This window comes from Arthrobacter sp. SW1 (genome assembly GCF_001766675.1).
Lineage (GTDB): Bacteria > Actinomycetota > Actinomycetes > Actinomycetales > Micrococcaceae > Arthrobacter.
The window spans coordinates 456,750-512,802 of sequence record NZ_MJLT01000045.1; the positions used below are offsets into that span (position 1 = coordinate 456,750).

Consider the following 56,053-nt stretch of genomic DNA (forward strand, 5'->3'; position numbering starts at 1 on the left):
ACGGACAACCTGGCCCAGTCCGCCGTCACCGGTTCCTCCTCCACCTGGGTGCTCTCCAACCATGACGTCACCCGGCACGCCACCCGCTACGGCCTGCCGCCGCTGGACGGCCGGAAGGGCGTGAAGCAGGGCGTCGAGTGGATGCTCGCCGGTGCGCCCGCCGACGGCGTCGACCTCGCGCTCGGCCTGGCCCGGGCCCGTGCCGCGACGCTGTTCCTGCTGGCCTTGCCGGGCAGCACCTACCTGTACCAAGGTGAGGAGCTCGGACTGCACGAGGTGGGGGACATTCCCGCCGAAGAGCGGCAGGACCCGGCGTACCACCGCTCGGTGAACCAGCCGGACTGGACTTATGACGGCCTGGGTCGGGACGGCTGCCGCGTGCCCTTGCCATGGACCGCCACCGGACCGTCGTTCGGTTTCGGGCCCGACGGCGCCCACCTGCCGCAGCCCGAGTGGTTCGGCAAGGTTTCGGTGGAAGCCCAGGACGGTGATCCCGCGTCTACCCTCAACCTTTACCGCGGGGCCCTGCGCCTGCGCCGCGTCCTGCAGGGCGGTGAAACCCTTGAGTGGACGGAAGCCGCCGACGGCGAGGTGCTGGCCTTCCTCCGACCCGGCGGCTGGCTGAACATCACCAACTTCGGTGAGGCTCCCGTGGCATTGCCCGACGGCGAGCTCCTCCTTGCGAGCGCGCCCGTCGAGGACGGGCTCCTGCCGGGTCCGGCCACAGCGTGGCTCCGCGTCTGAGGCTCCGCGAGGGAACCGCCGTACCCCTGTTGACCTTCAGTGGCTGGAGTCACATACTGGTCGGGGAGATAATTTAGATCCAAAATAAAAGGAGTTCCGTGAGCACCACCGCCCCCGAGGCACACCGCAACGACGCAGACCGCATGACCGATCCCAACTGGTGGCGCCAGGCCGCGGTGTACCAGATCTACCCGCGCAGCTTCGCCGATTCCAACGGGGACGGCATCGGCAACCTCAAGGGCATCACCGCCAAGGTGCCGTACCTGAAGTCCCTCGGAGTCGATGCCGTGTGGCTGAGCCCGTTCTACCCCTCGGCGCTCGCCGACGGCGGCTACGACGTGGACGACTACCGCGACGTCGACCCGAAGATCGGCACCCTCGAAGACTTCGACGAGATGGCAGCAGCCCTCCACGAGGCCGGCATGAAGGTGATCGTGGACATCGTTCCGAACCACTCCTCGGACCGTCACGAATGGTTCAAGGAAGCCCTCGCATCGCCGAAGGGTTCCCCGGCCCGGGACCGCTACATCTTCCGCGACGGCCTGGGCGAGAACGGCGAGCTCCCGCCGTCGGACTGGGAATCCGTGTTCGGCGGCCCCACCTGGGAGCGCATCACCGAACCGGACGGAACGCCGGGACAGTGGTACTTCCACATCTTCGCCAAGGAACAGCCTGACTTTAACTGGGACAACCCGGAAGTCCGCGAAGACTTCCTGAAGACCCTGCGCTTCTGGTCCGACCGCGGCGTGGACGGCTTCCGCATCGACGTGGCGCACGGCATGACCAAGAACCTCGAGGGGACACTCCCCACCCGGGCCGACCTGGAAGCCCGTGCCAGCGAAGGCGACGGCTTCGTCGATGGTTCCCACCCGTACTGGGACCGTGACGAGGTCCACGCCATCTACGCCGAGTGGCGCAAGCTCTTCAACGAATACAACCCGCCGCGCACGGCCGTCGCCGAGGCCTGGGTGCACCAGACCCGCCGTGCCCGCTACGCCAGCCCGGAGGGCCTGGGCCAGGCGTTCAACTTCGACCTCCTGCAGGCCGACTTCGACGCCACCCAGTTCCACACGATCATCACGAAGAACCTCGCCGAGGCCGCCGCGTCCGGCGCCTCCTCCACGTGGGTGTTCTCCAACCACGACGTGGTCCGGCACGCCACCCGCTACGGGCTCCCGGTCGCCGAACCGTCCTCCGACGCCGAAATCATGGCCGGCCAGGCCGGCAAGAAGTGGCTGCTCGAGGGCGGCAAGCAGGAAGACGTGGACATCGAGCTCGGCCTGCGCCGCGCCCGTGCCGCCTCGCTCCTGATGTTCGCGCTGCCCGGCTCCGCCTACCTGTACCAGGGCGAAGAGCTCGGCCTCCAGGAAGTCGGCAATGAAATCACCGACGCCGAACGCCAGGACCCTTCGTTCTTCCGGAACAAGGGCAAGGAGATCGGCCGCGATGGCTGCCGTGTACCGCTGCCCTGGACCGCAGAAGGACCGTCCTTCGGCTTCGGCGACGGCCCTGCGCACCTGCCGCAGCCGGCCTGGTTCGCTGACTTCGCCGTGGACGTCCAGGACGGCGACGAGAGCTCCACCCTCGAGCTGTACCGCAAGGCCCTGAAGCTGCGCCGCGAGCTGCAGTCCGGCGAAGAACTCGAGTGGATCCCCAACGCCGACCCGCAGGTGCTGCACTTCCGGCGCCCGAACGGCTGGGAATCGGTGACCAACTTCGGAACGGACGCCGTGGAGCTCCCGGAAGGAACCGTCGTCGTCAGCAGCTCCGCGCTGGAAGACGGCAAGCTCCCCGGCGCCACCACTGCCTGGCTTTTCGGCTGAGCCTGAGATGACCACGAACACTGACGGCCCGCTCAACGGAGCAGGCCGCCTCATCTATGGCTGCATGGGCCTGGGCGGGGACTGGGACAGTCCTGACTACGGTTCCGCGGAGGTGGAGCAGGCGGCGGCTGCCATTGAGGCAGCCCGCGGCATCGGCATCACCCTGTTCGACCATGCGGACATCTACACCCGCGGCAAGGCCGAATCGGTCTTCGGCGAGGTCCTCGCCGGAACGCCGGGCTTGCGGGAACAGATCCAGCTGCAAAGCAAGTGCGGGATCAGCCTGGCCGAGGGCGGTGTCCCCGGGCACTACAACCTCAGCCGGGACGCCATCGTCGAACGCGTGGACGCCAGCCTGAAGAGGCTGCGCACCGACTACCTGGACATCCTCCTGCTGCACCGCCCGGATCCGCTGCTGGAACCGGCGGAGGTGGCGTCCGCCGTCGGGCAGCTGATGGCGGAAGGCAAGGTGCGCGCGCTCGGTGTGTCCAATATGTCCGCCGCGCAGATCGAGTACCTGCAGGACGCGCTGGAAACGCCGGTGGTGGCCAACCAACTGGAGATGAGCCTGCACAAGGCCGCGTGGGTGGAGAGCACCGTGCTGGTCAACCGGCAGGAAGGCTTCGACGCCGGATTCCCGCACGGAACTGTTGAGCACTGCATCCGCAACGGGATCGAGCTGCAGGCCTACGGTTCGCTCGCCCAAGGCCGTTATGCACAAGGCCGCTATACGGGATCGCCGGCCGCTTCCACGCCGGAGGAAACCGCGACGGCGGCGCTGCTCGCCACGCTCGCGGAGGAGAAGGGCACCACGCCCGAAGCCGTGCTCCTGGGCTGGCTCATGAAACACCCGGCGAAGATTTCGCCGGTGGTGGGCAGCTCCCGCCCGGAGCGGATCGCCGCCTGCGCGGATGCGGCCAAGGTGGCGGCGTCGATGAGCCGGATCGAGTGGTACACACTGTGGACCACCGCCCGCGGCGCGGCCATGCCGTAAAGCCGTAACAACAGAGATAACAACAGTCAGGCCCCGCAGTTTCGCTACTGCGGGGCCTGTCTGTTCGGGGGAGGGGTACAGCTACAACAACACATGCGTGCTACTTAGAGCGGAGCGACAACGGAATACGTCGAGGAGTCGCCCTCGATCGCCTGGCTCGCCTTGCCGTCAACGCCCACCGGGATCTCACCGGCGATCGTCACGCGGTTCAGCTTGCGCGGCTGGCCGTCGTAGTTGTCCGGTGCGTAGTGCTGGGTGATGCGGTTGTCGAAGAGCACCAGCTGGTTGGGTTCCCAGCTCACGCGGACCACGTTTTCCGGGCGGGTCACGTAGGCCTGCAGGAGGCGCAGGATGTCGCGGGATTCGGTGTTGGACAGGCCCACGATCCGCAGCCGCTGGGCGAAGCCGCCGATGAACAGCCCGCGCTCGCCGGTCAGCGGGTGGACGCGCACCACGGGGTGGGCGGTCTCGAACTTGATCCGGGTGAATTCCTTGCGGCGTTCCTCGGCGTTTTCGTGTTCCAGGTTCTTGGGCACGGAGTAGTCGTAGTCGTTGGTGTGGATGGCCCAGAGCGTGTCGGCGAAGTTCCGCAGCTCGTCCGGGAGGTCGGCGTAGGCGCCGGCCGAGGACGCGATCAGGGTTTCGCCACCGTAGGCAGGAAGGTCAATGCTGCGCAGGGTGGACGCCTGCGGCGGGTTGACCACGAACGTCACGTCCGTGTGCCAGGTGTTGGCCGAACCGTTCTCGCTGTCCACGGGCAGCACATTCGCCTCGCCCTCCACGGACGCCACGGTGGGATGCGCCGTGGTGAGTGGACCGAAGTGGCTGGCGAACTTCACCTGAGCTTCGTCCGTGAGGATATTGGCCTCGCGGAACACCAGCGCCTTGTGCTCGTTGAGGGCCGCCCGGATCTGCGCCACGGTGTCGTCGCTGAGGTCTCCGCTGAGGTCCAGGCCCCGGATTTCGGCGCCGATGCGGGCTCCGAGCTTGGCGAATTCGAGCTTGGTTTCGGTGATGACGGTCATGGTTCTTTCCTTTTCTGTAGTGCGGTTGTGGTGGAAATCAGGCCCCGACGGCGGTGCGCCAGCGGGAGAAATGCCGCTCCAGGGCGACGAGTAGGAAGTTCACGGCCAGGCCAAGCAGCGAGACGGTGAGGATGCCGGCGTACATATCCGGGATGAGGAAACTGCTTTGGGCGTTGACGATCAGGTATCCGAGGCCGGCCTTCGCGCCGACCATTTCCGCGGCGATCAGCACCAGGATCGATGCCGTGCCCGCCATCCGGATGCCGGTGAAGATGGTGGGAACTGCCGAGGGCAGGATCACCTTCTGGAAGAGCCGGAAGCTGTTCAGGCCCAGGGACTTCGCCGCCCGGATCAGCAGCGGGTCCACGGTCTTGACGCCAGCGATCGTGTTCAGCAGCACCGGGAAGAACGCCGCGTAGGCCACGATCGTCACCTTGGATTCCTCGCCGATGCCCAGCAGCAGCGTGAACACCGGAAGCAGCGCCAGGGCCGCAGTGTTGCGGAACAGCTCCAGCAGCGGGTTGAGCACCGAGTTGAGCCGGCCGTACCAAGCGATCAGCAAACCCAGGGAAACGCCTGCCACCAGTGCGATGCCGAATCCTGCCACCGAGCGGCCCAGGCTCGCGGCCAGATGCCCTTGGATGGAGCCGCTCTCGAAGAGCCTGCCCCAGGCCAGCAGCACCTCGTGCAGCGGCGGCAGGAACACCCGGGTGGACGGAGCCGCGAGGTACAGCGGCCCGAGTTCCCAGAGCGCCAGGAAGGCCAGGACGCCGGTGGCCTTCCACAGCCAGGAGCCGGCGCGGGACGCCGCTGCTGACAGGCCGGCCGGAGCGCACCCGACGGCGGAGCGTGAGTCGGCAGGACCGGTGGCCGTTGTGGTGGTGACCGCCGTGTCGGTGACTGCCGTGCGGACCGGCTTAGTGAGTGTTGCGCTCATCAGGCGGCGCTCCTTTCACGGGTTGTCGCGGCCGGCTCGCCCAACACCGGTTCATCCGGTGCTGTGCCGTCAGGGAGGATCTTGCGGTGTCCGGCGTCCTGCGCGAGCCGGACCTCGTCATGCAGCAGGGTCCACACCTTGTGTCGCTGCTCCACGAAGGCGGGCGTGGAGCGGATGTCCTCACCGCCGTCGCGGTCCGGAATGTCCACGTCCACGATCGCCTTCAGGCGTCCCGGCCGCGCGCTGAGCACGGCCACGCGCTGACCCAGGTATACGGCCTCGTCGATGCCGTGGGTGATGAACACGATTGTCTTGCCGGTGGTCCGCCAGATCCGCAGGAGTTCCTCCTGGAGCTGCTCGCGGGTCTGGGCGTCCAGGGCGGCAAAAGGTTCATCCATGAGGAGCACGTCCGGTTCGTAGGCCAGGCTCCGGGCGATGGCCACGCGCTGTTTCATGCCGCCGGAGAGTTCGTGCGGGAAGCGGTCCTCGAAACCGGCAAGGCCCACCAGCTTGAGGTACTCGCTGGCTTTGGCGGCGCGCTCGCGGCGGGAGAGCTTCCGGCCGTCCGGTCCCTTGCCCTCCAGCCCGATCGACACGTTGGCCGAGGCGGTACGCCAAGGGAAAAGCGCGTATTGCTGGAACACCACGGCCCGGTCCTTGCCGGGGCCCGTCACCGGCCGGCCGTCCACCAATACCTCGCCGGAGGTGGGCGTGGACAGGCCGGCCAGGAGGTCCAGCAAGGTGGTCTTGCCGGAGCCGCTGGGCCCCACCAAGGTGAGGAACTCGCCGTCGCGCACGTCCAGGCTGAGGGAGTCGATAGCGGTCAGGGTGGTGGTGCCCGCCGATCCGGCGGGACGTACCGTGAACTGCTTGCTGACGTTGCGCAGGCTGATCTTGGCGGTCATTTCTTTGCCTTTCCAGCGAGCTCGTTGAACTCATTGGTGTAGTAGTTGGCGGGCGTGAGCTCCTTGGTGACGATGCCCGAGCTCTTCAGCCACTCGCCCCAGCGGGTGAAGTCCTCGTCCTTGATGGCGCCTGCGTCCGGGACGCCCACGCTCTTCCAGTACTGCAGCGCCTCGGTGCTTTCGTTGCGGCCGCGTTCCTTGATGATCCTGGTGAAGCGGGCAATGACGTCCGGGCGGGGAGTGGTGCGCGCCCATTCGATGGCCTTGGCCACGCCCGTGGCGAAGGCCCTGGTGGTGCCCGGGTTCTTCTCGATGAAGTCCGTGCGCAGCACATAGGGGCCGCCGGCGAAGGGGCCGAAGAACTGCACATCGCTGAAGACGGAGCGGAGGCCGCCGGCGGCGATGGCCTTGTCCTGCAGCACCCCGCCGAGCGCACCGGCGTCCACCTGGCCGCGGCGGATGGCTTCTTCCGTGTCGTTGGGCGGCAGCGGGACCAGCTGGACCTGCTTTGCTTCCTCGGGGCTCAGGCCGCTTTTGCGCAGGTAGGTGTTGATGACGGCGTCGGCATGCGCGCCCAGGGTGTTCACGGCGATCTTCTTGCCGATGAAGTCCTTGGCCGTCCGGATGGGGCTGTCCTCCTTGACGTAGAAGCCGTTGAAGGTCTTCGCGTCTTCGCCGTAGTAGTTGACCACGGCCTTCACGGGGGCGCCCGCTTCGATGAGCTTCACCACGGCGCCGGCAAAGGCCCCACCGAAATCGGTCTGTCCGGTGGCGGCGGACTGGATGTCCTGCGGGCCGCTGGTGGTGTTGCCCACCCATTTGAGTTTGATGTCGCCGAGGTAGCCAAGGTCCTGCGCGAGTTCCGGCAGCGTGACCGAGTTGGCCCAGCCTTGGTAGCGCAGTTCCTTCACCTCCGTGCCATTGGGTGCGCTGCCGGGTCCTGCTTCCGCGCTGTCGCCGCAGCCGCTCACCGTCAGCGCAAGTACGACGGCGGCCGCGACGCTCAACAGGGGCTGGTGCAGTTTCATGGGAGCTACTTTCCGGGTAGGGATTTTGGGGAAACCGGTCCGGAGTGATGGACCGGTGGGAACGATGTAAACGCACCGGCCATGGCGCTGGAAAGCCCGCGGGTAACGCCCGGAAACCGCGGGAAATCCGGGGAAATTCAAGGAAACCCCACGCAACGCAGGGCAACACGGAGCCTTGCCCGGCAACACAAGGCGGCAACAAAAACCGCAACAAAAAACGGCGGTTCCCCACCTGCGAAAGGAGGGGAACCGCCGTCGTGATGTCCGCCGTTGGACGTGAAAAGCGTCAGCTGATGCGGATCATCTTCCGGTTGACGAACTCGCCGATGCCGTAGCGGCCCAGCTCGCGGCCGAAGCCGGAGCGCTTCACGCCGCCGAACGGCAGTTCGGCTCCTTCGGCGCCCACGGCGTTGATGAAGACCATGCCGGCTTCCAGCTTGTCGGCCACGCGAAGGGCCTGCTCCTGGTCAGTGGTGAATACGTAGGAACCCAGGCCGAAGGGGGTGTCGTTGGCCAGGGCAACCGCGGCGTCCTCGGACTCCACCCGGTACACCGCGGCCACCGGGCCGAAGAACTCCTCGTGGTAGGCGTCGTTGTCCGGGGTGATGTCCGCCAGCAGCGTGGGCGGGAAGAAGTTGCCCTTGCGCTCGCCGCCGAGCACCAGGCGGGCGCCCTGCTCCACGGCGCGGTCCACCTGTTCGCCCAGGCGTGCCGAGGCCGCATCCGAGGACAGCGGGCCCAGGACGGTGTCCGCCGAGGTGGGATCCGCCGGAACGACTTCCTTCAGGGCGGCAGTGAACTTCTCCACGAACGCGTCGTACAGCTCATCCACCACGATGAAGCGCTTGGCGGCGTTGCAGGCCTGGCCGCTGTTGTCGAGGCGGCCCGCCACCGCGGATTCGACGGCGGCGTCGAGGTTGTCCGTGGAGAGCAGGATAAACGGATCCGAACCGCCGAGCTCGAGCACCACCTTCTTGAGGTTGCGGCCCGCGATCTCGGCGACGGCGGCGCCCGCGCGTTCCGAGCCGGTCAGGGAGACGGCCTGGACCCGCGGATCCGCGATGAGGCCGGCGATCTGCTCGTTGGTGGCGTAGATGTTGACGTACGCGCCTTCCGGGAAACCGGCGTCGAGGAAGATCTGCTGCAGCGCCGCAGCGGATTCCGGGCACTGCGGGGCGTGCTTGAGCAGGATGGTGTTGCCCACCACCAGATTCGGGCCGGCGAAGCGTGCCACCTGGTAGTAGGGGAAGTTCCAGGGCATGATGCCCAGGATCACGCCGATGGACGAGCTGCGGACCAGCGCCGAACCTTCGCCGTCCAGCAGCGGGATCGGCTCATCCGCGAGCAGGGCCGGGCCGTTGTCCGCGTAGTAGTCGTAGATGGCCACGCAGAAATCCACTTCGCCCAGGGCCTGCTCCACCGGCTTGCCCATCTCGCGGACGATGATGTCCGCCAGTTCCTGCCGGCGCTCTTCGTGCAGCCGGGCCACCTTGCGGATCAGGGCGGAACGGTCCTCCACCGTGCTGCCCTTCGACCAGCCCTTGTGCGCTGCCGCGGCCGAATCAACCGCCGCGGCGAGCTCCGCGTCCGTGATGGTCGGGTATTCCTTGATGGTTGCACCGGTGGCCGGGTCGACTACCGCATACTCAGTCATTCAGATGCTCCTTGGATTCGGGATTGCTGATCGGGAACCCGATTCTATACCGCGCGGTGCAGTAACCTGCGACACGCCCGCTCCATGGTCACATTTGTTTTGTTCATAGTGAAGACCACATAGAAGGCTGTTTCTTGGCCATACTCACCGCGCGCCCGATACGGTAGATGCATGACGTCTAGCATTGCCGCCGAATCCGCGCGCTCCACCCGCAGCATCCCCGCCGACATCGCCCGCTCGTGGCTCCTCGTGAACGCCATGAAGACGGAGCTTTTCGACCAGTCGGCTTCCTCGCGCGCAGACGCCATCATCCTGGACATCGAAGACGCCGTGGACCCCTCGCAGAAGGACCATGCGCGCGAGAACGTGGTGAACTGGCTGGCTGCCGGCGGCCAGGCCTGGGTCCGCATCAACGACGCCACCAGCCCGTTCTGGGCGGACGACCTCGCCGGGCTCCGTGGTACCCCGGGCCTGCTGGGCGTCATGCTCGCGAAGACCGAATCCGCCGACCAGGTCACCGAGTCCTACCACCGCATGGACGGCAAGACCCCCGTCATCGCCCTGGTGGAATCCGCCGTCGGCATCGAGGAAGCCAACCACATCGCCAAGGGCCAGGGCTGCTTCCGCCTCGCCTTCGGCTCCGGTGACTTCCGTCGCGACACCGGCATGGCGGCCACCCCCGAGGCCATGGCGTACCCGCGTGCCAAGCTCGTGGTCGCCAGCCGCGTGGGCAACCTGCCGGGCCCCATCGACGGCCCCACGGTCGGCACCAACCACCCCATCCTGCGCGAGCAGACGGGCATCACCGTGACCATGGGCATGACCGGCAAGCTCTGCCTGGCCATCGACCAGACCACGGTCATCAACGAAGTCATCAGCCCCACGCCTTCGGACGTCGCCTGGGCCACCGACTTCATGAACGACTTCGAAGCCAACGGCCGCGTCATCCGCGACGGCTCCGACCTGCCGCGCCTGGGCCGTGCCGAGAAGATCATGAAGCTCGCCGTGGCGTTCGGGGTGCAGCCTTCCCTGTAGCCATGCTGGTGCACGGCGTCGCCTGGGATGCCTCTCCCGCGGGTGGATTGCCCGACGGCGGATCCCCGGCGCTGCGCCTGCAGTCGCCGTCGGGGGAGCGCAGCGCTGTTCCCCTGACGGCAGGCACCGGGCTCGGCTTCCGCGTGCTCGATGGCCTGTGGTGCCTGGGGCACAGCAAGGTCCACGGGCCAAGGGACCGCACCCACGTGCCGTGCCCCGAAGCGGCCCCGGCCGAACGCGGCAGGCAATGCGGGCAATGCTTTGCCCGCGATGATTCCCGGCTGATGCACGACTTCCACCGCGGCGGCTCCGTGCCGCCCGGGCTGCGGGCTTATCTCATGCAGCCGCACTGGCTCTACATCGCAAGTTTCGCGAACGGCGCCACCAAGGTTGGCACGGCCTCCGCCCCGCGGAAATGGCAGCGGCTCGCCGAACAAGGAGCCGTCCATGCGTCCTACGTGGCGCACGCCGAGGACGGCCGCGCGGTGCGGATCCTCGAGGATTTGGTGACCCGGGAACTCGGCACGCCCCAGCTGGTCCGCTCGTCCGCGAAGGCGGCGGGCCTGCTCGAGCCGCGTGCCGTCGTCGGGCTTTCCTGCGTCCACAAAGCGGCCGCTGTCCGCACCCGTGAGTTGCTGGACGGTCTGGCGATGGACGGCTTCTCCACCGTGGAGGAGGAGTGGCAGCGTCCCGGGTTCGCGGACGAAGCATGCGATAGCTACGGGCGCCGGCACCCGTATCCGCAGGCGTTCGACGGCGGCACACACGGCTTCACGGTGCGCTCCCTGTCCGGGGCGATCGCGCTGGCCGAACTGCCGGGTGAGGAATGCGGCTTCATCGCCGATCTCGGGGCGCTCAAGGGCCGCCGCATCGAATTCGGCGACTACCGCACCGACGTTCCGGCGCTCCAGGATTCGCTGTTCTGAGTGCCATGGCCCTGATCGCTAAACTGGCTGGGTGCTGAACGAATTCTGGGCCACCGCCTCAACCACCTACAAGACGCTGGTCTTCAGCGCCATGGGCCTGATCGCCGTCGGGATCATCCTGACGATCATCGGCAACTCCACCCAGAACAAGGGCCTGGCCATGGCATCCCTTGGCGTGATCGGACTCGGCCTGGTGCTGCACGTGGTGGGCCTGGTGGTGCGCGGCCAGCAGATCCGCCGGAAGCTCAGGAAGTAACGGTTAGCTTGCCCCCCAACCTCGCAAGCTCGGCCGGGGACCCCTGCAAGCTAACCTTAGGGTTATGACAATCAATCCCGACCTGCAGGGCCGCAGCTACCCTGCCGCAGAGGTGTACGACGTCGGCCGCGAGAAGATCCGGGAGTTCGCCCGGGCGGTCAAGGCCACCCACCCCGCCCACTTCGACGTCGAGGCCGCCAGGGCGCTCGGCCACAACGACCTCGTGGCCCCGCCCACCTTCGCCATCATCGTGGCCCAGCGTGCAGACGCCCAGCTGATCGAGGACCCGGAATCGGGCATCGACTTCAGCCGCGTGGTCCACGCCGACCAGCGCTTCACCCACCACCGTGCCATCGTGGCCGGTGACCAGCTGCGCGCCGAACTGCACGTCGACGGCGTCCGCGCCATGGGCGGCGGTGCCATGATCACCACGCGCGCGGAAATCTTCACCGTGCGCGATGACCTGCAGCGTGAACCCGTGGCCACCACCACCTCGTCCATCCTGGTCCGCGGAGAGGGACAGTAAGCATGAGCCTGAAACTTGAAGACCTCGCCGTCGGCCAGGAAATCGGCACCCGCAGCATCGAGGTCACGCGCCAGGACCTGGTGAAGTACGCCGGCGCATCCGGCGACTTCAACCCGATCCACTGGAACGAAGCGTTCGCCACCGGTGTTGACCTGCCCGGCGTCATCGCGCACGGCATGTTCACCATGGGCTCCGCCGTGCAGCTGGTGAGCGACTGGGCCGGCGACCCCGCCGCCGTCGTCGATTACCAGACCCGCTTCACCAAGCCCGTCCTGGTCAGCGACACCACCGGCACCGCTGAGCCCGGCGCCGTGATCGAGGTGGCCGGCGTGGTGGGAGCGCTCGACGCCGAGGCCGGCACCGCGCGCGTCGACCTCACCGTCACCTTCAATGGGCAGAAGGTCCTGATGAAGTCGCAGGCCGTCGTCAAGCTGACCAAACAGTCCACGCCGAGCGAACAGTAAAGCCGGTTTGGACACCACCCTTGGACACGGCGAAGGCGCCACCGCGGCAGACATTGCCCGGTGGCGCTTTGCTGTCATGGCTGCCTACGGGGCCAGCGGCATCGCCGCGGCGTCCTGGGTTTCCCGCTTGCCCGCCGTACGGAACGGCCTGGACCTCACACCGGCCGCGGTCGGGCTCATCCTGCTATGCCTGACGGCGGCTTCCTTCACAGCGGTGTCCGTCTCCGGCCTGGTGGTACTCCGGCTCGGCTCGGCACGCGCGGCGCGGATTGCCTGCGTGCTCAGCGGCAGCGGCCTGTTCCTCCTGGGCATCGGCACCTCGGTGCTGTCCAGCCTGGTGGTGGCCGCCTGCGGGTTGGCGCTGCTTGGCCTGGCCAACGGCTGCTACAACACCGCGCTGAACGTTGAGGGCGCCGCCGTCGAGCGCGCACTGGGCAAGCACGTCATGTCCTGGCTGCACGGCTCCTTCAGCCTTGGAACCGTGGCCGGTGCCGCCTTGGGAGCCTGGGCGGCCGCCGCGCAGCTGTCCGTCGCCTGGCACCTGGGCCTGGTGGGCGCCGTCGCGATCGCCACTGTGCTGACCGCCAGCAGCGCCTTCCGGGCGGACCTGGAACGCAGCGGTGGCCGGCCCCTGCAACGAAAGCCGCTGCGGCCGCGGAAAACGGACACCTTCGAAGACCCCACCACCGGTCCGCTGCCGGTCATCAACCCCGCACTGGCCTCAGAGGCCGCCTCCTTGCACGGCAAGAAGCTGGTCGCCATGGCCTGGCGCGAACCGCGGACCATCGTACTCGGCTTGCTTGTCCTCGGACTCGCCCTCTCCGAGGGGGCCGCGGGCGACTGGGCGGCCCTCGCACTGGCTGACGGCCATGGCCAGAACGAGGCTGCGGGAGCTGCGGGCTACGGGGTGTTCGTGACCTTCATGACCGTGGGGCGGTTCGCCGGCACCTTCATGCTGGACCGCTTCGGCCGGGTCGCGGTCATGCGGTGCTGCGCCGCCACGGCCTTCGCGGGGCTGGCACTCTTCGTCCTTGCCCCGGTCCCAGGGCTCGCCTTCGTGGGCCTCGGCTTGTGGGGCCTGGGCACCTCGCTCGGCTTCCCGGTGGGCATGTCCGCCGCCGCCGACGATCCCGTCCACGCCGCAGCCCGCGTTTCCGTGGCCTCGACCATCGCCTACGGCGCGTTCCTGTGCGGGCCGCCTGCCCTGGGCTTCCTCGCCGAGCATTTCGGCATCCTGCATTCCCTGCTGGCGGTGCTGTTGTTCCAGGCCTTGAGCTTCTTCCTGGCGCCTGTGCTGCGCCCGGCCACCGCGCCGCAGCAGGCACGCACCGCAGGCTAGACTCGATTGGTGACCCAGACGCTGCTTTCCGACCTGACCACTGCCGCCGTGGGCGGCCCTGCCGCCCGTTACCTCGAGGCCTGCAGCGAAGCGGAAATCATCGACGCCGTCCGCTCCACCGACGCCGCGGGGGAGAAGCTGTTGATCGTCGGCGGCGGCTCCAATCTCCTCGTCGCCGATTCCGGCTACCCCGGCACCGTGCTGAAAATCGCCTCCGAAGGCTTCACCGTGAACTCCGAAGACAGTTGCGGCGGCGTGTCCGTGGTGGTCCAGGCCGGGCACAACTGGGATGCCTTTGTTGAGCACGCGGTGCTGCACGCCTGGTCCGGCGTCGAGGCGTTGTCCGGGATTCCCGGGGCAACGGGGGCCACTCCGGTGCAGAACGTGGGTGCCTACGGTGCCGATGTTTCACAGACCATCGCCTCGGTACGCACCTGGGACCGCGAAAACAACGCGGTGAAGACGTTCAGCAACTCGGAACTGAAGTTCGGCTACCGGGATTCGATCCTGAAGCAGAGCACCACGGAGGGCTCGCCACGGTACGTCGTCCTCAGCGTCGAGTTTCAGCTGCCGCTTGGCAGGATGAGTGCTCCCATCCGCTACGCTGAGCTGGCCCGGGTCCTCGGCGTCGAACCCGGCAAGCGCGCCTACGCCAACGATGTCCGGCGCGAGGTGCTGCGCCTGCGCGCCTCCAAGGGCATGGTCCTGGATCCCGCTGACCGGGATACCTATTCCACCGGCTCCTTCTTCACCAACCCCGTGGTTCCGGTGACCGACGCCGGAGAGCTCCCGGAGAACGCTCCGCGCTACCCGGCCGGGACGGACGGGCTGGTGAAGCTGTCCGCGGCCTGGCTGATCGAACACGCAGGCTTCGCCAAGGGCTACGGACTGGACCCGGAAAGCGTATCCGGCGGACGTGCTTCCCTTTCCACCAAGCACACCCTCGCCATCACCAACCGCGGCAACGCCAGTGCCGAGGACATGGCGGCGGTCGCGCGCGAGGTGCGGCGCGGCGTCGTCGAACGCTTCGGTATTGAGCTGCACCCGGAACCGCTGCTGATCGGGCTGGAACTCTAGGACCCGGCGTTCCCGCTGCCCGGTTTGTTCAGCAGCAGGAACGTCAATCCGCAGTCCACGGCTCCGAGCAGGAACACCTGGCTGAACGCGCCGCTTTGCGGCGAGGGCCCCGTGGAGGATGTCCACCCTGCGGCGGCAAAGCCCGCCACCGCCACCAGCATCACGACGGCGGCGAGCAGGAAGCTGCGGGCCTGCTCTTTGCGTGCGCTCCCGTTGCTCGGGCGGAGCTTTTCGGCGCCTGTCCGGCGTGCGGACGGCTGGGTGAAGACCGCAAGGAGCAGGAGGAGGGCGGAGGCCACCGTGGCCGTGAGCCCGGCTGCCTGGATGGCATGCGTTTCCCGGCTGAGCCGTACTCCCGAACCGACCGCGACGGCCAGCCCGCAGGCGATCCCGACGGCGGCTAGCAGCCAGCCAGCCCCCGCCAGGCGCCTGCTCAGGGGCCGCAGCAGCGCGCCGCTTTCACCGAAAAGCATGCCCCCAGCCTAGGAACCGCGGCTGGGCGGAGGCTGGAAGCCCGGTGGGCGCCACCCCCTAGGATGAGGACATGGTTTCCGCCACGCCCCGCGTCACCGCCAAGACCATCGGCCGCCTGAGGCTCGCCAGCCAAGGGCTGCTGGGCGGGGTTCCGGGCCGGGACGCAGCATTCGCTTCCGTGGACGAATGCGTCAGCCACCTGACGGCCATGCAGGCCCAGGACCTGGCCTCCGCGTTGTGGGCTGTGGGGCAGCGGGTTCCGGGAAGTACTCTCAGCCAGGTGCGGGCGGCCTTGGACGCGGGAACGGTGGTTCGCTCCTGGCCGTTCCGCGGCACCCTGCACCTGGTTCCGGCGTGGGACCTTCGCTGGATGCTTGGCATCACGAGGGAACGGATGTTCAGGGGTGCGGCGGGCCGGCACCGTGAATTGGGCATCACGGCGGACGATATCGCCCACTGCCGGGACATCGCCGGCGGGCTGCTGGCAAGCGGGAGAGGCGCCACGCGGGAGCAGCTCTTCTCAGCATTCGAGGAACACGGCCAGATCACCAAGGCCCAGCGCGGCGTGCACCTGCTCTGGAGCCTGTGCCTGAATGCCTGGCTGGTGCAGGGACCCATGGCCGGCGCGGAAGGAAAAGCCGCAGGCCAGCAGCTCTTCATGCCGTTCGAGGAATGGATTCCGGCGTCCCGTGATCCGGGGCGCGAGGACGGTATATCGGAGCTCCTGCTGAGGTACTTCCGCGGGCATGGTCCGGCCACGCTGGACGACTTCTGCTGGTGGACGCAGATCCCCAAGACCGAGGCGAAAGCCGCACTGGGAAGGATCCGAGCGGACGTGGTGGAGCTGGAGTTCGGGGGAACCTCCTATTGGCTCTCGCCTGAGGCTGCCGCACTGCTCGACGACGGTGTTCCCGGCGCGCGTACCCTGCTCGCCTTGCCGGGGTTCGATGAATTCCTGCTCGGCTACAAGGACCGCAGCCTGGTGCTGGCGCCCGGGCATGCGCAGAAGGTGGTGCCGGGTGGCAACGGAGTCTTCAAACGGATGATCGTCTCCGGGGGCACAGTGATCGGCACCTGGGCGAAGAACGGCACCGGCCGGAATGCCGCCGTCATGCCCGAACCGTTCGGGACGGACGGCCTGGCGCCGGCCGCGGCACGGGCCTTCGAGGCACAGGCGGCGAAGTACCTGGCGTTCCAGGCGGGGTAAGGCAGAACGGCCCTAGTTGAGCTGGCGCGGGCTGGGCTCCGGGATTCCGCGTTCGCGGCGGATCCGCTTGGCCGCAAGCTCGCGCATGGCCAAACGGGCAGCGTAGGCCACACAGCCGAGGCTCAGTACGGTCAGGAACAGGGCACCCCACAGCGGGTCCTGGCCTGTTGGCGCGAAGACCAAGACCACCGAGAACACGGCGCGATGCCGGCGAACACCACGGCCAGGATCCACATGCCCCACCAGGACGTGACGGTCGGCCCGGAGCCGGTCCTGGCGATGCCAATCTCGTCCTCGGCATAGCTGTAGAGATCGCCGTTCATGGTCCGGTAGAGGCTGCGCCGTTCACCCCGAGACAGTGCGTCTTTGTGGAAGGCTTCCATTTTCCTGTCCCGCTGGTCCCGTTCGCGGTCAAAAACCATTGCAAATCCCCCTGATATCCCGGATCCGAAAAAGGCCGGGGCCCGGCGGAACGGATTCCGCCGGGCCCCGGCCCTGAAATTTCTAGAGGGTGCCGGTGGCGATCTTCAGCATGCGGCGCAGCGGCTCGGCCGCGCCCCAGAGGAGCTGGTCGCCCACGGTGAAGGCGCTGATGTATTCCGGGCCCATTTCGAGCTTGCGGATACGGCCTACCGGGATTTCCAGGGTGCCGGAGGCGGCCACGGGGGTGAGGTCCGCCATGGAGGCTTCCTTGGTGTTCGGAACCACCTTGGCCCACTCGTTGTCCTTGGCCAGGAGTTCTTCGATCTCGGTGACGGACAGGTCCTCACGCAGCTTGAGGGTCAGCGCCTGGGAGTGGGAGCGCATGGCGCCAATGCGCACGCACAGGCCGTCCATGGCGATGTGGTCCTTGCCCTCGGTGCCCTTGCCGGTGCCGAGGATCTTGTTGGTCTCCACGCCGGCCTTCCATTCTTCCTTGGACTGGCCGTTGCCGAGGTCGGCATCGATCCACGGAATCAGGGAACCGGCCAGCGGCACGCCGAACTGGGTGGCGTCCACGCCGGTGCGCTGGGTGGCGAGCACCTTGCGGTCGATTTCAAGGATGGCCGACGCCGGGTCCTCAAGTTCGCTGCTGACCTCGTTGTTGAGCGTACCGAACTGGTTGAGCAGCTCACGCATGTGGCGGGCGCCGCCGCCGGAGGCGGCCTGGTAGGTCATGGAGGTACCCCACTCCACCAGGTTGTTCTTGAACAGCCCGCCAAGGCCCATGAGCATGCAGGACACGGTGCAGTTGCCGCCGATGAAGTCCTTCACGCCACCGGAAAGGCCGGCGTCGATGACGTCGCGGTTGATGGGGTCCAGCACGATGATCGAGTCGTCGTTCATGCGCAGGGTGGAAGCGGCGTCGATCCAGAGGCCGTCCCAGCCACGGCTGCGGAGTTCGCCGTGGACCTGCTTGGTGTAGTCGCCGCCCTGGGCGGTGACAACAATGGGCAGCTTGGCCAGCGTCTCGATATCGAACGCGTCCTCGAGCTTGCCTGCGCCGTCAGCAAACGACGGCGCGGCACCTCCTGCGTTCGAGGTGGAGAAGAACACCGGGTTGATGTTGGCGAAGTCGTTCTCTTCCTGCATGCGGTGCATCAGGACCGAGCCGACCATGCCACGCCAACCGACCAGTCCAACGGACGGATTAGCTGCTGTAGTCATTTGACCAGTTTAGACTTTCGCGTCACCGAGACGCTGTCGGTTACGTCACGGGGACATACACGACGGCGGACACACACGACGGCGGCGCCGCCCGCCGGCGTTACTGCCCGCCGTCGTTCTGCTGCAGAAGGGCGGCCTCCTGCAACAGCGCAGCCTTGCGGGCACGCAAGGCGAAGAAAGCGCCGAAGGCGAAGACCTGGGTGACCACCACCAGCACGATGATGCCCACGATCTTGTTGCCGCCCAGGATCATGGTGAGTCCCATGATCGCGGAGACAAGGGCGAGCAACGGCAACAGCATGTAGCCGAGCACGAACAGGGTTTCAGGTTTCTTCAGCATTCCTCAGTCTTCCGTCCGGCGCCACGTGGCAATCCGGTATTTGGTGCCGTTCTTCGACTCCAGCCAGCCTTCCGCTGGATCCGTCGATTCGCGCCGCCAGTGCTCCCCGAGTTCGGGAGCGTAGGTGTCGCCTTCAACATCCGAGTCGATTTCCGTAACCACCGCAACGTCCGCCAAACCCATGGACTGGCGGTAGATCTCGCCGCCGCCCACGATCCAGACGTGGTCGTTGCCGGGCGCGAACTGCGATTCCAGCAGCGCCTCGTCCAGGGAGGAAACGACGACGGCGCCCTCCGCCTCGGGCGTGCCTGCCCAGCCTTCCTGCCTGGTCACCACAATGTTCGTGCGGCCGGGCAGGGGCCGGTACTTCGGCGGGAAGGACTCCCAGGTCTTGCGGCCCATGATGACCGGATGCCCGGTGGTCAGCGAACTGAAATGCTTCAGGTCCTCTGGCAGGTGCCACGGCATGGTGCCGCCCCGGCCGATGACGCCCTTGGTGGTCTGTGCCCAGACCATGCCGAGCTGCGATGCGGATTCGCGGCTGTCCGGCGACTCCGCCTTGTGCGAAGGATGCCCGCTCATACCGCCACCGGTGCCTTGATGGTGGGGTGGTGCCGGTAGCCGAGCACCTCGAAGTCCTCGAAGCGGTAGTCGAAAATCGAATCCGGCTTCCGGGTGAAGCGCAGCTGCGGGTATTCGTACGGCTCGCGGCGAAGCTGCTCGGTGACTTGTTCCAGGTGGTTGTCATAGATGTGCACATCGCCGCCGGTCCAGACGAACTCGCCCGGTTCCAGACCCAGCTGCTGGGCCACCATCATGGTCAGCAGCGCGTAGGAAGCGATGTTGAACGGCACGCCCAGGAACATGTCTGCCGAGCGCTGGTAGAGCTGGCAGGAGAGCTTTCCGTCCGCCACGTAGAACTGGAAGAACGCGTGGCAGGGCGGCAGTGCCATGTCCTTGATTTCGGCGACGTTCCAGGCCGAGACCAGGTGGCGGCGGGAATCGGGGTTCGCTGCCAGGCCCTTCATGAGCTCGGCGATCTGGTCCACGTGGCCGCCGTCGGGGGTGGGCCAGCTGCGCCACTGCACGCCGTACACGGGGCCGAGCTCGCCGTCCGCGTCAGCCCATTCGTCCCAGATGCTGACGCCTTGTTCCTGGAGCCATTTCACGTTCGATTCGCCGCGGAGGAACCACAGCAGTTCCAGCGCGAGCGACTTGAAGTGCACGCGCTTGGTGGTGATGAGGGGGAAACCCTCGCTGAGGTCGAAGCGCAGCTGGCGGCCGAAGACACTCCGGGTGCCGGTGCCCGTGCGGTCCGACTTGTGGGTTCCATTGGCCAGGACATCGCGAAGAAGGTCTTCGTACGGGGTGGGGATGCTCACGGGTCCAGCTTACTTGCTTACTGCAGCCGCCCCCTGAGAAGTTGGACGAGAGATTCGCCATCCAGCCCGGCCTTGCGGCCCGCGTCCACCAAGCGGTCGACGGCGGCCAGCACGTCCGCCGTCGGAGTGTCCGCCGGGGCGAGGACGACGGTGCCGTTCCGCCGGCGGGTCTCGATCAGGCTGGCGGCCTCGAGTTCCTTGTAGGCACGGGCCACGGTGCCGGCGGCAATGCCGAGGTCCGCGGCGAGGCTGCGGACGGTGGGCAGCCTGCTGCCCGGCGGCAGCGAGCCGACGGCGATCAGCGAGCTGAGCTGCGAACGGATCTGCTCATACGGAGGCACCGCTGAGCGCAGGTCGAGCGAGATTCCGGCCGTCAAGGCGCGGTGCTTTCGAGCCGGGGCCCGGCCGGCCGGGGGAGCGCGCGCAGCAGGGACCGGACCGGCGTCACGGCGATGGCGACGCCCAGGGTGGCGATGATGGCGCCGGCGGTCATGATGGCGGGTTGATCCTGCGGGACAAAGCTTGTGGGCTCCTCGAAAAGGGGTGTAAAGGCGTGGCTGAGCATCATCAGCAAAACGCCGGCCTGGACCACGAAGTAGGCGGCGAGGGTGCGGGCGGCGCGGTAGACCGCGATGGCGCGCAAGGCGCCGTCCAAGCCCGTGCCTTCCCCTGAGGCAGGGATGGCACGACGGCGCACCGTCCATAGCGCCGCAGCGCCCGCCAGCAGGACGACTGCCGTGAGCCCGGCGACGGCGGGCCAGGCCGGTGCCTCATACAGCCTGGCCTGGCCTATCGCTGTGAGGACCAACACCAGGAGAAGCAACGCTGCGCCGGTGATCGCGGTGCCCAGCAGCCCGCGCGAGACCGGCTGCCGTGGCCAGTCGACGGCGGCCTCCGCGCTCCCGTAGTTCGTACCGGTGAGCAGTTCCCCGGCGGCGATCGCCAGCAGGATGAGCGCGGCGATGACGGCTACCCATCCGGGCATGCCCCAGCTTCCGGCTTCGGACAGCGCCGGAATCAGGAACAAGCCCGCGAACAGGGGGAGCGCGGCGATCACGCCGAGCCACGCTCCGATCGATACCGAGAGCCGGGCCGCCGGATGGCCGATCCTGTGAGGCAGCGCCGCTTCACGCTGCTTGTCGATGGCCGCCAGAGATGGCAGCTCTCCGTGCCGCCACCGCCACATGACGAGCAGCACGATGATATTGGCCGCGGCCGCTGGGTTGAACATCGACGACGGAACGACGCCGGGCGGTGTCAGCATGGCAAAGTTTCCCGCCACCGCCGCCAGTCCGGAAGCAACAGTGGCCACCGTCCGCAGCAGCCGGTTCATGGCGAGCGTGCGCAGCGCGCGGTTGTCGTCGGCGTCGAGCGTTTCGAGCTGGCGGCGGTGGGCGATCAGCCAGAGGACCAGCAAGGTTCCGATCGCCAGGAAGAGCAGGGCGCCGCCGAGCCAAGCGGCCAGTTCGGCCCCGGGGATCCTGCCGGGTTGAGCTGGGCGGATGTAGCCGCCGTCGGGAGCGGTGGCCGCCTGAACCGCTTCGAATCCCGGCATGCCGGAGATCCACGCGAGCGTCGCGGTGGTGCCGGCGAAGATGACCGCAGTGGTCCACGCCAGGCCGCGCGGCAGGAAGTCGCGGATGCGCCGCACGGACAGTTCGGCGTGCCGCCGCGGTTGCCGGGGCGCGGGGTAACTCCACTGGCCGATTGCGTGCACCACCAGGGTAGCGGCGACGGGCCAGCCCAGCACCATCAGGAGCTGGTCCGGTGTGTTCGGGGCGGTGTCGGTGCCCGGCGGGATCTGGCCTGCGTGCATGGCGCCGTGCAGCGAGCTCGCCATCCAGCCGATGATCCCCACCCAGAAGGCGTGCTGCGAAACACTGCTCGCGGTGCTGCCCGTCCGCGGCGCCCACACCACGAAACGCAGGAACATGTACACGACAACCGCGCCCGCGGCCGGAAGCAGGAACGCCAGCCGCGGCAGAGTGAATTCCATGATGACAACCCCCAATTTTGTATCAATGTACTAAGTGTTTGATACAAAGCGGGGTTGCGTCAAGGTTCAGTCGTCAAACGGTTTGAACTGCTCGACGGCGACAATCCGGCCGCCGTTGCCGCGCGTCACCTGGCAGACAATCATCTCGCCCGGAGCCAGGTAAGGATCCTCTCCCGGCAACAGCGCGTTCAGTTCGGCGCCCATGTGACCGCCCAATGTCTTGAGGATGGTGGGCAGGGTGGGCCGGTGCGTGCAGACGATCACCGGCTGCTGCTTGTCGAACAGCCCGGAGATGATGTCCGCCGTCTTCTTCGGTTTGCGTTCGTGGGCGTGCTCGGTGAGGGACTCGGAAAGCTTGACCTTGGCTCCCACGGCTTTCGCATAAGGAGCGATGGTGGCGACGCAGCGGGTCCACGGGCTGCTGACCACCCGCATCGGCTTCCACGCCTGCAACAGCCGCTGCACCGCGAGGGCCTGCCGCTGCCCGGTGGCGGCCAGGGTGCGGGCGCCTTCGGCCTTGGTCCATGAGGAACGCGGCTTGGCCTTCGCGTGGCGGAGCAGGATGAGCGGCCAGGTGTCCAGCTCGCGGTTGGCGTGGGCCTTGGCGAGTTCCTTGAGGGGGACCACATCACCGGGGTTGCTGAGGAACTGGGCGGCCCGGTCCGGGCTCGCCCACATCACGGCGTCCACTTCCTTGCCGTCAGGCTTCACCCCGTTGCCGTTTCCGTTGCCGCCGTTGGGGTTCACCTGGACGGCCCAGTAGTGCACTTCCTTGAGCCCCGCAGATACTCGGTAGTGGATGGAAGGCAGCGGAATGCCGAGCGTGGCATTGAGGCCGATCTCTTCCCGGACTTCGCGCACGGCGCATTCGGGAATGGTTTCGCCGGCGTCGATCTTGCCCTTGGGCCAGGACCAATCGTCGTACTTGGGCCGGTGGATCAGCAGGACCTCCAGGGCGCCCTTGGTGATCCGCCACGGGATGGCTCCCGCCGCGGTGACGGCAACGGTCTCGCCGGGATGGTCGCTCTGGTCCGCGACCGGGGTATCGCTCTTCACTGCTGCAGCCTACCGCCGGGACGCTGCCCGCTGGCGCGACCGGGAGTCCAGGAGCCAGGACTGGATGTCCAACAGAGGTGAGCCGTCCTCGGCCAGGTGGTGCCGGGTCCACTCGCCGTGTTCGTCCAGGTGCCAGCTTGCGGTCCCGGGGTCGAGGTAGCGGCGAAGCAGGTCCAGGACCTGTGTGGTGTCCTCGCGGCTGGACAGCTGGACCAGGGCTTCCACCCGACGGTCCAGGTTGCGGTGCATCATGTCCGCCGAACCGATGTACACCACAGGGTCGTTGCCGTTGGCGAAGGCGAAAACGCGCGAGTGCTCCAGGAAGCGGCCAAGGACCGAGCGGACCGTGATGTTTTCGCTCAGGCCCGGAACGCCCGGGCGAAGCGAGCAGATGCCGCGCACCAGCACGTCCACTTTCACTCCGGCCTGTGAGGCGCGGTAGAGGGAGTCGATGATGGCCTCGTCCACCATGGAGTTCACCTTGATCTGGACCCGCGCGGGAATGCCGGCGCGGGCGTTGCTGATCTCGGTTTCGATGCGGTCGATCAGCCCGGAGCGCACGGATCGCGGCGCCACCAGCAGGCGCTTGAAGGTGGACTTGGGGGCATAGCCGGACAGCTGGTTGAACAGCTTGGACAGGTCTTCGCCCACCTGCTCATTGGCGGTGAGGAGGCCGAGGTCCTCGTAATACCGGGCCGTGCGCGGGTGGTAGTTGCCGGTGCCAATGTGGCAATAGCGGCGCAGCCCGTCCACTTCCTGGCGCACCACGAGCGAGAGCTTGCAGTGCGTCTTGAGGCCCACGATGCCGTACACCACGTGCACGCCCGCCTGCTCCAGCTTGCGGGCCCAGGAGATGTTGGCCTGCTCATCGAAACGGGCCTTGATTTCCACCAGGGCCAGGACCTGCTTGCCGGCTTCGGCGGCGTCGATCAGGGCGTCGACGATCGGCGAGTCGCCGGAGGTGCGGTAGAGGGTCTGCTTGATGGCCTGGACCTTGGGGTCCGCGGCGGCCTGCTCAAGGAAGGCCTGGACCGACGTCGAGAAGGAATCGTAGGGGTGGTGCAGCAGGATGTCCCGGCGGCGCATCGCGGCAAAGACGTTCGCGGCCTTGGAGGTTTCCGATTCGTTGAGGAAGCGCGAGGTGTGCGGAACATGCTTGGGGTAGTGCAGGTCGGCGCGGTCGATCCCGGCGATCACGGACAGTCCGCGCAGGTCCAAGGGGGCGGGGACCGAGTAGACCTCGGATTCCTCGATGCCGAGCTCGCGGATCAGGAGGGCCCGGATGTTCGGGTTGATGTCCGTGGTGACCTCAAGGCGGACGGGCGGACCGAAGCGGCGGCGCAGGAGTTCCTTTTCAAGGGCCTGCAGCAGGTTCTCGGCGTCGTCCTCTTCGACCTCGACGTCCTCGTTGCGGGTGACGCGGAAACTGTGGTGCTCCACCACCTCCATACCCGGGAAGAGCTTGTCCAGGTGGACGGCGATGACCTCTTCGAGCGCGATGAAGCGGGCCACGCGGCCCGGTACCGCGCCGGCGCGGGGGCCGTCGATGGAGATCAGGCGGGGAAGCTGGTCCGGCACCTTCACGCGGGCGAAGAGTTCCTTGTCGCTCACGGGGTTGCGGACGATCACCGCCAGGTTCAAGGACAGGCCCGAGATGTACGGGAAGGGGTGCGCCGGATCCACGGCCAGCGGGGTGAGGATGGGGAAGACCTTCTCGCTGAACATGGTGCTCAGGCGGTGGCGGGCGTCGTCGTCGAGCTCGTCCCAGTGCATGAGGTGGATGTGCTCGTAGGCCAGGGCGGGGCGGATCTGCTCGGCGAACACGCGGGCGTGGCGCTCCTGCAGCTTGTGCGCGGCGTCGCCGATCTGCTCCAGGACCTCGATGGGGCTCAGGCCCGCGGGGGAGGGCACGGCCAGGCCGGTGGCGATGCGCCGCTTGAGGCCGGCCACGCGGACCATGAAGAACTCGTCCAGGTTGGAGGCGAAGATGGAGAGGAAGTTGACGCGTTCCAGCAGGAACAGATCCGGGTCTTCGGCGAGCTCCAGGACACGGGCGTTGAAGGCCAGCCAGCTCAGTTCCCGGTCGAGGAAGCGGTCAGGCGAAATATCGCCCTCAGGTTCCAGGGACGGGGCGAATTCGGGAATGTCGATGCGGTCCTGCGTTGCCCGGGATGCGGGCACTTCGGAGGAGCCGAAGCGGGAAGGCAAAGTGGAGCCTTTGACCTCAGTCTTGGCCGTTCCTGCCGGTTCCGGATTCATCGGATTCTCCTTCATTCAGAGCGGGTGTCCTTCAACCCTACAAGTATCTCCGCCATGCGGAATTCCCCGTGACCGGTGCATGAAGCGCAGGGCCCGGGGTACGTTAAATGTTTGTTAACGGCCCGTACATCACGTCGGCATCCCAGCGGACGAAGCCCAGTTTCTGGTAAAGGGTGACGGCGGCCGTGTTGTCCGCGTCGACGTACAGCATCACCGCGTGCAGCTGCTGCTGTCCGAGGTGCCGGATGCCGGCAACAGTCAGGGCCTTGCCGAGGCCCAAGCCTTGCGCCGCCGGAGTCACTCCCACGACGTACACCTCGCCGATCGGCGGATGGCCGCCGTGGGCGGGATGCGCCTTGGTCCAGTGGAAGCCGAGCAGTTCGCCCGCGCTGTTTTCGGCCAGCAGGAAACCAGCCGGATCGAACCAGGCTTCGGCCATCCTGGCGTCGAGGTCTGCCCGCGTCATGGCGCCCTGCTCGGGGTGGTGTGCGAACGCCGCCTTGTTCGCCGCCAGCCAGGCGTCCTCATCCCGGCCCGGCTCAAAGGCGCGGAGCGTCACGCCGTCCGGAAGGCCGGCGTCGGGCAGGTCCGCAGCGGTGGCCATCAGGCGCATGCGGAGCAATTCGCGGACCGGGCCGTAATCGAAACGGGCGGCCAGCCGGGCGGCCGCAGCATGGTCCCCATGGGACCAGGCGTTCAACCCGGCCAGCCCGCGGGTTTCCAGCAGGCAGGAGATCAGGCGGCCGGCCACGCCCTGGCTGCGGTAGCTCGGGTGCACCACCATTTCCAGGACACCGGTGCCGTTGCGTTCTCCCACGACGACGGCGACGCCGGCCAGGTCCTCGCCCGTGGCGGGATCGCTGTCTTCATCCGGGGCGTAGAGCGCCAAGGTGCTCAGCTCGTGCTCGCTGGAGCCGGCACCGCGCAGCAGCACAAGCGTCTGTTCGGACAGCGGAGGGTTGCCGTCGGACTCTTCGGCGGCCGCGGCCAGGGTCCTGATGTCCCTGAGCAGCTCCGGCTCCGCGGCGCCGTCGACAGCGAGGACCGGCCAGTTTTCCGGATGCGCAAGACTCATACAGCAAGGCTATACGTCCTGCGGCGGAATGCACCCGCACCTTTCGTTTTGCCCTCACGGCAGCCACCCTGTAAGGTCTATGTTTCGTCCGGCTCTTCGGAGCGGGATGCGAGGGGGATCCGCCAGTGGGGCGGCCTCGATACGTTCGACCCGTATGTCCTCCACAAAACAGGGAAGGCCCGGACTCAGTCCGGGCCTTCCCTTTTGTTCGTACTGGATTTGTACTGGAGCCTCAGGCGTCCGACAGTTCGTCGTCGGGCAGCCGGACGAGGGTCAGTCGGTATCCGACGTTGCGGACCGTGCTGATGAGGTTCTCGTGGTCCGCGCCGAGCTTGGCGCGCAGGCGCCGGATGTGCACGTCCACCGTGCGGGTGCCGCCGTAATAGTCGTAGCCCCACACTTCGGTGAGCAGCTGCTGCCGTGTGAAGACACGGCCCGGGTGCTGGGCCAGATACTTGAGCAGCTCGAATTCCTTGAAGGTCAGGTTAAGCGGCTGTCCGCTGACCCGTGCGGTGTAGCTCGCTTCATCGATCACGACGCCGGCCGCGCGGATTTCGCTCTGGGTTTCCTCTTCTTCCGGCACGGCGCGCGCCATGGCGAGGCGGATCCGTGCCTCCACCTCGGCGGGGCCGGCGGAATCCAGGACGATGTCGTCCACGGACCAGGCCGAGGAGACGGCGGCCATGCCGCCTTCGGTGAGGATCAGCATGAGCGGAGCGCTGAGGCCCGTGGCCTTCAGGAGCTGCGTCAGGGAGCGGGCGCCCACCAGGTCCTTCCGGGCGTCCAGGAAGACGACGTCGGTGGGATCTGTATCCAGCAGGGCCGTGGGCTCCGCGGGCAGGATGTGCACGCGGTGGTTCAACAGTTCCAGGGCCGGCAGGATGTCCACGGACGAGCCGGGGCTGTTCGTCAGGAGCAGGATGTGCGACATAGTTCCTCCAATGGGCGGGCCGCGCATCATCGGGCGTCTGGACCGGGCTTCCACCGGCGTCTGACAGCGTCGCGGAATGCCGGAGATCCCCGTTGCGAGGGCCTTGAAGAAGCCCGGCACTACGATCGCTGTTGACATTTGAGTATACCTGCCGGGCGAATCCAAGGCATGGAATGGCGCCCTTCGCCGTGACTTCGACGACATATTTCTGCCGCATAGGGCAGGATGGGCGAAGGATGTTCAACGCCGGGTCCGCTGCAGAACGCAGGCCGCAATGAAGTCAGGAACGCAGTGAAGTCTTGGAGCATCGGGGTCGTCGGCCTCGTCACACTCGCGGTCATCGTCGCCGGATCGTACGCCCCGGCCGGGGTCATGACCGGCGTCGGGATCGTCGCCGCGGCCGTCATTGGAATCGGCTGGCCGCATTTCCTTGCTGTGCCTGCGAAGAAGACCCTGGCCACCGTCATTGCCCTGAGCGGCATGGGTTCGGCGGTGGCTGCTGCCTACGCCCCGGCGCCCGGGTTCCTCGACTACGTTCCGGCGTTCATCGCGGCCGGTGTCATTGCCGTCTTCGTCGTTCAGCTGGTCCGCGGCACCGGCCAGGCGCAGCGGCTGGAATCCACCCTCGGAAGCTGCGCGGGCGTCCTGCTCAGCTGCCTCGGCGCCGGCTGGATTGCCAGCGTGCGCTTCAACGGGGTGCAGGAAATGGTGTTGGTGGCAGGACTCAGCGCCGGGGTGGCGCTGCTGGCCGGGCTGCTCCGCTGGCCGGACCGGATCGTCGCGCCCTTGGGCATCGCCGCCGCCGGCCTGGTCGCGCCGCTCGCCGGCCTGGTTTTCTCGACCATTTCCGTTCCGGCTGCTGCCGTGGTGGGCGTGGTCATGGGATCGGTGCTGCTCAGTTTCCGGCGCATGGTCACCCTGCGCCCGGGGCGGCTGAACCTTCCGGCAGTGCTGGGCATGGGCGTTGCGCCGGTCTGGGCGGTGGGTTCGCTTTGCTACTTCATCGACAAACTACTCATCTACTAACCGTTAGGATGGCATCATGTCTGTTGTCGCATATGAAATCTTCTTCCTTGTCCTGCTCGGCCTCGCCAGCATCGCCATGGCATGGTTTGCCGGCTTCGTCGTCTACCGCCTTTTCAAGGGCCAGAAGTAAATAACCGCCTTCCGTCCTTGAGGTAGAACTGCTGTGCCCATCGAAATTCCCACGGATCTGACCCCCGAACTCGTTCCCCTGTCCTGGCTCATTGGTGAGTGGGAGGGCCGCGGACGGCTCGGCAGCGGCGAAGAGGACTCCGAGCACTTCATCCAGCACGTCTCCTTCACCCACAACGGACTCCCGTACCTGCAGTACCGAGCCGAAAGCTGGCTCAGCGACGAGCAAGGCAACAAGCTGCGTCCGCTCTCCGTGGAGACGGGGTTCTGGGCGCTGGAACGTGAACTGGTGGAGGCCGACGGCGGCCCTGGCCTGATTCCCGCGGAAATCGTTCCGGCGCTGAAGACCGCTGACGACGTCGAGGCCCGCCGCAACGCCGACGGCGGCTTCGACCTTTCGGTCACCATCTCCCACCCCGGCGGAATCACCGAACTGTACTACGGCCAGATCAAGGGCCCGCAGATCCAGCTCAGCACGGACATGGTGATGCGCGGCAGCCATTCAAAGGAATACACCGCGGCTACCCGGATCTTCGGCCTGGTGGACGGCAACCTGCTCTGGCGCTGGGATGTCTCCACCCCGGGCAAGTCCCTCGAAGCGCACGCCTCGGCCTTCCTGAACAAGGTCTCCTAAGGCAAAGGTTTCCTAAAGGGTTCCCCGGCGAACGGGTTTCCCCGGCGGCCGCCCCGGAGCACCATGGTTCCTATGAACCAGCCGAAGGAGTGGTCCGATGCCTGAAACGAAACCCGGCGGCTACGCGGGGCTCAAGGCGCTGTTCTTCAACGGCACCCTGAAGCCATCGCCGCAGCTCAGCAACACCGACGGCCTGATCGACCTCAGCCGCCGCATCATGGAAAAGCAGGGCGTCAGCACCCGGCTGATCCGCACGGTGGACCATGACATCGCCCCGGGCGTCTACCCGGACATGCGCGAACATGGCTGGGCCAGCGATGAGTGGCCGGACATCTATCCCGCTGTCCAGGAAGCGGACATCGTGGTTCTGGCCGGCCCCATCTGGCTTGGCGACAACTCGTCCCAGACCAAGAAGTTGATCGAACGCCTCTACGCCCATTCCGGCGAGCTCAACAGCAAGGGCCAATGGGCGTACTACCCGAAGGTCGGCGGCTGCCTGATCACGGGCAACGAGGACGGCATCAAGCACTGCGCCATGAATGTCCTGTACAGCCTCCAGCACATCGGCTTCACCATTCCTCCGCAGGCTGACGCCGGCTGGATCGGAGCCGTGGGGCCCGGGCCCAGCTACCTGGATGAAGGCTCCGGAGGTCCGGAGAGCGACTTCACCAACCGGAACACCACCTTCATGACCTGGAACCTCCTGCATATGGCACGCCTGCTCAAGGATGCCGGCGGCATTCCCGCCTATGGCAACCTGCCGGCCGAATGGAAGGCCGGCACCCGTTTCGACTTCGAAAATCCGGAATACCGCTAAGCCCAAAGGACTTCTACTGGATATGACTTACAAGAGCCCTCTGTTGTCGCGCCCGGGCGCGGTCGAAGGTGGAGGCGCCGACGCCGGCGTCGCTGCCCACTACGGTGAGCCGCTGCGTGAGCAGCGCGCCCTCGCCGCCGGGACCGCCGTCGTCGACCTTTCGCACCGCGGAGTGGTCACCGTGACCGGACCGGACCGCCTCAGCTGGCTCAACACTCTCTCCTCCCAGCAGCTAAGCAACCTGCGACCGCATGTTTCGAGCGAACTGCTGCTGCTGACCGTGCAGGGCCGGATCGAATTCGACGCGCGGATCGTGGACGACGGCGAAACCGCCTGGCTGCTGGTCGAAGCCGCGGAGGCGGCCCCGCTGGCGGAGTGGCTGACGAAAATGAAGTTCATGCTGCGCGTGGAGGTCGCCGACGTCTCGGACGACTGGGCCACCGTCGCTTCCACCCGCCCTGTGGAGGAGTGGTCCGGCCGGATTGTGTGGGAGGACCCCTGGCCCCATGTGGGCGCTGGCGGGTACTCCTACAGCGTGGCCGCGGAAGAGGAGCACCCGGGCCTGGAACGGCCCTGGTTCGAGTACCTCATCCCGGCGGCTGAGCTTGAGGGCGCGGTGGAGGGCAAGGCTTTGGCGGGAACCATGGCCTCGGAGGCGCTCCGCGTTGCGGCCTGGCGCCCGCGGCTCGGAGCGGAGACCGATGACCGTGTCATCCCGCACGAACTCGATCTGCTGCGCACCTCGGTCCACCTGGCGAAGGGTTGCTACAAGGGGCAGGAAACCATTGCCCGTGTCCATAACCTGGGGCACCCGCCGCGCCGGCTCGTGTTCATGCAGCTCGACGGCTCGCTGCACACCCTGCCCGTGGCCGGCAGCGACGTCCTGGCCGGTGAACGCAAGGTGGGAACCCTGACGTCGGTGGCCCAGCACTACGAAATGGGCGCCATCGGACTGGCCCTGGTCAAGCGCTCCGTGGACCCGGCCGAGGTGCTCTCCGTGCAGGACGGCGAGGAACGCTATGCGGCGGCCCAGGAAGTGATCGTCGCTCCCGACGCCGGGCAGGTGGTGGGGCGCCAAAGCGGATTCCTGAAGGGTCCGCACCGCTAGCAGGCCACGCAGGGTGTCCAAAGTTACACGGTGATGCCTTGCGGCCATATATTCCACGTGGAATAGTCGTGTTGGAATAAGTACCACGACGAGCGGACGGGAACAGGAATGGCGCGTTCACCCTTGTCTCCCTTGGGAGTGGCCGTCCTGGCACTCCTGATGGAAGCGCCCATGCATCCCTACGAGATGTACCAGCTGCTGATCGCGCGCCATGAAGACAGGTTGGTGAAGGTCCGGCCGGGAACCCTGTACCACGCCGTGGGACGCCTGGAAACGGACGGGCTGCTTGAGGCCACGGGAACCGGCCGGGACGGACGCCGCCCGGAGCGCACCACCTACAAGATCACCGACGCCGGCCGGGCCGCCCTGTCCGAACGCCTGGCGGGGATGCTCTCCGACGCCGTCAACGAGTACCCGGTCTTCCCGCACGCGATCGCCGAGGCACACAACTTGCCGGCCGGCGTCGTGCTCGAACTCCTCGACGCCCGGCTCGCAGCGCTGGAAGAGCGCCTCGCTGTCCTGTCGACGGGCCGCGAAGCGGTCATCGCCAAAGGGGTCGAGCGGCGGTACTGGGTGGACGTCGAATACCGGCAAGCCATGCTGCGCTGCGAGATCGACTGGATCCGCGGCTTCCAGGCCGAACTCCGCAGCGGAGAGTTGCCTTGGCAGCCGCCCGCAGGCACAAGCACAGACTAAGGAAACCCATGGAACAAGTAGCCAAACCCTGGCCCGCCCTCTGGTCCCTCGTCATCGGTTTCTTCATGATCCTGATCGACTCCACCATCGTGTCCGTGGCGAACCCGCGGATCATGGAGGGCCTCAACGCCGACATCAATGCCGTCATCTGGGTAACGAGCGCCTACCTCCTGGCCTACGCCGTCCCGCTGCTCATCACCGGCCGGCTCGGCGACCGCTTCGGCCCCAAGAACCTCTACCTCAGCGGCCTGGTGGTCTTCACCTTGGCTTCCCTCTGGTGCGGGCTTTCCGGCGACGTCGGCATGCTGATCGCCGCCCGGGCCGTCCAAGGTTTCGGCGCAGCCATGATGACGCCACAGACCATGGCCGTCATCACCCGGATCTTCCCGCCGGACCGCCGCGGCGCCGCGATGGGCCTGTGGGGTGCCACGGCCGGCATGGCGATCCTGGTGGGACCGATCCTCGGCGGCGTGCTGGTGGACGGCCTGGGCTGGGAGTGGATCTTCTTCGTCAACGTGCCCATCGGACTGATCGGCTTCCTCCTGGTGACCCGCTTCGTGCCGTCCCTCGCCACCCACAGCCACAAGTTCGACATCCCGGGCGTGGTGCTCTCCGCCGTCGGGATGTTCCTGCTGGTGTTCGGCATCCAGGAAGGGCAGACGTACCACTGGGGAACCGTCGTCGGGCCGGTCACTGTCTGGGGCCTGATCATCGCGGGCATCGTGGTCTTGGGGCTCTTCGTGGTGTGGCAGCGGATCCTGGAACGCCGCGGCGGGGAGCCGCTGCTGCCGCTGGGGCTGTTCAAGGAGCGGAACTTCTCGCTCGGCAACGCCACCATCATGGCGGTCGGCTTCACCATCACCGCGTTCCCGCTGCCCACGATCTTCTACTACCAGGTGGTCCGCGGCCTCACGCCCACGCAGTCCGCGCTGCTCATGATCCCGATGGCCGTGATTTCCGGCGTCATGGCGCCGTTCGTGGGCAAGCTGATCGACCGGGTCAACCCGCGCTGGTTCGCCGCGTTCGGCCTCGTCTGCCTGTCCGTGGCGCTGTTCTGGACGGGGGCGCTCCTTACGCCGGATACCCCTATCTGGATGTTCCTGCTGCCGAGCGCCCTGCAGGGCGTTGCCAACGGGTTTATCTGGGGCCCGGTCTCCAACGCGACCACCCGGAACCTTCCGCCCCGCCAGGCCGGTGCCGGTTCGGGCGTCTTCAACACCACGCGGCAGATCGGCGCCGTGCTTGGCTCGGCGGCCATTGCTTCGTTGATCCAGGCCCGCCTCGCCGCCGAACTTCCGGCCCTGCCGGGCGGTGCTCCCGTGGGCGAGGGCACCGGCGGCGGGCAGTTGCCTGAGGTGCTGCATGCGGGATTCTCGACGGCGATGGCGCAGTCGGTGCTGCTGCCGGCCTTTGCGATCCTGCTCGGAGCCGTGGCTGCGCTGCTGTTCGGCAAGCCCAAGGCCATCCAGGACTGGGGCGCGCAGGCGCCCGGGCCCCAAGCAGCGGACACAGGCGCAGCGGACGCTGGCGCCGCCGACGACGCTAGCGCAGCAGCACCGAAGTGACGGTGCCGCCGTCGGCGAATCCCAGGCCCCTGGCGAGGGCAAGTGCCCCGCGGTTGTCCAGCGCGGTGCGCCACTGGAGGGTCAGGCCGGCGGCGAGTGCCTCATGTGCTGCGATGGACGTGGCCAAGGTGCCCAGGTGTTGGCGGCGCAATTCGGGCCGCACAAGCACGCCCATATCCGCCAGGATGCCTTCCCATTCCGCGTAGGCGGCGCAAGCTACCGGTGCGGCGTCGTGGCCGGGCCCGTCCATGACCGTGAAGCAGTGCCCCATGGACGTCAGCCTGGCCTCGTTGACATCGTCCGGAGGGCATAACCCCTCGAGCTGGATGGCTTCAGGGTGGCCGTGGGACACAGTCACCTCGCCGCGGGGCTGCGCGAGGGGAAGGTCATCGGCGAACAGCAGGGCCGAGGTGCCCAGGCCGTGGCCTCCGTGCTCCCTGCTCAGCCGGAGCAGGGTGGAATGGTCGCTGAGTTCCTCGTCGTCGTAGTCCGCCGCCGCGTCAATGGCCCAGGCGGGGCCCGTCAACGCCGAATGGCCGAACAAGCGGACGAAGGTGATGGCTGTGGCCCCGGGGTCTTCCCGGACCAGCCGTTCGCCGCCCGCCACGCCACCGCCGTCGGACGGAAGCGAAAAGCGCACATGCGCGAAGGCGGCGTCGTCGAGCCCGAGATGCCGCGCCCAGGCGAGCAGGACGATATCGGCAGATCCCTCAGAAAATCCCATGGAACGAGTCTAGGCATCCCTGGCCGGGCTGCTTTATCCGAGCAGGCCCGTGCTCAGCCGAACTACCCGCTCAGCCGAACAGTACGGCGGCTTCGTCGTAGCGGTGCTGCGGAACGGTCTTCAGCCTGCCCAGCGCGGCCTCGAAGCCGACGTGCACAATGTCCGTGCCGTTGAGCGAAACCATGGTTCCCCAGCGCCCTTCCACCACGGAATCGATGGCGGCCATGCCCAGGCGCGTAGCCAGGACCCGGTCGAAGGCGGAAGGGACGCCGCCGCGCTGGATGTGGCCAAGGATGGTGGCCCGGGTTTCGATGCCGGTGCGGGCCTCGAGCTCCGGGGCCAGCTGGTCCGCGATGCCGCCCAGGCGCGGGCGGCCGAAGGTGTCCAGGCCGCGCTCGGAGTGCGGGGCTTCCATGTGGTCCGGCACGAAGCCTTCGGCGACCACAACGAGCGGGGCACGGCCACGGTCGTGGGCTTCCTTGACCCATTCGGTGATCTGGTCGATGGAGACCTTCTGCTCGGGGATGAGGATGGCGTGGGCGCCGGAAGCCATGCCCGCGTGCAGGGCGATCCAGCCGACGTGGCGGCCCATGACCTCGGCGATCATGCAGCGGTGGTGGGATTCGCCGGTGGTGCGGAGCCGGTCGATCGCTTCGGTCGCGATCTGCACGGCGGTGTCGAAGCCGAAGGTGTAGTCGGTGGCGTCGAGGTCGTTGTCCACGGTCTTCGGCACGCCCACGATCTTTAGGCCGGCGTCGGTCAGCCGCTTGGCCGCGGCCAGGGTTCCTTCGCCGCCGATCGCGATCATGGCGTCGATGCCGAGGCGGTCCATGTGGCCCTTGATGACCTCGGGGCCGCCGCCGTTTTCGAAGGGGTTGGTCCGCGAGGTGCCCAGGATGGTGCCGCCCTGCTTGGCGATGCCGCGGACCATGGTGCGGGGGATCTCCATGATGTCGCCCTCGACCACGCCGCGCCAGCCGTCGCGGAAGCCAACGAATTCGTGGCCGTGGATGGCGATGCCCTTGAGGACGGCACCGCGGATCACGGCATTGAGTCCGGGGCAGTCGCCGCCGCTGGTGAGGATTCCAATTTTCATGAGCGCTCAAATCCTGGCTAGGAGGTACACGTGCTGAGCGCCACGCTGAGCTCCCCAAGATTGTAGGCGACGATGTGGGGTAGGACACAAACCTGTCCGCCAGCCGGTATGAGCTTTCGGAAACAATGCCGCAATATTTGCCCGAGGGCGGAGCTGCCGCCAGTGTGTCGGGGTGGACGGCGGCATGCCCCCGCGGCCGCAACCGCGGGGGCATGGGGGTCCAGGGGTCAGGAGCGGTTGCCGCGTTCCGCCAGGAAGGATTCCAGTGCGATGGTGCCGTCCTGGGCCGGCAGCAGCAGCCAGGCCACCAGGTAGACGACGATCGCGGGTCCCGGCAACAGGCAGAAGAGCAGGAACGCCACGCGCACATAGGCGACGTCCACATTCAGCTTGGCCGCGATACCGCCGCAGACTCCGCCGAGCCAGCGCTGCGGTCCGCGCTTGAGGCCGATGCTTCGTACGATGCTGAAGAACTTGTTCATGCTTTGAGCCTTCCTTGTCTGCCTGGCTTTGTCACGGTCTGCGGTGCTGTCATGCGGGAGGTCCGTTGCGTTTCCGTGTTCCGGCCGAGACCAGGCCGCCGATGATCAGCGCGGCACCGGCACCGATCATGAGCCCGATCAGTACGAGGTTTCCGTCGAGGGCCACCAGGCCCAGTTTGGAGATGACGATCAGTGCCGCGAGGGCCATGACGACCAGGCCCCACACGACCGTGCCGACCCGCGGCCCCTTCTCCTGGAGCGGCCCCTGTTCCCGGACGGTTCCGTCGGCCTGGCCGGTTCCCTGTTCCTGCGTATCCATGTCAGTGTCCTTCCTGGATGGTGACGTTGCTGAAGGTGCCGTCGACTTCGATCACCAGGCTCGCCCCCGGCTTGTCGGTGTTGAAGGAGCGGCTTTCGTTGCCGCGGTCGTTGCCCAGGGAACTGCCATCGCCGTCGCCCTTGAGGTTCCCGAAGGTCATGTCCGCCTGGATTTCCACGGGTACGGTCTCAGGCACCAGCACCTTGATATTGCTCGCGGTGATGTCGAGCGGCACCACCACGTTGGATTCCAGGGGCTCGTCGAGGTCGAGGGTGGTCAGGTCAACGGTGCCGTTGGCGCCGGTGATGTCGTAGCCTTCGCGGGCGTCGGAGATGGTGAGTGGCGTCCATTGCGTGTTTTGCAGGGGGAAGCGGTCGCCGCGCGGGACCACGTTGAAGATTCCACCGATCACCAGCGCCGCGACGGCGAGGAAGCCGAGCAGGCCGGAGGTCCTGCCCCGCAGCCCGGCAACCAGGATGCCAAGCCCCAGTACGGCAGCGCCGCTGGCCCAGACCACCGCATTGGCGGCGTCGCCCAGCTGAAGGGTGCCCCCGGCGTCGAGCAGCTTGATGGTGCCGCCCACCAGCAACGCCGCTCCTGCGGATACCGCCACAATTGCCCTTCCGGGTCCCTGCTTGCGCGGGCCGCTCGGGTGTCCGCCGGTCCAGTGCGGCGGTGCCGGTGTGCCCGGACCATTTGGATTGCCCGACGACGGCGGCGCGCCGTGCGGCGGAAGGTGGCCGGCCGGGGGAACGGGGTGAGCCGTGGTGCTGTGAACGCTGGTGTTGTGCACGGAGGCGCTGTGCGGGCCGTGCATGCTGCCGTGCGGAGCGTCGGGAGCTGCCGCCGCGTAGTACTGCTGTCCTGCGTATTGCTCTCCCATGGTGTTTCCCCCGTCTCGGTTCTTGTTGCGTTGGACCAGGAAGTAGACCAGGCCGGCCACCGCCGCGATCCAGAAGAGCACCCAGAACAGCCCGGGCAGGCCGTCCCAGCCCCAACCCCAGAAACCGCGGCCCAGGCCGGGCAGTCCGATGATGGTGGTGATGACGGCGCCGGTCATGCCTGCGGTCCAGCGGCCGGCGCCCGCTTCCTGGGCATGGATGCGGCCGTCCGGCTCCGGCAGCAGGGCCCAGGCAATGCCGTAGGCCAGGACGCCGATGCCGGCGAAAAGCGCCAGCACGACAAAGATGCCGCGCACGATCAGCGGATCGATGCCGAAACGGTGGGCGATGCCGCTGGCGACGCCACCGATCCAACGGTCCTGGCCCCGGGCGATGCCCTGGCTGCGGATCCAATCGAAGAAGTTCTGCTGGGGCCGGGCGCCGGGTTCTCCGGCAGGGCCCTGCTCCTCGTGGTCTTGTCCGGATGTTCCGGGCATGCTGTTCGGGTTCATGCTTCGATCCTGCCGTTCCGGTGCCCGCCGCCTCTACTGGGGGATACCCTGATCCTTCCCTGAGGGACCCCGGGGTTACCCCGGTTCCGGGGCTACGGACACCCTGATCCGTGTTTGGATGGAGGCATGACGAACCCTGCCGAGCGCCCGCCGCTGTACCGCAGCGGCGACCGCGTGATCGCCGGTGTCTGCAGCGGCCTCGCACACCATCTGGGCTGGCCGGTGAAGAACGTGCGCCTGGCCATGGTTGTGGCGGCCTTCGCCGGCGGCGCCGGCCTGGCGTTCTACGCCTGGCTCTGGGTACTGGTTCCCACAGCGGATGAGGGCGCCCGCCGCGCCGCCCGCCGCCCGGTGTCGCCGATCGCCCCGGCAGTGAACGGCGAGTCCGGCCCGCGCCCCGCGCCGTGGTTCACCGGCTCCGGCGTGAACGGACGCTTCCGGTACGGCAAGGAACTGCTTCTTGGGGCAGGGCTGCTGTCCGTGGCGGGAATCCTCATCGCCAAGCAGTTCGGTGCGGATGTGCCGTTGGGGACGTTGATTCCCGCCGCTGCCATCCTTGGCGGCGCGGCGATCGCATGGATGCAGCTGGACGAAAACCGCCGGGCCGGGCTCGTCGACAAGACCAAGGCAGACCAGGCGGGCGGTTGGGTGCGCCTTGCCGCGGGGCTGGCACTCGTCGTCGCGGGCGTGCTGGTGATGGTGTCAGGCTCGGGTTCCTGGGAACAGACCTGGCTGGCCCTGCTCGCCTCCGTGGCGGTCCTGGGCGGTGTGGCCCTGGTGTTGCTGCCGTGGGGCCTGAAATTCTGGAAGGACCTGGAAGCCGAACGGGCCGGCCGGGTTCGGGAAACCGAACGGGCGGAGATCGCCGCCCATCTGCACGATTCCGTGCTGCAGACCCTGGCGCTGATCCAGCGGCGTGCCGGCTCCGAACAGGATGTGGTCCGCCTGGCCCGTGCCCAGGAGCGCGAGCTGCGCGGCTGGCTGTACCGGGACCAGGCCGCCGACGCCGGACACCTCGCCGAGCGGATCAAGTCCGCCGCCGCCGAGGTGGAGGATGCCCACGGACACGTCGTCGACGTCGTCAGCGTAGGAGATGCCGTCACGACCGAGCGGCATGAGGCCCTGGTCCAGGCCGCCCGGGAAGCAATGCTCAACGCGGCCAGGCACGGCGGCGGGCCCGTGTCCGTCTACCTGGAGAGCTCTGACAAGGGCAGCGAAGTGTTCGTGAAGGACCGCGGCCCGGGCTTCGACCCGGAAGCCGTCTCCCCGGACCGGCTGGGAGTCCGCGAATCGATCATCGGGCGCATGAAGCGCCACGGCGGCACCGCCGTCATCACCAGCGGGCCGGACGGGACGGAAGTCCGCCTGAAACTGCCGGCGGCCGCCCCGGAAGAGCGCAACGGAGAGGGAAGATCATGAACGATGCAGAAGGCGCCCGCAGTGTCCGGGTGGTGGTGGTCGATGACCACGCCATTTTCCGCTCCGGACTGAAGGCGGACCTGGACGCACGGATCGATGTCGTCGGCGAGGCCGGCTCGGTGGAAGACGCCATCCGGGTGATCGCCGAGCAGCGGCCGGAGGTCGTGTTGCTTGACGTCCACCTTCCGGGCGGACTGGGCGGCGGCGGCCGCGAAGTCATCAACAAGTCGGCACAGCTGCTGGGCAGTACCAGCTTCCTCGCCCTGAGCGTGTCCGATGCCGCCGAGGACGTGGTGGCCGTGATCCGGGCCGGAGCCCGCGGATACGTCACCAAGACCATCTCCGGCGCGGAAATCTCCGACGCCGTGATCCGGGTGGCCGACGGCGACGCCGTGTTCTCGCCGCGGCTGGCCGGTTTCGTGCTGGACGCGTTCGGCACCTCGCCGGCAGAGATCGCCGACGACGAACTGGACCGCCTCTCGGCCCGCGAGCTCGAAGTCATGCGCCTGATCGCCCGCGGCTACAGCTACAAAGAGGTGGCCAAGGAGCTCTTCATCTCCATCAAGACCGTGGAAACCCACGTTTCTGCGGTGCTGCGCAAACTGCAGCTCTCCAGTCGGCACGAACTGACCAAGTGGGCGGCCGAGCGCCGGCTGCTCTAGGAACACCAGAGACCAGGAACAACAAAGACGCCCTGCGCACCGGACATGTCCGGTGCGCAGGGCGTCTTTGTTGCTGGCGGTGCCCGTTTCCTACTGGGCCTTGCCGAGGAATTCCTGCAGGCGGCGCACGCCCTCGGCCAGGTCCTCGTCACCCAGTGCGTAGGAGAGGCGCACATAGCCGGAGGGGCCGAAGGCCTCGCCCGGAACGATCGCCACCTCAACCTCGTCGAGGATCAGGGAGGCCAGTTCGGCGGAGGTCTCCGGGCGGACCGGACCGTCCGCCGTCGGGAATTCCTTGCCCAGCAGGCCGCGGACGTCGGCGTACACGTAGAAGGCGCCGGCCGGCGTCGGGCAATCGACACCCTCGATCGCGTTCAGTCCGGCGACGATCGCCTTGCGGCGGCGGTCGAAAGCGACCTTCATTTCATCGACGGCGGTCAGCGGGCCGGAGACCGCGGCGAGGGCGGCGATCTGCATGATGTTCGAGACGTTGGAGGTCGCGTGCGACTGGAGGTTGGTGGCGGCCTTGATGACATCGGCCGGACCGATCATCCAGCCCACGCGCCATCCGGTCATGGCGTAGGTCTTGGCCACGCCGTTGAGGATGACCACCTTGTCGCCGAGTTCGGGGGCGGCCGTGGCGATCGAGGTGAACGGCACGCCGTCGTAGGTGAGGTGCTCGTAGATCTCGTCGGTGACGACCCAGAGGCCCTTGGCGGCGGCCCACTTGCCGATTTCGGCGACCTGTTCCGGGCTGTAGACGGCGCCGGTCGGGTTGGACGGGGAGACGAAGAGCAGGATCTTGGTCTTGTCCGTTACAGCGGCTTCAAGCTGCTCGACCGTCACCAGGTAGCCCTGTTCAGGACCGGCGAAGACTTCCACCGGGACGCCGCCGGCGAGCCGGATGGCCTCCGGGTAGGTGGTCCAGAACGGGGTGGGGATGATGACCTCGTCGCCCGGATCAAGGAGCGTGGCAAAGGCGTTGTAGACCGCCTGCTTGCCGCCGTTGGTCACCAGGACCTGGGAAGGATCCACCTGGTAGCCCGAATCGCGCAGGGTCTTCTCCGCAATGGCCTTCTTCAGTTCCGGCAGGCCGGCGGCGGGGGAGTAGCGGTGGTTCTTGGGGTCGGCGGCGGCCTCGATGGCGGCCTTGACGATGTAGTCCGGAGTGGGGAAATCCGGTTCCCCCGCACCGAAACCAATAACAGGACGGCCTGCGGCCTTGAGCGCCTTCGCCTTGGCATCAACGGCAAGGGTGGCGGATTCGGCGATGGCGGAAATTCTCTGTGAGACGCGGGCGGGAGCTGTTCCGGCAGACATGTGGGACCGTTCTTCGCTGGCAGCGTGAGCTGGATGATGGGAAACGACGTGAACTACTCTATGCTGTTCTGCGGACGCCCTGCGGGCCGGATTGCGAAAGTGACGACGCCGGCGGGGAACCTGGATCTCCGGACACACCGGAAGCGTCCCGGTTCGACTAACGCGAAGTTCTTGCGTAGACTGGTTCACCGGTGTTGGAAAACATCACAATGGTTCACGCCTTTGGCGGGAGCCATGAATACATGGATTCGTTCCATAGGGTAGTGGCGCAATTGGTAGCGCAGCGGTCTCCAAAACCGCAGGTTGCAGGTTCGAGTCCTGTCTGCCCTGCGCAGACTGTTCCGGCATTCAGGCCGGGGCAGGCGCGGTAATCACGGTTCTGATCAGAACCGGGTCAACTACGTTGCGAAGATGAGTGAGGACCGGGTGACCGAAACTGCTGCCAGCAGCTCGAAGGGCCGACCTGCCAGGAAGGCTGAGGCCGGCTTTTTCGCTCGGATCGCCCTTTTTATCCGCCAGGTCATTGGCGAACTCAAGAAGGTCGTAGCGCCGACCCGCAAGGAACTGATCAACTACACGCTCGTGGTTCTGGTGTTCGTGGCCGTCATGATGGTCATCGTCAGCCTGCTTGATATCGGGTTCGGCACCGCAGTTGGCTGGGTGTTCGGCGGGTCAGGCGCCACGGACCGCTAGGCGGATCGCTCCGCAAGCCGTGTGGAAATCCCCGGAAATTCAAGGGATTTTGCAGGGCTTGCGGAATTGAGCCATTTAAATAGGCATGTTAGGCAATGAGGAAGCAGGAGACCAAGTGTCTGAGCAGGAGCTCGAGGTAAACGAGACTGAGCTGGATGAAAGCACGGACGCAGCGGCGGAGGCCGTTGATTCGTCCGAGGCTGGGTCTGCTGCGCCTGAAACCGCTGGAGAAGAGTCCGGCGACGACGCCCTTGCCGCCGCTGCAGCTGCCGCTCCGGCCGATCCCGCTGAGGAATTCAAGGCCAAGCTGCGCCGCCAGGAAGGTGACTGGTACGTCATCCATTCCTACGCCGGTTACGAAAACCGCGTGAAGGCAAACCTTGAGACCCGCATCCAGACCCTGGACATGGAAGATTACATCTTCGAAATCCAGGTGCCCATGGAAGAAGTCGTTGAGATCAAGAACGCCCAGCGCAAGGTCATCAACCGCGTCCGCATCCCCGGCTACGTCCTGGTCCGCATGGACTTGACGGACGCTTCCTGGGGCGCCGTACGCCACACCCCCGGTGTCACCGGCTTCGTGGGCAACGCCCACAACCCTGTGCCTCTGCGCCTCGACGAGGTCTTCTCCATGCTCGCGCCGGTCTTCGAGGAAGAGCAGGCCGAAAAGGGCAAGCCCGTCAAGCAGGCTGCCGCTCCGGTTGCCGTGGACTTCGAAGTCGGCGAGTCCGTCATCGTCAAGGAAGGCCCGTTCGAGACCCTTCCGGCCACGATCTCCGAGATCAAGCCCGAGTCCCAGACCCTCGTGGTGCTGGTGTCGATCTTCGAGCGCGAAACCCCCGTGACCCTCGCGTTCAACCAGGTCACCAAGATCTGACACCCTGAAGATTTCGCCCTGTTTCCGCCTGCTTAGCGGAGGCCGGGCGGCCGGCCGCCTTGCCATGGCGGCCAACAACCTGAGGCACGCTCCTGTGTCCCAGGACGCTATTTAGAGAAGGACCCTACATTGGCTCCCAAGAAGAAGGTCACCGGCCTCATCAAGCTGCAGATCCAGGCAGGTGCCGCCAACCCGGCCCCGCCGATCGGTCCTGCGCTTGGCCAGCACGGTGTCAACATCATGGAATTCTGCAAGGCGTACAACGCTGCAACGGAAGCCCAGCGCGGAAACGTCATCCCGGTTGAAATCACGGTCTACGAAGACCGCTCCTTCACCTTCATCACCAAGACCCCGCCGGCTGCAGAGCTCATCAAGAAGGCTGCAGGCGTTGCCAAGGGCTCGTCGACCCCGCACACCGTGAAGGTCGCCAAGCTTACCCAGGCACAGGTCGAGGAAATCGCTTCCACCAAGATGGAAGACCTCAACGCCAACGACATCGCGGCTGCTGCCAAGATCATCGCCGGCACCGCCCGCTCCATGGGCATCACCGTCGAAGGCTAATTACCAGCCTTCACCCGCCGGGAAACCGGTACTTGAAATTATTTGAAATGTCGGCATTCCGGTACTGATACCGGGCGCCGACTGTGGCAGGGCCGGGCGCGGTCCGCAGACCACAACTGCACAAGGAGAAACAAGCAGCATGGCAAAGCGCAGCAAAGCATATGAGGCAGCCGTAGCCAAGATCGAGGCTGGCAAGGTCTACGCCCCGTTCGAGGCCATCAGCCTGGCCAAGGAAACCAACCCGTCGAAGTCCGACGCCACCGTTGAGGTCGCTTTCCGCCTCGGCGTGGACCCCCGCAAGGCTGACCAGATGGTCCGCGGTACCGTCAACCTGCCGCACGGCACCGGTAAGATCGCCCGCGTCCTCGTCTTCGCAACCGGCGAGAAGGCTGAAGCAGCAATCGCCGCCGGCGCCGACTTCGTTGGTTCCGACGACCTGATCGAAAAGATCTCCGGCGGCTGGACCGACTTCGACGCCGCAGTGGCTACCCCGGACCTGATGGGCAAGGTCGGCCGCCTCGGTAAGGTCCTCGGTCCCCGTAACCTCATGCCGAACCCCAAGACCGGCACCGTTACCGCCGACGTCGCCAAGGCCGTTGAAGACATCAAGGGTGGCAAGATCGACTTCCGCGTCGACAAGCACTCCAACCTGCACTTCATCATCGGCAAGTCGTCCTTCGACGCCGTGAAGCTGGCCGAGAACTACGCCGCAGCCCTCGAAGAGGTCCTCCGCCTGAAGCCGTCCGCTTCCAAGGGCCGCTACATCCAGAAGGCCACCGTCACCACCACCTTCGGCCCGGGCATCTCCGTGGACCCGAACGTCACCAAGGTGCTGACCGAGGCCTAAGCCTGGTTATGACCGACTAAAGACCGCCCGGCATCTGCCGGGCGGTCTTTTGTGTTTCCGGCGTGCCGGGGCGCGCTCGACCGGCCCCGGCGCGGGGGCTACGCTGACAGCATGGCCGACCCCGTAGAAGCCAGCATCCATGAACTTCACCTTCCCGCCGGCCTGGACAGCGCGGATGCGGCGGAGTTCCTCGAGTACTGCGCTGTCCTTGATGAGATCCTCCTGGACCACTGGGGCCATCTCGATCTCGCGGCCTCACTTCCTGCGCGGTTGGCAGGCTGGGCGGACAACGACTACCGCAGGCTTCGGAATTTCTACCTTCGGGCTGAGGGCCGGATCGTCGGCCGCGGGTTTGTCGAGCTTTCGCTCAAGGACAACCTTGACAGCGCCTGGCTGCGGGTCGATATGTTGCCGGCACACCGCAGGAAAGGCCTCGGCAGCATGATGCTCAGGCATCTGGAAGCCGTGGCCCATGACGAGGGGCGGCGGGTCCTCATGGCGAGTTCCGGAGACCCGGAACGGCCGGAGCACGGACCGGAGGTCCTGTTATCTCCGGTCGGCACCGGTGCTGTGCCGAGGAACGCACCGGGCACCGCCTTTGCCTTGCACCACGGATACACGCTGGCCCAGGCCACGCGGTACAGCACGCTCATGCTCGCCTCCGCCCCGGACTGGAGCGGCCTCATGGAGGAGGCAGAGTCTGCGTCCAGCGGCTATGAGCTGCTCGGCTGGACGAATGCCTGTCCGGCGGATCTCGTGGATGAGTTCGCCGTCCTGATGGGCCGGATGAGTACGGACGCGCCGGTCGGCGGCTTGGATTACGAGGCGGAAGCCTGGGACCGCGCACGCGTGCGGACGCTGGAACATGAGACGGCGGAGGAAGGCCAGGTCTGCCTCGTCACGGCCGCGCGGCATCGGGCCAGCGGCAGCCTGGGTGGCTATACGGCGCTTTATGTCGACCCTCTGAAGCCGTGGTTGGCGGACCAGGACGATACGCTGGTGGCGGCGGACCATCGCGGACACCGCCTTGGAATGCGCCTGAAGATCGCCAACCTTAGGCGATTGAAGAGCGAATTTCCCGCTGTTGTCCGGGTGACAACGATGAACGCGGAAGAGAACCGCTACATGCTCGCGATCAATGTGGCACTTGGCTTTACGCCAACGGGAGCCTACGGCGAATGGCAAAAGAGGACTGGATGACGGACGACGTGGAGATCGGACAGCTGTGGATACCCGATTCGCTGGAGGCAGCGGAGGCGAAGGATTTCCTTGAAGCCGTCGAGGTGAACCGCAAGGTCCGCATGCAGCTCTGGGGCAGCGACGACCTCGCTTACACCCCGCTGGAAAAGCTCCTCGAAATGGCAGATCCCTATGAACGCCAGGTCATCCTGGTGGCAAGGATCGACGGCCGCATCATCGGCACCGTGGATATCGCGCTGCCGCTGGCTGACAACCTGGATCTCGCCGAGTTCACCCTGGACATCCTTCCCGAATACCAGCGGCGCGGCGCGGGCCGGAAGCTCCTGGAGGCCGCGGAGCAGCTTGCCCGGGCGGAAGGCCGCACCATGGCCATGGTCGACACCAACCACCCGGCGGCGTCCTTGCAGGGCGAAGGCTCGGGGCAGCTTGTTCCGGGCAGCGGCCTGGGCTTCGTCCCGCTTGCCAGCCGGGAGGTGGATTTCGCCCAGCGGGCAGGCTATACGCTGCAGCACATCGAACAGTTCAGTTCCTGTGCCCTGCCCCTCGATTCAAAGCTCGTGTCCGAGCTTGAGGCGGAGGCCGACGCCGCCAATGCCGGCCGCTACCGTATCCATCACTGGACTGACCGCTGCCCCGAAGAGTGGCTGGACGCCGTCGCCGCTTTGGAGAATGCGGCAGGTGAGGCCGTCGACGACGAATCTGCCGCGGCGCCCGAAGAGCAGCTCGTGTTCGACGGCGGCATGTTGCGCGAGGCGGAGGACGCCGCCATCGCGCAGGGACGCCGTACTGTTGTCACCGCCGTCGAGCACATCGCCAGCGGGCGGATCGTCGGCCTGACCACCATCGGTGTCCTGGCGCAGCGCCAGGACGTGGTTTTCCAGGATGACACCACGGTGCTGCAGGAACACCGCGGCAACAAACTGGGCCTGCTCATCAAGGTGGCCAACATGCAGCGGCTCAGTGAGCAGTTCCCTGATGCCCGCGTCATCTACACCTGGAACGCACCGGAGAACCGCTACCTGCTGACCGTGAACAAGCAGCTGGGCTTCACCACGGCCGGCGTGACGGGGCTGTGGCAGAAGGAACTCCCCGCCCGGGCAGGCACCACCTCCTCCGAGTGAGGCGCCCCGGCGCGAGCTCCGATTTGGAGTTGTCCGCCGTCGTCCCGTAATCTTGAATTACCAAAGACCGTCGGTTGATGGGAATCCACTTTCCAAGCAAAGCTGCACACTGCTGTTGCGCGCGGAAAGATCCAGCGGATTCCTTGACGAAGGACCCTGACAAAGGGCGGCCGGCGCAGGTGAACGAAGCAAGTCTCCGCGGTCACGGACCGCGTCGAGCCAGGCCCCGTGCATCTGCGCGGGGCGTTTTCAGTTGAAGCTCTCTTGAGCGGGGACCCGGAAGACCGGCACTATTCCCCGGAAGGAGGGTTATGGCAACGCCCAACAAGGTCTCCGCAGTAGCTGAGATCACGAACGATTTCAAGGAATCGACCGCCGCTGTCCTGACCGAATACCGCGGGCTCTCTGTTGCACAGCTCAAGGAGCTGCGCGTTTCTCTCGGCCAGGACACCAAGTTCTCGGTCGTCAAGAACACCCTGACCGCCATTGCAGCCAAGGAAGCCGGTGTCGAAGCATTCGACGGCCAGCTTGCAGGCCCCTCCGCAATTGCGTTCATCAAGGGTGACGCGGTTGCCGCCGCCAAGAGCCTGACGGACTTTGCCAAGGCCAACAAGCAGCTGATCATCAAGACCGGCTACTTCGAGGGCAAGGCCCTGAACGCAAGCGAAGTTGCCGCCCTGGCAGCTCTCGAGTCCCGTGAGCTGCAGCTCGCCAAGGTTGCCGGTGTCCTCAAGGCTCCTGCTGCCGCTGCTGCACGCATCATCGACGCTCTGCGCATCAAGCTTGAAGAAGAGGGCGGCGCTCCGGCACCGGCCGCTGAAGAAGCACCGGCTGCAGAAGAAGCTGCCGCTCCGGCCGAAGCCGCCGAAGCTGCAAGCGAAGAGAACTAAGTTCTCCCCCCAATCAAACTCCGGTGCAGCGGCGGGCATGGCCCGCGCAGGCACCACCTAAAGGAAGGACGCCAACCATGGCGAAGCTCAGCAACGAAGAGCTCATCGAAGCTTTCAAGGAACTGACCATCATCGAGCTCTCCGAGTTCGTCAAGCTCTTCGAAGAGACCTTCGAAGTTACCGCTGCTGCTGTTGCAGTTGCCGGCCCGGCCGGTGGCGGCGCAGGCGCCGAAGAGGCTGAAGAGAAGGACTCCTTCGACGTCATCCTCGAATCCGCTGGCGACAAGAAGATCGCAGTGATCAAGGAAGTCCGCGCCATCACCTCCCTCGGCCTCAAGGAAGCCAAGGACCTGGTTGACGGTGCTCCGAAGCCGGTTCTCGAAGGCGCCAACAAGGAAGCTGCCGAGAAGGCCAAGGCTCAGCTCGAAGAAGCCGGCGCAACCGTTACCCTCAAGTAACTCATTCGCCTGCGGCAAGTTCTTGCCAAGGAAGCCCCGTCCGGTCCGCCGGGCGGGGTTTCCTGCGTTAAGGCGGGGTTTCCTGCGTTAACAAGACAACACGGGGTCACTTACGGCCCATCATCCCGCTCGGGATGGGCCGTAAGTGACCCCGCGTTGCCTTAAACCGGTTCGCTGATGTCCGCGACGGTCGCCCCGAGAGCGGTCGTCAGGGCGTCGGCGTCGACGAAGGCGCTGTAGCCGTGGGCGCCGGCACCCATCGAGATCCGGCGTCCTGCGATGCTCGCGTCCGCGTAGACCGGCCACGCCGTGGTGCTGCCCAGCGGCGTGATGGTGCCGCGTTCGTAGCCGGTGGCTTCCAGCGCGACGTCGGCATGCGGCAGGGAGAGCTTGTTCACTCCCACGAGGGACCGCAGCTTGGGCCAGGAGATCTGCCGGTCGCCGGGAATCAGCGCGAACAGGAACGTGCCGTCGCGGTGCTTGACCACCAAGGATTTCACGATGTCCGCCGGCGTGATGCCCAGGATCTCCGCAGCCTCCTCGAGGCTTCGGGCGGCCTGCCGCTCCACGAGCTGGACGTCCAACCCCCGGGCCTGGGCATCGGCAAGGAACCGTTCGGTACCGTTCACGTAGCTTTCCTTTGCTGGGAATCAGTCGCGGTAGAGCAGGAGCGCTTCGCCCTGGCCGCCGCCGCCGCAGAGGGAAACCGCGGCCTTGCCGGACCCGCGCCGCTTGAGCTCGAAGGCCGCGTGCAGCGCCAGCCGTGCCCCCGAAGCACCGATCGGGTGGCCCAAGGCGATCGCCCCGCCGTGGATATTGCACTTCTCCAAGGGGTAGCCGAGCTCCTTCAGCGACTGGACCGCCACGGAGCCGAAGGCCTCGTTGATTTCGATGAAGTCCAGGTCCGCGACTGTCCAGCCCGCGTTGTCGAGGGCCCGCTTGATCGCGTTCGACGGCTGGGCGTGCAGGGAGTTGTCCGGTCCGGCCACCTGTCCGGGCTTGCCGACGACGGCGAGGTAGTCCAGTCCGTGTTCCTCCGCATAGGCGCGGCTGCACAGAACGAGTGCGGAGGCGCCGTCGGACAGGGGAGAGGAGTTGCCCGCGGTGATGGTGCCGTCGCTCGCGAACGCCGGGCGGAGCGGGGCAAGAGTGTCCAGCGTGGTGTCCGGCCGGATGCCTTCGTCTTCGCCCACCACGATGGGGTCGCCCTTGCGTTGCTTCACGCTGATGGGGGCGATCTCGCCGTCGAACACGCCTTCCTTGACCGCGACGGCGGCGCGCTGGTGGGATGCGGCTGCCACCTCGTCCTGGGCCTTGCGGTCGATGCCGAGGGTGACGTTGCGGGTTTCCGTGGACAGGCCCATCGATTGCCCGTCGAAAGCGTCGGTGAGGCCGTCATGGGCGGCGACGTCGAGGGCCTGGATGGCCCCGTAGGTCCAGCCCTGGCGTGAACCGGGAAGCAAGTGCGGTGCCCGGGTCATGGATTCCTGGCCGCCGGCCACCACCACGGTGGCGTCGCCGCTGCGGATCAGGCGGGCGGCGTCGATTACGGCGGTCAGACCGGAGAGGCACACCTTGTTGATCGTCACGGCGGGAATGTTCCAGCCGACACCCGCGGCGATGGCGCTCTGCCGTGCCGGATTCTGGCCGGCGCCGGCCTGCAGGACCTGTCCCATGATGACGGCGTCTACCGCGCCCGCGGACACACCGCTCGCCGCGATGGCGGCGGAAATCGCATGGGCGCCGAGTTCGACGGCGGTGAATCCCGCCAGCTGCCCGTTCAGCCGCCCCTGTGGGGTGCGTGCCGCGGCCAGGATGACAACATCGTTGTTGTCCGTTGGGTTGCTCATTTTTCCTCTTCCGTTCTGGAACCAGTGAGCCAAGGCTACAACGCATGGCGTGCCTCACATTGTCAACGTCTGGACGGGGCGGGGCATTCCTGAACGGTCCGGAGGTGAGCGGATGGACGCCGGATAGATGCCTGCAGCAACCGTGCTTGCAATCCTTGGGGAAGTGGGGTAGACACGTAGGGCGATTTGCCGTATTGTGGATATTTGCGTCTTCCCTGTTAACCTTCAGCCTTCATATAGCGGTGGGCTTTACCTCTCAGCTGCGCCCTTGACGTGCCTTTCACCAGGCATTTCACCGGCCGGCGGAGGCCCGGGTCATATAGCGGAACCGGATTGGTGCCCTGCGGACTTTGTGCCCGCGGGATACAAAACGGGGGAGATCTGAAAACGCCTGAAGGTCTGTGGAAGGATCCCTCTTGGTCGCCTCGAGCACCTCTAATGTAAATAACGCAGGAACCGCTATCAATGCCGACAGCACCGATGGTGCTACTCGCCGGCTCTCATTCGCAAAGATTCACGAACCGCTTGATGTTCCGAATCTCCTCGCGCTGCAGACGGACAGCTTTGACTGGCTCGTCGGAAACGAACGCTGGCAGGCGCGGGTTGCGAAGGCCGTCGAGGAAGGCGACCTGAGCGTCGCCACCACCTCCGGACTTGCCGACATCTTCGAAGAGATCTCCCCGATCGAAGATTTCCAGGGCACCATGTCCCTGAGCTTCTCCGAGCCGGAGTTCGCTGACCCCAAGTACACCATGGCCGAATGCAAGGACCGTGACGCCACCTACTCGGCGCCGCTGTACGTCAAGGCCGAGTTCATGAACAACAACACGGGCGAAATCAAGCAGCAGACCGTGTTCATGGGTGACTTCCCCCTCATGACGGAGAAGGGCACCTTCGTTGTCAACGGCACCGAGCGTGTCGTCGTCTCCCAGCTGGTCCGTTCCCCGGGCGCCTACTTCGAGCGCGCCGCTGACAAGACCAGCGACAAGGACATCTTCACCGCCCGCATCATCCCGTCCCGCGGTGCATGGTTCGAGCTCGAGATCGACAAGCGCGACCAGGTCGGCGTCCGCCTCGACCGCAAGCGCAAGCAGTCCGTCACGGTGCTGCTGAAGGCCCTCGGCTGGACCGACGGCCAGATCCTCGAAGAGTTCGGCCAGTACGACTCCATGCGCGCCACCCTGGAGAAGGACACCACCGAGACCCGCGAAGACGCGCTCCTGGACATCTACCGCAAGCTGCGTCCGGGCGAGCCGCCCACCGTCGAAGCTGCCGAGGCCCTGCTGCGCAACCTCTACTTCGAGCCCAAGCGCTACGACCTCGCCAAGGTCGGCCGGTACAAGATCAACCGCAAGCTCGGCATCGACCGCTCCCTTGGCGACAAGGAAGCTTCGGTCCTGCACGTTGAAGACATCGTCGCCATGATCAAGTTCCTCGTTGCGCTGCACGCCGGCGAGAAGACCATCATGGGCAAGCGCGATGGCGAAGACCACGAGATCCGTGTCGAGATCGATGACATCGACCACTTCGGCAACCGCCGCATCCGCGCGGTCGGCGAACTGATCGAGAACCAGGTCCGCACCGGCCTGTCCCGCATGGAGCGCGTCGTCCGCGAACGCATGACCACGCAGGACGTCGAGGCCATTACGCCGCAGACCCTGATCAACATCCGTCCTGTCGTGGCAGCCATCAAGGAGTTCTTCGGAACCTCCCAGCTGTCCCAGTTCATGGACCAGAACAACCCGCTCTCGGGCCTGACCCACAAGCGCCGCCTGTCGGCCCTTGGCCCCGGTGGTCTGTCCCGTGACCGCGCCGGCATGGAAGTCCGTGACGTCCACCCGTCGCACTACGGACGTATGTGCCCCATCGAAACCCCTGAAGGTCCGAACATCGGTCTGATCGGTTCGCTGGCGTCCTACGGCCGCATCAACCCGTTCGGCTTCATCGAGACTCCGTACCGCAAGGTTTCCGGCGGCGTGGTGTCCGACGACGTCGAGTACCTGACCGCCGACGACGAAGCCGAGGTGCTGATCGCCCAGGCGAACGCGCCGCTGGATGCGAACAACAAGTTCTCCGAAGAGACCGTGCTTGTCCGTGCCCGCGGTGGTGGGGGAGAGCCCGTGCTCGTTCCCGCCGAGGACGTCCAGTTCATGGACGTTTCCCCGCGCCAGATGGTGTCCGTGGCTACGGCCCTGATCCCGTTCCTCGAGCACGACGACGCCAACCGCGCCCTCATGGGTGCGAACATGCAGCGCCAGGCCGTGCCGCTGGTCCGTTCCGAGGCCCCGTTCGTGGGCACCGGCATGGAGCGCGCCGCAGCCGTTGACGCCGGCGACGTCGTCATCGCCAAGAAGGCCGGTGTGGTCAGCGAAGTGTCCGCGGACCTCGTCACCATGCTGAACGACGACGGCACCGAGTCCAGCTACCGGATCAGCAAGTTCGCCCGCTCCAACCAGGGCAACTGCTACAACCACCGCGTCCTGGTCAACGAAGGCCAGCGCCTGGAAGTCGGCGGCATCATCGCCGACGGCCCGGCAACGGACCAGGGTGAACTCGCCCTGGGCAAGAACCTCCTCGTGGCATTCATGTCGTGGGAAGGCCACAACTTCGAAGACGCCATCATCCTGTCCCAGCGCATCGTGGCCGAGGACGTTCTCTCCTCGATCCACATCGAAGAGCACGAGATCGACGCCCGCGACACCAAGCTTGGTGCCGAGGAAATCACCCGTGACATCCCGAACGTGTCCGAGGAAGTCCTGGCAGGCCTGGACGAGCGCGGCATCATCCACATCGGTGCCGAGGTCGAGGCCGGCGACATCCTGGTCGGCAAGGTCACCCCGAAGGGTGAAACCGAACTGACTCCGGAAGAGCGCCTGCTGCGCGCCATCTTCGGCGAGAAGTCCCGCGAGGTCCGCGACACCTCCCTGAAGGTGCCGCACGGCGAGTCCGGTACCGTCATCGGCGTGCGCGTCTTCGACCGCGACAACGACGACGAACTGCCCCCGGGCGTGAACCAGCTGGTCCGCGTCTACGTTGCCGCCAAGCGCAAGATCACGGACGGCGACAAGCTCGCAGGCCGCCACGGCAACAAGGGTGTCATCTCCAAGATCCTGCCGGTTGAGGACATGCCGTTCCTCGCCGACGGTACCCCGGTGGACATCGTCCTGAACCCGCTGGGTGTTCCGGGCCGTATGAACGTCGGCCAGGTCCTGGAAACCCACCTCGGTTGGGTTGCCAAGACCGGTTGGAAGATCGAAGGCGAGCCCGAGTGGGTCAAGAACCTTCCGAACCTGCCGCGCGAGACCGGTCCGAACCAGACCCTCGCCACTCCGGTGTTCGATGGTGCCCGCGAAGAGGAAATCACCGGCCTGCTGGATTCGACCAACGTGACCCGCGACGGCGAGCGTCTGATCGACTCCTCCGGCAAGACCCGCCTGTTCGACGGCCGCTCCGGCGAACCGTTCCCGGATCCGATCTCGGTCGGCTACATGTACATCCTGAAGCTCCACCACCTGGTGGACGACAAGATCCACGCCCGCTCCACCGGTCCGTACTCCATGATCACCCAGCAGCCGCTCGGTGGTAAGGCTCAGTTCGGTGGCCAGCGCTTCGGTGAAATGGAAGTGTGGGCCCTCGAGGCCTATGGCGCTGCCTACACGCTCCAGGAACTGCTCACGATCAAGTCGGATGACATCCACGGCCGCGTGAAGGTTTACGAAGCCATCGTCAAGGGCGAGAACATCCCCGAGCCGGGCGTTCCGGAATCCTTCAAGGTCTTGATCAAGGAAATGCAGTCGCTGTGCCTGAACGTGGAAGTCCTTTCCACCGACGGCACGACGATCGAAATGCGTGACTCTGATGACGCAGTCTTTACGGCTGCGGAAGAACTGGGCATCGATCTGTCTCGCGCAGAGCCCAGCTCCGTAGAAGAGGTTTAGCAGGCGGGCGTACGACGGCGGGTGCCCACCCGCCGTCGTACCTCACCTCCCACTTCGGTGGGTGAGCCTGTCGAAACCCCGTAAACCAAGACTTCAGAACTTAGAGAACAAGAGAGAACAGGGACCACATGTCCAGCGAATCCTCCTTCGGCCTCATGCAGATCGGCCTCGCCACCGCGGAAGACATCCGCGGCTGGTCTTACGGTGAGGTCAAGAAGCCGGAAACCATCAACTACCGCACGCTCAAGCCCGAGAAGGACGGCCTCTTCTGCGAGAAGATCTTCGGCCCGTCCCGCGACTGGGAATGCTACTGCGGCAAGTACAAGCGCGTGCGCTTCAAGGGCATCATCTGTGAGCGTTGTGGCGTTGAGGTCACCCGCGCCAAGGTGCGCCGTGAGCGCATGGGCCACATCGAACTGGCCGCGCCCGTTACCCACATCTGGTACTTCAAGGGTGTTCCCTCCCGCCTGGGCTACCTCCTTGACCTCGCGCCGAAGGACCTCGAAAAGGTCATTTACTTCGCCGCGTACATGATCACCAGCGTGGACACGGAAAGCCGCCACGCCGAACTGCCGAACCTCCAGGTCGAGCACGACCTCGAGAAGAAGCAGCTCGTCGACAACCGCGACAGCGACATCGCCGCGATCGCCCGCGACCTTGAGGACGAGCTTGCCCGCCTCGAGGGCGAAGGCGCCAAGGCTGCCGACAAGAAGAAGGCCCGCGATTCCGCCGACCGCCAGATGGCGAACGTGCGCAAGCGCGCCGACGCCGAAATCGAGCGCCTCGAGCAGGTCTGGGACCGCTTCAAGAACCTGAAGGTCGCCGATCTCGAAGGTGACGAAGCCCTGTACCGCGAACTGCGTGACCGCTACGGCATGTACTTCGAAGGCTCCATGGGTGCCGAAGCCATCAAGAAGCGCCTTGAGAACTTCGACATGCAGGCAGAGGCCGAGGCACTGCGCGACACCATCCAGAACGGCAAGGGCCAGCGCAAGACCCGCGCCCTGAAGCGTCTTAAGGTCGTCAACGCCTTCCTGACCACCAACAACAGCCCGCTCGGCATGGTGCTGGACGCCGTCCCGGTGATCCCGCCGGAACTGCGCCCGATGGTCCAGCTGGATGGTGGCCGCTTCGCGACCTCCGACCTCAATGACCTCTACCGCCGTGTGATCAACCGCAACAACCGACTCAAGCGACTGCTGGACCTCGGTGCCCCGGAGATCATCGTCAACAACGAGAAGCGCATGCTTCAGGAAGCTGTTGACAGCCTCTTCGACAACGGCCGCCGCGGCCGCCCCGTCACGGGTCCGGGCAACCGTCCGCTGAAGTCCCTGAGCGACATGCTCAAGGGCAAGCAGGGCCGTTTCCGCCAGAACCTGCTCGGTAAGCGCGTTGACTACTCGGGCCGTTCGGTCATCGTCGTCGGCCCGCAGCTGAAGCTGCACCAGTGCGGTCTGCCCAAGCAGATGGCCCTGGAGCTCTTCAAGCCGTTCGTGATGAAGCGCCTGGTTGACCTCAACCACGCGCAGAACATCAAGTCGGCCAAGCGCATGGTCGAGCGCTACCGTCCGCAGGTCTGGGACGTGCTGGAAGAGATCATCACCGAACACCCGGTGCTGCTCAACCGTGCACCTACCCTGCACCGCCTCGGTATCCAGGCGTTCGAGCCCCAGCTTGTTGAAGGCAAGGCCATCCAGCTGCACCCGCTGGTGTGTGGCGCCTTCAACGCCGACTTCGACGGCGACCAGATGGCAGTGCACCTGCCGCTGAGCCCCGAAGCCCAGGCTGAGGCCCGCATCCTGATGCTGTCCTCGAACAACATCCTGAAGCCGTCCGATGGCCGTCCGGTGACCCTGCCTTCGCAGGATATGATCATCGGCCTCTACCACCTGACCACCAAGCGTGTTGGTTCGGCCGGTGAAGGCCGCGTGTTCGCCTCGGTTGCGGAAGCCATCATGGCCTACGACGCCCGCGAACTGCACCTGAACTCCCAGGTGAAGATCCGCCTGGAGAACTTCGTGCCGTACGCCGGCTGGGAAGCTCCGGAAGGTTGGGAGCCGGGCCAGCCCGCGCTCGTCGAAACCTCCCTGGGCCAGGTCATCTTCAACCAGACCCTGCCCGAGGACTACCCCTGGGTCGAGGCTGTTGCTGACAAGGGCGAGCTCTCCCGCATCGTCAACGACCTTGCCGAGCGCTACCCGAAGGTCGTCACCGCGGCCACCCTGGACAACCTGAAGGATGCCGGTTTCTATTGGGCAACCCGTTCGGGTGTCACCGTGGCCATCTCCGACATCGAGGTCCCGGACGCCAAGCCGGGCATCCTCGCCGGGTACGAGACCATGGCTGCCAAGATCCAGGGCCAGTACGACAAGGGCCTGATCGACGACGACGAGCGTCGCCAGGAACTGATCGAGATCTGGAACAAGGCAACCAACGAGATCGCCCAGGTCATGCGTGACAGCCTGTCGCCGATGAACACCATCAACCGCATGGTGTCCTCCGGTGCACGTGGTAACTGGATGCAGGTCCGCCAGATCGCGGGTATCCGTGGCCTCGTGGCCAACCCGAAGGGTGAGATCATCCCGCGTCCGATCAAGTCCTCCTACCGTGAGGGCCTGTCGGTGCTGGAATACTTCATCGCCACGCACGGTGCCCGTAAGGGTCTGGCCGATACCGCTCTCCGTACCGCCAACTCGGGTTACCTGACCCGTCGTCTGGTGGACGTTTCGCAGGACGTCATCGTCCGCGAAGAGGACTGCGGTACCGAGCGCGGCCTGAACGTCGCAATCGCCGTGCCGGACTCCAACGGTGAGCTGGTCCTGGACGAGAACGTCGAGAACAGCGCCTACGCACGCACCTTGGCCGTCGACGTCGTCGACTCCGAGGGCAAGGTCCTGGCTCCGGCCGGCACCGACTGCGGCGACGTCGTCATCGGCGAGCTGCTGGCCGCGGGCATCACCCAGGTCAAGGTCCGCTCCGTGCTCACCTGTGAGTCCAAGGTCGGTACCTGTGCGCTCTGCTACGGCCGTTCGCTGGCCACCGGCAAGACCGTGGACATCGGCGAGGCCGTCGGCATCATCGCCGCGCAGTCCATCGGTGAACCGGGTACCCAGCTGACCATGCGTACC

Annotated in this window: 54 protein-coding genes and 1 tRNA gene (2 of these 55 only partly in view); 30 read left to right on the forward strand and 25 right to left on the reverse strand. The window is 66.4% G+C overall.

Going from position 1 to position 56,053, the window contains the following annotated elements:
- The 3 genes from BIU82_RS15430 to BIU82_RS15440 form a co-directional block, all read left to right on the forward strand.
- Positions 1 to 744: the 3' end of an alpha-amylase family glycosyl hydrolase gene (locus tag BIU82_RS15430; RefSeq protein ID WP_070350307.1), read on the forward strand. Its footprint begins 930 nt before the window's first position; only the last 744 of its 1,674 coding nucleotides appear in the window; its start codon lies beyond the left edge, outside the window; its stop codon occupies positions 742 to 744.
- A 98-nt stretch (positions 745 to 842) separates the two neighbouring features.
- Entirely contained in the window at positions 843 to 2,567 is a 1,725-nt protein-coding gene (locus tag BIU82_RS15435) for a glycoside hydrolase family 13 protein (protein ID WP_070350308.1), read from the forward strand.
- A 7-nt stretch (positions 2,568 to 2,574) separates the two neighbouring features.
- The gene (locus tag BIU82_RS15440; RefSeq protein WP_070350309.1) at positions 2,575 to 3,561 is read left to right on the forward strand and encodes an aldo/keto reductase; all 987 of its coding nucleotides are present in this window, start codon (positions 2,575 to 2,577) and stop codon (positions 3,559 to 3,561) included.
- 104 nt (positions 3,562 to 3,665) lie between these two features.
- Here BIU82_RS15440 and BIU82_RS15445 read toward each other — a convergent pair whose 3' ends face one another.
- From BIU82_RS15445 to BIU82_RS15465, 5 genes are all read right to left on the reverse strand, one after another.
- Complete coding sequence (locus BIU82_RS15445; protein ID WP_070350310.1) at positions 3,666 to 4,586, reverse strand: TauD/TfdA family dioxygenase; 921 nt, start codon at positions 4,584 to 4,586, stop codon at positions 3,666 to 3,668.
- A 37-nt stretch (positions 4,587 to 4,623) separates the two neighbouring features.
- Positions 4,624 to 5,523, reverse strand: coding sequence for an ABC transporter permease (locus BIU82_RS15450; protein WP_070350311.1), 900 nt, complete (start codon positions 5,521 to 5,523; stop codon positions 4,624 to 4,626).
- Positions 5,523 to 6,428: an ABC transporter ATP-binding protein gene (locus BIU82_RS15455; protein ID WP_070350312.1), complete on the reverse strand. Its 906-nt coding sequence runs from the start codon at positions 6,426 to 6,428 to the stop codon at positions 5,523 to 5,525. The genes BIU82_RS15450 and BIU82_RS15455 overlap by 1 nt, the downstream gene beginning before the upstream one ends.
- Positions 6,425 to 7,456 (reverse strand): ABC transporter substrate-binding protein, encoded by a 1,032-nt coding sequence (locus tag BIU82_RS15460; protein WP_070350313.1) that lies wholly within the window; start codon positions 7,454 to 7,456, stop codon positions 6,425 to 6,427. The genes BIU82_RS15455 and BIU82_RS15460 overlap by 4 nt, the downstream gene beginning before the upstream one ends.
- 286 nt (positions 7,457 to 7,742) lie before the next feature.
- Positions 7,743 to 9,110, reverse strand: a complete 1,368-nt coding sequence (locus BIU82_RS15465) for an NAD-dependent succinate-semialdehyde dehydrogenase (RefSeq protein ID WP_070350314.1) — start codon at positions 9,108 to 9,110, stop codon at positions 7,743 to 7,745.
- A gap of 171 nt (positions 9,111 to 9,281) precedes the next feature.
- Between BIU82_RS15465 and BIU82_RS15470 the strand changes: the two genes are divergently transcribed.
- From BIU82_RS15470 to BIU82_RS15500, 7 genes are all read left to right on the forward strand, one after another.
- Positions 9,282 to 10,145: a CoA ester lyase gene (locus BIU82_RS15470; RefSeq protein WP_070350315.1), complete on the forward strand. Its 864-nt coding sequence runs from the start codon at positions 9,282 to 9,284 to the stop codon at positions 10,143 to 10,145.
- A gap of 2 nt (positions 10,146 to 10,147) precedes the next feature.
- Positions 10,148 to 11,071, forward strand: coding sequence for a DUF2797 domain-containing protein (locus BIU82_RS15475; protein WP_070350316.1), 924 nt, complete (start codon positions 10,148 to 10,150; stop codon positions 11,069 to 11,071).
- Between the two features lie 31 nt (positions 11,072 to 11,102).
- Positions 11,103 to 11,327, forward strand: a complete 225-nt coding sequence (locus BIU82_RS15480) for a DUF3188 domain-containing protein (RefSeq protein ID WP_070350317.1) — start codon at positions 11,103 to 11,105, stop codon at positions 11,325 to 11,327.
- 64 nt (positions 11,328 to 11,391) lie between these two features.
- Positions 11,392 to 11,853 carry a MaoC family dehydratase N-terminal domain-containing protein gene (locus BIU82_RS15485; RefSeq protein ID WP_070350318.1) on the forward strand — a complete coding sequence of 154 codons (462 nt, stop codon included), beginning with the start codon at positions 11,392 to 11,394 and terminating at the stop codon, positions 11,851 to 11,853.
- Between the two features lie 2 nt (positions 11,854 to 11,855).
- Positions 11,856 to 12,317, forward strand: coding sequence for a MaoC family dehydratase (locus BIU82_RS15490; RefSeq protein WP_070350319.1), 462 nt, complete (start codon positions 11,856 to 11,858; stop codon positions 12,315 to 12,317).
- Positions 12,318 to 12,393: 76 nt separating this feature from the next.
- Complete coding sequence (locus tag BIU82_RS15495; RefSeq protein WP_139146650.1) at positions 12,394 to 13,656, forward strand: MFS transporter; 1,263 nt, start codon at positions 12,394 to 12,396, stop codon at positions 13,654 to 13,656.
- 9 nt (positions 13,657 to 13,665) lie between these two features.
- Positions 13,666 to 14,733, forward strand: coding sequence for a UDP-N-acetylmuramate dehydrogenase (locus BIU82_RS15500; RefSeq protein ID WP_070350444.1), 1,068 nt, complete (start codon positions 13,666 to 13,668; stop codon positions 14,731 to 14,733).
- On the opposite strand, the gene BIU82_RS15505 is transcribed toward BIU82_RS15500, so the two are convergent.
- Positions 14,730 to 15,206: a hypothetical protein gene (locus BIU82_RS15505; RefSeq protein WP_070350321.1), complete on the reverse strand. Its 477-nt coding sequence runs from the start codon at positions 15,204 to 15,206 to the stop codon at positions 14,730 to 14,732. The genes BIU82_RS15500 and BIU82_RS15505 overlap by 4 nt on opposite strands.
- Positions 15,207 to 15,277: 71 nt before the next feature.
- On the opposite strand from BIU82_RS15505, the gene BIU82_RS15510 reads away from it, so the two are divergent.
- Positions 15,278 to 16,414 (forward strand): winged helix DNA-binding domain-containing protein, encoded by a 1,137-nt coding sequence (locus BIU82_RS15510; RefSeq protein WP_070350322.1) that lies wholly within the window; start codon positions 15,278 to 15,280, stop codon positions 16,412 to 16,414.
- 12 nt (positions 16,415 to 16,426) lie between these two features.
- Here BIU82_RS15510 and BIU82_RS20210 read toward each other — a convergent pair whose 3' ends face one another.
- From BIU82_RS20210 to BIU82_RS15565, 11 genes are all read right to left on the reverse strand, one after another.
- Positions 16,427 to 16,612, reverse strand: coding sequence for a hypothetical protein (locus BIU82_RS20210; RefSeq protein ID WP_253182801.1), 186 nt, complete (start codon positions 16,610 to 16,612; stop codon positions 16,427 to 16,429).
- A 306-nt stretch (positions 16,613 to 16,918) separates the two neighbouring features.
- A complete protein-coding gene (asd, locus tag BIU82_RS15520) occupies positions 16,919 to 18,061 on the reverse strand; it encodes an aspartate-semialdehyde dehydrogenase (RefSeq protein ID WP_070350323.1) in 1,143 nt (380 codons plus the stop codon).
- A 100-nt stretch (positions 18,062 to 18,161) separates the two neighbouring features.
- Positions 18,162 to 18,401 carry an NF038396 family protein gene (locus BIU82_RS15525; RefSeq protein ID WP_070350324.1) on the reverse strand — a complete coding sequence of 80 codons (240 nt, stop codon included), beginning with the start codon at positions 18,399 to 18,401 and terminating at the stop codon, positions 18,162 to 18,164.
- A gap of 3 nt (positions 18,402 to 18,404) precedes the next feature.
- Positions 18,405 to 18,983 (reverse strand): dihydrofolate reductase, encoded by a 579-nt coding sequence (locus tag BIU82_RS15530; RefSeq protein WP_070350325.1) that lies wholly within the window; start codon positions 18,981 to 18,983, stop codon positions 18,405 to 18,407.
- Positions 18,980 to 19,783 (reverse strand): thymidylate synthase, encoded by an 804-nt coding sequence (locus BIU82_RS15535; RefSeq protein ID WP_070350326.1) that lies wholly within the window; start codon positions 19,781 to 19,783, stop codon positions 18,980 to 18,982. Before BIU82_RS15535 ends, BIU82_RS15530 begins: the two co-directional genes overlap by 4 nt.
- Positions 19,784 to 19,800: 17 nt before the next feature.
- The gene (locus BIU82_RS15540; RefSeq protein WP_070350327.1) at positions 19,801 to 20,160 is read right to left on the reverse strand and encodes a GntR family transcriptional regulator; all 360 of its coding nucleotides are present in this window, start codon (positions 20,158 to 20,160) and stop codon (positions 19,801 to 19,803) included.
- Positions 20,157 to 21,779 carry a hypothetical protein gene (locus BIU82_RS15545; RefSeq protein ID WP_070350445.1) on the reverse strand — a complete coding sequence of 541 codons (1,623 nt, stop codon included), beginning with the start codon at positions 21,777 to 21,779 and terminating at the stop codon, positions 20,157 to 20,159. Before BIU82_RS15545 ends, BIU82_RS15540 begins: the two co-directional genes overlap by 4 nt.
- Positions 21,780 to 21,845: 66 nt before the next feature.
- Positions 21,846 to 22,835: an NUDIX domain-containing protein gene (locus BIU82_RS15550; RefSeq protein ID WP_070350328.1), complete on the reverse strand. Its 990-nt coding sequence runs from the start codon at positions 22,833 to 22,835 to the stop codon at positions 21,846 to 21,848.
- Positions 22,836 to 22,844: 9 nt separating this feature from the next.
- Complete coding sequence (locus tag BIU82_RS15555) at positions 22,845 to 25,094, reverse strand: RNA degradosome polyphosphate kinase (protein WP_070350446.1); 2,250 nt, start codon at positions 25,092 to 25,094, stop codon at positions 22,845 to 22,847.
- A 103-nt stretch (positions 25,095 to 25,197) separates the two neighbouring features.
- Positions 25,198 to 26,169: a mycothiol synthase gene (mshD, locus tag BIU82_RS15560; protein WP_070350329.1), complete on the reverse strand. Its 972-nt coding sequence runs from the start codon at positions 26,167 to 26,169 to the stop codon at positions 25,198 to 25,200.
- A gap of 232 nt (positions 26,170 to 26,401) precedes the next feature.
- Positions 26,402 to 27,100: a response regulator transcription factor gene (locus BIU82_RS15565; RefSeq protein ID WP_070350330.1), complete on the reverse strand. Its 699-nt coding sequence runs from the start codon at positions 27,098 to 27,100 to the stop codon at positions 26,402 to 26,404.
- 291 nt (positions 27,101 to 27,391) lie between these two features.
- On the opposite strand from BIU82_RS15565, the gene BIU82_RS15570 reads away from it, so the two are divergent.
- The 6 genes from BIU82_RS15570 (at position 27,392) to BIU82_RS15595 (ending at position 33,075) form a co-directional block, all read left to right on the forward strand.
- Entirely contained in the window at positions 27,392 to 28,126 is a 735-nt protein-coding gene (locus tag BIU82_RS15570; RefSeq protein WP_070350331.1) for a permease, read from the forward strand.
- Positions 28,127 to 28,289: 163 nt separating this feature from the next.
- Positions 28,290 to 28,889, forward strand: coding sequence for an FABP family protein (locus BIU82_RS15575; RefSeq protein WP_070350332.1), 600 nt, complete (start codon positions 28,290 to 28,292; stop codon positions 28,887 to 28,889).
- 97 nt (positions 28,890 to 28,986) lie between these two features.
- Positions 28,987 to 29,706 carry a flavodoxin family protein gene (locus tag BIU82_RS15580; RefSeq protein WP_070350333.1) on the forward strand — a complete coding sequence of 240 codons (720 nt, stop codon included), beginning with the start codon at positions 28,987 to 28,989 and terminating at the stop codon, positions 29,704 to 29,706.
- Between the two features lie 22 nt (positions 29,707 to 29,728).
- Positions 29,729 to 30,814 (forward strand): folate-binding protein YgfZ, encoded by a 1,086-nt coding sequence (locus tag BIU82_RS15585; protein WP_070350334.1) that lies wholly within the window; start codon positions 29,729 to 29,731, stop codon positions 30,812 to 30,814.
- A 108-nt stretch (positions 30,815 to 30,922) separates the two neighbouring features.
- Positions 30,923 to 31,510 (forward strand): PadR family transcriptional regulator, encoded by a 588-nt coding sequence (locus BIU82_RS15590; RefSeq protein ID WP_070350335.1) that lies wholly within the window; start codon positions 30,923 to 30,925, stop codon positions 31,508 to 31,510.
- A gap of 8 nt (positions 31,511 to 31,518) precedes the next feature.
- On the forward strand, positions 31,519 to 33,075 hold the full coding sequence (locus BIU82_RS15595; protein ID WP_070350336.1) for a DHA2 family efflux MFS transporter permease subunit: 1,557 nt from the start codon (positions 31,519 to 31,521) through the stop codon (positions 33,073 to 33,075).
- Here BIU82_RS15595 and BIU82_RS15600 read toward each other — a convergent pair.
- The 5 genes from BIU82_RS15600 to BIU82_RS15620 all read right to left on the reverse strand — a co-directional run bounded on the left by BIU82_RS15600 (position 33,053) and on the right by BIU82_RS15620 (position 37,089).
- A complete protein-coding gene (locus tag BIU82_RS15600; RefSeq protein ID WP_070350337.1) occupies positions 33,053 to 33,799 on the reverse strand; it encodes a GNAT family N-acetyltransferase in 747 nt (248 codons plus the stop codon). The genes BIU82_RS15595 and BIU82_RS15600 overlap by 23 nt on opposite strands.
- A gap of 70 nt (positions 33,800 to 33,869) precedes the next feature.
- The gene (locus tag BIU82_RS15605) at positions 33,870 to 34,895 is read right to left on the reverse strand and encodes a 6-phosphofructokinase (RefSeq protein WP_070350338.1); all 1,026 of its coding nucleotides are present in this window, start codon (positions 34,893 to 34,895) and stop codon (positions 33,870 to 33,872) included.
- 227 nt (positions 34,896 to 35,122) lie between these two features.
- Positions 35,123 to 35,377 carry a PspC domain-containing protein gene (locus tag BIU82_RS15610; RefSeq protein WP_070350339.1) on the reverse strand — a complete coding sequence of 85 codons (255 nt, stop codon included), beginning with the start codon at positions 35,375 to 35,377 and terminating at the stop codon, positions 35,123 to 35,125.
- Between the two features lie 49 nt (positions 35,378 to 35,426).
- Positions 35,427 to 35,696 carry a hypothetical protein gene (locus BIU82_RS15615; protein ID WP_253182802.1) on the reverse strand — a complete coding sequence of 90 codons (270 nt, stop codon included), beginning with the start codon at positions 35,694 to 35,696 and terminating at the stop codon, positions 35,427 to 35,429.
- 1 nt (position 35,697) lies between these two features.
- A complete protein-coding gene (locus BIU82_RS15620; protein ID WP_083292374.1) occupies positions 35,698 to 37,089 on the reverse strand; it encodes a PspC domain-containing protein in 1,392 nt (463 codons plus the stop codon).
- Between the two features lie 126 nt (positions 37,090 to 37,215).
- Here BIU82_RS15620 and BIU82_RS15625 point away from each other — a divergent pair, with 126 nt between their 5' ends.
- Together BIU82_RS15625 and BIU82_RS15630 are read left to right on the forward strand one after the other, a co-directional pair.
- Entirely contained in the window at positions 37,216 to 38,508 is a 1,293-nt protein-coding gene (locus tag BIU82_RS15625) for an ATP-binding protein (protein WP_070350340.1), read from the forward strand.
- Entirely contained in the window at positions 38,505 to 39,170 is a 666-nt protein-coding gene (locus BIU82_RS15630) for a response regulator transcription factor (protein ID WP_070350341.1), read from the forward strand. Before BIU82_RS15625 ends, BIU82_RS15630 begins: the two co-directional genes overlap by 4 nt.
- 90 nt (positions 39,171 to 39,260) lie before the next feature.
- On the opposite strand, the gene BIU82_RS15635 is transcribed toward BIU82_RS15630, so the two are convergent.
- Complete coding sequence (locus tag BIU82_RS15635; RefSeq protein WP_070350342.1) at positions 39,261 to 40,490, reverse strand: pyridoxal phosphate-dependent aminotransferase; 1,230 nt, start codon at positions 40,488 to 40,490, stop codon at positions 39,261 to 39,263.
- Between the two features lie 257 nt (positions 40,491 to 40,747).
- Between BIU82_RS15635 and BIU82_RS15640 the strand changes: the two genes are divergently transcribed.
- The 9 genes from BIU82_RS15640 (at position 40,748) to rplL (ending at position 47,137) form a co-directional block, all read left to right on the forward strand.
- Positions 40,748 to 40,820, forward strand: a tRNA-Trp gene (locus BIU82_RS15640).
- 81 nt (positions 40,821 to 40,901) lie between these two features.
- The gene (secE, locus tag BIU82_RS15645; protein ID WP_070350343.1) at positions 40,902 to 41,183 is read left to right on the forward strand and encodes a preprotein translocase subunit SecE; all 282 of its coding nucleotides are present in this window, start codon (positions 40,902 to 40,904) and stop codon (positions 41,181 to 41,183) included.
- A 115-nt stretch (positions 41,184 to 41,298) separates the two neighbouring features.
- The gene (gene nusG / locus BIU82_RS15650) at positions 41,299 to 42,060 is read left to right on the forward strand and encodes a transcription termination/antitermination protein NusG (RefSeq protein ID WP_070350344.1); all 762 of its coding nucleotides are present in this window, start codon (positions 41,299 to 41,301) and stop codon (positions 42,058 to 42,060) included.
- A gap of 129 nt (positions 42,061 to 42,189) precedes the next feature.
- Positions 42,190 to 42,621 carry a 50S ribosomal protein L11 gene (rplK, locus tag BIU82_RS15655; RefSeq protein WP_070350345.1) on the forward strand — a complete coding sequence of 144 codons (432 nt, stop codon included), beginning with the start codon at positions 42,190 to 42,192 and terminating at the stop codon, positions 42,619 to 42,621.
- Between the two features lie 139 nt (positions 42,622 to 42,760).
- On the forward strand, positions 42,761 to 43,468 hold the full coding sequence (gene rplA, locus BIU82_RS15660) for a 50S ribosomal protein L1 (protein WP_070350346.1): 708 nt from the start codon (positions 42,761 to 42,763) through the stop codon (positions 43,466 to 43,468).
- A gap of 111 nt (positions 43,469 to 43,579) precedes the next feature.
- Positions 43,580 to 44,668, forward strand: a complete 1,089-nt coding sequence (locus BIU82_RS15665; RefSeq protein ID WP_070350448.1) for a GNAT family N-acetyltransferase — start codon at positions 43,580 to 43,582, stop codon at positions 44,666 to 44,668.
- Complete coding sequence (locus tag BIU82_RS15670; protein WP_070350347.1) at positions 44,665 to 45,789, forward strand: GNAT family N-acetyltransferase; 1,125 nt, start codon at positions 44,665 to 44,667, stop codon at positions 45,787 to 45,789. Before BIU82_RS15665 ends, BIU82_RS15670 begins: the two co-directional genes overlap by 4 nt.
- Before the next feature lie 311 nt (positions 45,790 to 46,100).
- Complete coding sequence (rplJ, locus tag BIU82_RS15675; protein ID WP_070350348.1) at positions 46,101 to 46,679, forward strand: 50S ribosomal protein L10; 579 nt, start codon at positions 46,101 to 46,103, stop codon at positions 46,677 to 46,679.
- A 77-nt stretch (positions 46,680 to 46,756) separates the two neighbouring features.
- The gene (gene rplL / locus BIU82_RS15680) at positions 46,757 to 47,137 is read left to right on the forward strand and encodes a 50S ribosomal protein L7/L12 (protein ID WP_070350349.1); all 381 of its coding nucleotides are present in this window, start codon (positions 46,757 to 46,759) and stop codon (positions 47,135 to 47,137) included.
- A 161-nt stretch (positions 47,138 to 47,298) separates the two neighbouring features.
- Here the strand turns inward: rplL and BIU82_RS15685 are convergent, their stop codons facing one another.
- Together BIU82_RS15685 and BIU82_RS15690 are read right to left on the reverse strand one after the other, a co-directional pair.
- Entirely contained in the window at positions 47,299 to 47,766 is a 468-nt protein-coding gene (locus BIU82_RS15685; RefSeq protein ID WP_070350350.1) for a YbaK/EbsC family protein, read from the reverse strand.
- Between the two features lie 21 nt (positions 47,767 to 47,787).
- Positions 47,788 to 48,987, reverse strand: a complete 1,200-nt coding sequence (locus tag BIU82_RS15690; RefSeq protein ID WP_070350351.1) for an acetyl-CoA C-acetyltransferase — start codon at positions 48,985 to 48,987, stop codon at positions 47,788 to 47,790.
- Between the two features lie 416 nt (positions 48,988 to 49,403).
- Between BIU82_RS15690 and rpoB the strand changes: the two genes are divergently transcribed.
- Positions 49,404 to 52,925, forward strand: coding sequence for a DNA-directed RNA polymerase subunit beta (gene rpoB / locus BIU82_RS15695; protein ID WP_070350352.1), 3,522 nt, complete (start codon positions 49,404 to 49,406; stop codon positions 52,923 to 52,925).
- 128 nt (positions 52,926 to 53,053) lie between these two features.
- Positions 53,054 to 56,053: the 5' portion of a DNA-directed RNA polymerase subunit beta' gene (locus BIU82_RS15700; protein WP_070350353.1), read on the forward strand. The gene runs 900 nt beyond the window's last position; only the first 3,000 of its 3,900 coding nucleotides appear in the window; it begins with the start codon at positions 53,054 to 53,056; its stop codon lies off the right edge, out of view.

Excerpts from the sequence above, each read along its gene's own strand:
- BIU82_RS15605 (WP_070350338.1), bottom strand. The coding sequence starts at position 34,895 with ATGAAAATTGGAATCCTCACCAGCGGCGGCGACTGCCCCGGACTCAAT.
- BIU82_RS15595 (WP_070350336.1), top strand. The coding sequence starts at position 31,519 with ATGGAACAAGTAGCCAAACCCTGGCCCGCCCTCTGGTCCCTCGTCATC.
- BIU82_RS15530 (WP_070350325.1), bottom strand. The coding sequence starts at position 18,983 with ATGAGCGGGCATCCTTCGCACAAGGCGGAGTCGCCGGACAGCCGCGAA.
- BIU82_RS15665 (WP_070350448.1), top strand. The coding sequence starts at position 43,580 with ATGGCCGACCCCGTAGAAGCCAGCATCCATGAACTTCACCTTCCCGCC.
- BIU82_RS15545 (WP_070350445.1), bottom strand. The coding sequence starts at position 21,779 with ATGGAATTCACTCTGCCGCGGCTGGCGTTCCTGCTTCCGGCCGCGGGC.
- BIU82_RS15620 (WP_083292374.1), bottom strand. The coding sequence starts at position 37,089 with ATGAACCCGAACAGCATGCCCGGAACATCCGGACAAGACCACGAGGAG.
- BIU82_RS15625 (WP_070350340.1), top strand. The coding sequence starts at position 37,216 with ATGACGAACCCTGCCGAGCGCCCGCCGCTGTACCGCAGCGGCGACCGC.
- BIU82_RS15460 (WP_070350313.1), bottom strand. The coding sequence starts at position 7,456 with ATGAAACTGCACCAGCCCCTGTTGAGCGTCGCGGCCGCCGTCGTACTT.
- BIU82_RS15600 (WP_070350337.1), bottom strand. The coding sequence starts at position 33,799 with ATGGGATTTTCTGAGGGATCTGCCGATATCGTCCTGCTCGCCTGGGCG.
- BIU82_RS15510 (WP_070350322.1), top strand. The coding sequence starts at position 15,278 with ATGGTTTCCGCCACGCCCCGCGTCACCGCCAAGACCATCGGCCGCCTG.
- secE (WP_070350343.1), top strand. The coding sequence starts at position 40,902 with ATGAGTGAGGACCGGGTGACCGAAACTGCTGCCAGCAGCTCGAAGGGC.
- BIU82_RS15585 (WP_070350334.1), top strand. The coding sequence starts at position 29,729 with ATGACTTACAAGAGCCCTCTGTTGTCGCGCCCGGGCGCGGTCGAAGGT.
- BIU82_RS15455 (WP_070350312.1), bottom strand. The coding sequence starts at position 6,428 with ATGACCGCCAAGATCAGCCTGCGCAACGTCAGCAAGCAGTTCACGGTA.
- BIU82_RS15495 (WP_139146650.1), top strand. The coding sequence starts at position 12,394 with ATGGCTGCCTACGGGGCCAGCGGCATCGCCGCGGCGTCCTGGGTTTCC.
- BIU82_RS15505 (WP_070350321.1), bottom strand. The coding sequence starts at position 15,206 with ATGCTTTTCGGTGAAAGCGGCGCGCTGCTGCGGCCCCTGAGCAGGCGC.
- BIU82_RS15590 (WP_070350335.1), top strand. The coding sequence starts at position 30,923 with ATGGCGCGTTCACCCTTGTCTCCCTTGGGAGTGGCCGTCCTGGCACTC.
- BIU82_RS15465 (WP_070350314.1), bottom strand. The coding sequence starts at position 9,110 with ATGACTGAGTATGCGGTAGTCGACCCGGCCACCGGTGCAACCATCAAG.
- BIU82_RS15445 (WP_070350310.1), bottom strand. The coding sequence starts at position 4,586 with ATGACCGTCATCACCGAAACCAAGCTCGAATTCGCCAAGCTCGGAGCC.
- BIU82_RS15635 (WP_070350342.1), bottom strand. The coding sequence starts at position 40,490 with ATGTCTGCCGGAACAGCTCCCGCCCGCGTCTCACAGAGAATTTCCGCC.
- BIU82_RS15485 (WP_070350318.1), top strand. The coding sequence starts at position 11,392 with ATGACAATCAATCCCGACCTGCAGGGCCGCAGCTACCCTGCCGCAGAG.
- BIU82_RS15470 (WP_070350315.1), top strand. The coding sequence starts at position 9,282 with ATGACGTCTAGCATTGCCGCCGAATCCGCGCGCTCCACCCGCAGCATC.
- rplL (WP_070350349.1), top strand. The coding sequence starts at position 46,757 with ATGGCGAAGCTCAGCAACGAAGAGCTCATCGAAGCTTTCAAGGAACTG.
- BIU82_RS15525 (WP_070350324.1), bottom strand. The coding sequence starts at position 18,401 with ATGCTGAAGAAACCTGAAACCCTGTTCGTGCTCGGCTACATGCTGTTG.
- rplA (WP_070350346.1), top strand. The coding sequence starts at position 42,761 with ATGGCAAAGCGCAGCAAAGCATATGAGGCAGCCGTAGCCAAGATCGAG.
- BIU82_RS15580 (WP_070350333.1), top strand. The coding sequence starts at position 28,987 with ATGCCTGAAACGAAACCCGGCGGCTACGCGGGGCTCAAGGCGCTGTTC.
- BIU82_RS15555 (WP_070350446.1), bottom strand. The coding sequence starts at position 25,094 with ATGAATCCGGAACCGGCAGGAACGGCCAAGACTGAGGTCAAAGGCTCC.
- BIU82_RS15440 (WP_070350309.1), top strand. The coding sequence starts at position 2,575 with ATGACCACGAACACTGACGGCCCGCTCAACGGAGCAGGCCGCCTCATC.
- BIU82_RS15475 (WP_070350316.1), top strand. The coding sequence starts at position 10,148 with ATGCTGGTGCACGGCGTCGCCTGGGATGCCTCTCCCGCGGGTGGATTG.
- asd (WP_070350323.1), bottom strand. The coding sequence starts at position 18,061 with ATGACTACAGCAGCTAATCCGTCCGTTGGACTGGTCGGTTGGCGTGGC.
- BIU82_RS15630 (WP_070350341.1), top strand. The coding sequence starts at position 38,505 with ATGAACGATGCAGAAGGCGCCCGCAGTGTCCGGGTGGTGGTGGTCGAT.
- rplJ (WP_070350348.1), top strand. The coding sequence starts at position 46,101 with ATGGCAACGCCCAACAAGGTCTCCGCAGTAGCTGAGATCACGAACGAT.
- BIU82_RS15670 (WP_070350347.1), top strand. The coding sequence starts at position 44,665 with ATGACGGACGACGTGGAGATCGGACAGCTGTGGATACCCGATTCGCTG.
- BIU82_RS15615 (WP_253182802.1), bottom strand. The coding sequence starts at position 35,696 with ATGGATACGCAGGAACAGGGAACCGGCCAGGCCGACGGAACCGTCCGG.
- BIU82_RS15565 (WP_070350330.1), bottom strand. The coding sequence starts at position 27,100 with ATGTCGCACATCCTGCTCCTGACGAACAGCCCCGGCTCGTCCGTGGAC.
- mshD (WP_070350329.1), bottom strand. The coding sequence starts at position 26,169 with ATGAGTCTTGCGCATCCGGAAAACTGGCCGGTCCTCGCTGTCGACGGC.
- BIU82_RS15490 (WP_070350319.1), top strand. The coding sequence starts at position 11,856 with ATGAGCCTGAAACTTGAAGACCTCGCCGTCGGCCAGGAAATCGGCACC.
- BIU82_RS15610 (WP_070350339.1), bottom strand. The coding sequence starts at position 35,377 with ATGAACAAGTTCTTCAGCATCGTACGAAGCATCGGCCTCAAGCGCGGA.
- BIU82_RS15690 (WP_070350351.1), bottom strand. The coding sequence starts at position 48,987 with ATGAGCAACCCAACGGACAACAACGATGTTGTCATCCTGGCCGCGGCA.
- BIU82_RS15450 (WP_070350311.1), bottom strand. The coding sequence starts at position 5,523 with ATGAGCGCAACACTCACTAAGCCGGTCCGCACGGCAGTCACCGACACG.